We start from the raw sequence: 57671 nt of genomic DNA, 5'->3' as shown, positions 1-57671 counted from the left end.
CCCCTGAAAAAATTGATGACTCGATGGTCGAAAAAGCGCGCGCATCCGCCATGAAACGCCCCCGCTAGGGCAGGTACCCGCCACAACATCCAAAACAAGTCGCGGGGTGCACACCAAAACTTTGACGGTATGCACCCCGCGAAACGCAGGTATGAAACTATCCGAGAACCGCGCGAAACCGGTATAGTGTAAAAGTATTGTGACGTGGCAACAGGGCAAGTACGCCGCCACGGGCGAAGAAGAGACAAGGGAGATACGAATGTCGGGTCACTCTAAATGGGCCACTACAAAGCATAAGAAAGCCGCAATTGACGCTAAGCGTGCAAAGGCTTTCGCAAAATTCATTAAAGCTATTGAAGTTGCGGCTCGTATGGGCGGCGCAGATATTTCTGGTAACCCCGCACTCGACCTAGCCGTCTCCAAAGCAAAGAAAAACTCTGTACCCAACGACAACATTGACCGCGCTATTAAGCGTGGCGCTGGGCTCACCGGCGAAACCATCGATTACACCGAGATCCTATACGAAGCTCGCGGGCCTCAGGGCACCGCACTCTACATCGAGTGCCTTACCGACAACCGTAACCGTGCGGCGTCAGATGTTCGCCTGGCAGTCACCCGTAACGGCGGCACCATGGCAGATCAAGGTTCGGTCGCCTTCCTCTTTGAACGCAAGGGCGTTGCCGAAGTTACCAAGACCGACGGTCTGACCGAAGACGATGTCCTTATGGCTGTGCTTGACGCAGGTGCCGAAGAAGTACTCGACGAAGGCGATGTCTTCACGGTTGTATCCGCTCCCACTGACCTGCCTGAAATCCGCAAAGCACTGGATGAAGCGGAACTCGACTACAATAACGACGACCCCGTATTCCGCCCCACCATGCAGGTAGATCTCGACCTCGAAGGCGCTAAGAAATTCCTCAAACTTGCAGACGCCATCGAAGAACTCGACGACGTGCAGAACGTATACTCCAACGCCAACGTCTCTGCCGACGTCATGGAACAGCTAGAGGCAGAGTAAAAGCCTTTTATTCCTCATGCCCGAGCACGGTTACGATACGGTACCAAACACCGGCATCGCAGCCACTCGGGCATGAACTATATACACAGCCCCGCAGCGCAACAACGAAAGAGGACCATGAACGCATCTACGCAAGAAAACCATCCTCTTCGCAATGAGCCGCGCTCTGCTGGCGCCACCCGCATTATGGGTGTAGATCCGGGGCTTACCCGCTGTGGGCTTAGCATGATTGACATGACCGCCAATCGCAAAGCCAGCTTCATTAACGTGGGGATCGCGGGAACCGCCGCCGCTGAGCCTCTTGATGAGCGTATTCTGCGGATTTTTACCGTTACGCAAACCTGGCTTGATACCTATCAACCTGATGCTCTTGCTATTGAACGCATTTTTGCGCAGGAGCAGGTCAATACGGTGATTGGTACGGCCCATGCCTCTGGGGCGGTTATTTCTGCCGCGGCAGTACGCGGCATTCCGGTCTTCTTTCATACGCCTTCTGAAGTGAAAGCTGCCGTTACCGGCTCGGGGCGTGCAGATAAAGCCTCGGTCGGTCGTATGGTTACCAAGATTTTGGGGCTGGAAAAAATTCCTAAACCCGCCGATGCAGCAGATGCTTTAGCGATCGCAATCTGTCATGGCTGGCGCGGTGGCGGCATTGGTTCTGGCATTAATATGTCAGCGAATACGCAGACTCACCAGGGGTCACGCCCCGTGCGTGCACAGCATGCGAAGCTGACACCAGCACAACGAATCTGGCTTGAAGCTGAGGCAAAGACACGACGCTAAACTTATATCGGAAATATTTTCGATAAAGATTGCTATAAACTGTACATTCAGAAAAATATTCTAATATACTGGATGATGGCACCCTCGTTGGCAGGGTCAAGGTAACAAGAGAGGGAAAAGATGATTGCGTCGTTAACGGGGCATGTAACCTATGTAGGGCTAGAGAGCGCAATTCTTGATGTCAATGGGTTTGGTATGCTCGTTCGGGCCACAGCACGTACCCTCTCAAATCTGCGCACGGGATCGACTGCAACCTTGTTGACCTCTATGATCGTGCGCGAAGACTCCATGACTCTCTACGGGTTTGCAGAACCTGCAGAGCGAGAGGTCTTTGAGATGATGCTCTCGGTTTCGGGGATTGGCCCGCGTATCGCCCTTGCCGTCTTGAGCGTGCATACTGCCACCGAGGTTGAGCGAGCCGTTGCAACCGGCGATGATAAAGCCTTTACCAAAGTTCCGGGGATCGGGCCGAAAAGTGCGCGGCGTATTGTGCTAGAACTGGCTGGTAAACTCATTTTGAGTGAAGGTCAGGCCGAAGAAAACGCTCCCGCCCAGGGCATCGCGTGGAAGCCCCAGGTTATGGATGCGCTCACCTCTTTAGGGTGGAGCGAAAAAGACGCAGATGCCGCAATCGACGCTTACGTGCAGCATAACCCAGCTGCAGAAAAGGAAGCCGTGGGCGTTGCTCTGCGAGGGGTACTTGCCTCTCTGGGAGCACAGAATACGGTGGGGCGGCATTAGCGGTACGCTATGTCGTGGGTTAAGAAGACTTGGTGTTCTCTTCCATAAAGGACGATATTGTGACTCAGAATCCATACGATAACGCTACATCCGGCGGATACGCGCCAGGGCAGGTTCCTGGGCAACGTCTGGTTGCAATGGAAGAAGAACCTGAGGAGAAAATGATTGAGGCGGCGCTGCGCCCTAAGTCGCTTGACGACTTTGTAGGGCAAAAGCGCGTGCGGCAGCAGCTTTCCCTTGTGCTCGAAGCCTCAAAAATGCGTGGGCGCAGTGCCGACCATGTATTGCTTTCCGGCCCTCCCGGGCTGGGCAAAACCACCCTAGCAATGATTATTGCCGCTGAGATGGAGGCACCGCTTCGTATTACCTCCGGACCAGCAATTCAACATTCGGGTGATTTGGCTGCGATTCTGTCTTCGCTCACACCGGGCGAGGTACTCTTTCTTGACGAAATACACCGTATGAGCCGCCCGGCAGAAGAAATGCTCTATATGGCGATGGAAGATTTCCGTGTGGATATTGTGGTTGGCAAAGGCGCCGGAGCAACTTCGATTCCGCTTGAGCTTCCTCAATTTACGTTGGTAGGTGCAACAACCCGGGCAGGTCTGCTTCCCGGTCCGCTGCGTGACCGTTTTGGTTTTACCGGGCACCTTGAGTTCTATTCTGTGCCTGAGTTAGAACTTGTACTTCGCCGAAGCGCTGGTTTGATGGATATGCGTATCACAAGTGAAGGATATGCCGAGATCGCCGGTCGTTCGCGCGGAACCCCGCGTATCGCAAACCGTTTGCTGCGCCGTGTGCGAGACTGGGCACTCGTCAATGATGTTCACGATATCAACTCTCATGATGCCGCGACCGCCCTTGATATGTATGAGGTGGATGCGCGCGGCCTCGACCGTCTAGATCGAGCCGTTTTAGAGTCTCTTATCCACAAATTTGGTGGGGGACCAGTGGGTCTTTCAACTCTTGCTATTGCGGTGGGGGAAGAAACCGAGACTGTAGAAACTGTCGCTGAACCTTATCTGGTGCGTGAGGGTTTGATCGGTCGCACTCCGCGCGGGCGCGTAGCACTGCCTGCGGCTTGGGAACACTTGGGGCTTGAGGCACCTGAAATTAACCTCTAGTACCCGCTGCTGCTCAGCGAGATCGGAGACCAGGTACAGACACCGTCTTCGTTGCGATACACCTTTGTGTGGGTTATAAGCTAAAAATGGCGCGTTAGCTATCCGCATAAAAGATGCCTGAGTATCGCCAAAACGGCGAATAATGCTTGAGAAAACCTACACGCAGATCATGAAACGAGTAGGGAAACACAGCCCTCTCGCGTAGGATGGATAGGTAGTGCACAGATAAAACGTCAAAATATCCGTAGGAATTACCAACCTGCGGCGGTGGGCTTGCGCCTACGGAGAGGAAACATATGGACGTCAATTCGCTTATGATGATTCTTGTCGTCGTCTTTGCTGGGTTTTTGATTTACAGCAGTTTTAGGCGGCAGAAGCGTCAGTTCCAAGCGCTGCGGGATATGATCGCTTCGCTTAAACCCGGGGATGAAGTCATGACACGTGGGGGTCTGTACGGCAAAATTGTCTCCGTTGATGCTGAGGCGCAGAAAGCTAAACTTGAGATTGCTCAAGGCACCGTCATCACCATTAACCCACACTCGATTGCGCAGGTTATTACGGCTGCTGAAGATTCTGTCGAAGGTGCTGGCGCATCCGAAGAAACAAGCTCTGACGTTTCAGAGACCAAAGAATAACTGGTCAAGGAGTTTCGCCGCTAAAAGGGGGAGCTCCTTATCTCATGCACATAAGAATATCTAGAACATAGAACTAGTAAGGGGCACATATGGCTAGGCGTTCACCGCTTGCAGCCGCGCGAGGCGCCCTCGTCTCGATGGTTTTGCTCATGATCCTTATGGCCGCTGGTATTTTCGGTCCCACGCAAGCCGGTGGATCGTGGGGAGCAAAACTAGCACTTGATTTATCTGGTGGTACCCAGATGATCCTCTCACCCAAAGTGAACGGGTCGAACGACACCAACGTTAGCCAAGAGCAGCTGAAACAGGCTGTTGAAATTATTCGTCAGCGCGTTGACGGTGCGGGCGTTTCGGAAGCAGAAGTTACGACGTCCTTCGGCTCTGGAAACAACGTTGTGGTTTCGGTTCCTGGAAATATCAGCCCAGAAACCCGTGAGCTTATTCAGGCATCCGCCAACATGACCTTCCGCGCGGTGCTGCAGTCCTCATCGCCCGGTACAGCAGTACCTGAGGAATCACGCACTCCTGACGATAAACTCCCAAAGCCTACCGCAGAGCCACAGGACGGTTCGGATACCAACTGGATTACTCCCGAGCTTTATAAAGAGTTTGAGGCTAAAGATTGCTCCGCGGGCAATAATGAAGATGCGGAAGCGGCAGACCCCAAGAAAGCTATTGTGGCGTGCTCTACCGATGGCAACGAGAAATACATTTTGGGCCCGGTAGAACTCAACGGTAACGATATTTCGACGGCAAGTCACTCGCAAGAAACTAGCGGGCAGGGCATTAACACCGGTCGCTGGACCGTGAATATTGAGTTCAACGACTCGGCCCGTGAAACTTTTAAGAAAGTGACGACTCGTCTGAACGCTATTCGCGGTCAGAGCCCGAACGATCCCCGCAGCCGCTTTGCTATTATGCTCGACGGTAAAGTTTTGTCGTCGCCCGTCTCGCAGGCGGTTATCGCGGACGGCAAGCCGCAGATTACCGGTAACTTCTCAGAGCAGGAAGCTAAGAATCTTGCCGATCAGCTGAAGTACGGTGCTCTCCCGATTAGCTTCTCTATTCAATCAGAGCAGCAGATCTCTGCAACTTTGGGCGCAGAACAGCTTAAAGTGGGTATTCTGACCGGTCTGATTGGTCTGCTTTTAGTCTTTGTGTACTCACTGTTCCAGTACCGTCTGCTCGGGTTTGTGACAATGGCTTCTTTGGTGGTCGCGGGCATTATCTCGTATGAAGCCATTGTGCTTTTGGGATGGGCCCTAAACTATCGCCTCTCCCTGGCGGGTGTTGCCGGTTTGATTGTGGCAATTGGTGCGACGGCAGACTCCTTCATTGTGTACTTCGAGCGTATTCGTGATGAAATTCGTGCCGGACGTACAATACCGGCGGCTGTCAGTCACGGGTGGAAGCGCGCGTCCCGAACTATCCTGGCTTCTAAGGCTGTGAACCTTCTGGCGGCAGTAGTGCTGTACGTTGTCTCAGTCGGTTCGGTGAAGGGCTTCGCATTTACCTTGGGTCTTACCGCGATCGCAGACCTGATTGTGGTGTATCTCTTCACTCACCCGGCGCTTACTCTGCTTGCAAATACACGATACTTTGGCGAGGGGCACCGCCATTCCGGGCTTTCACCGGAATCCTTGGGGGCAGCACCCCTATACCGAGGCGCCGGTCGTTTCCGCTCGTCAAAGGAACCTACCCTAAGTATTGCGGAGCGTCGACGTGCCGAGCGTGCCGCCGCTGCGGAAGAAGCAACAAATGATGAGAAGGAGGCGTAATCATGGCTGCTGAAGTTAAGCCTAATGTTTTTGCGCGCTTCGGTAATGACTTGCACTCGGGTGCCCGGTCTTATCCTTTCATCGGCAAGCGCCGCCTTTGGCTCTTACTTGCGGTTCTACTGATGGCGGTATCTGTTGCCATACCGCTTGTAAGCGGTGGATTTAACCTGGGTATTGATTTCCGTGGCGGCTCGGAATTTGTGGTATCTCGAACCACCCACACTGAGGTGTCTGAGGGCGAAAACGCAGTGAAAGAGCATGCACCCTCGGCATCGGATGTGCGTGTTACAAATATCGCCCCCGGAACTATCCGTGCTCAAATGAGCAAGCTCTCTGATAACGAAACCCTCAGTGTTAAGAAAGCTCTGCAAGATGCTTATGGCGTGAGCGAGAACGACGTAACCTCTTCTTACGTTGGTCCTACCTGGGGCGAAGATGTAACTCGCCAGGCATTCTTCGGGTTGATCGTGTTCGTGATCCTTGCCCTGATCGGCATGGCGTTCTATTTCCGCACGTGGAAGATGTCGCTGGCCTCTATAGCCGGGTTGCTTTTTACCGTAGTTGTTACGGTAGGAATTTACGCGGCTCTCGGATTCGAGATTACCCCGAGTGCGATCATCGGTTTCTTGACGATTTTGAGCTACTCACTGTACGACTCGGTGGTGGTTTTCGATAAAATCCGTGAGAACACCGAGGATGCTTTCTCCCGTAAAGACAGGACATTTGCGGAAGACATTAACCTTGCGGTGAACCAGACGTTGGTACGTTCAATTAACACCGCTATTGTTGGTGTTCTTCCGGTGGGTTCGATCCTCTTTATCGGCGCGTTTATGCTGGGCGCCGGTACTCTGCAAGATCTCTCGCTGTCATTGTTCGTCGGTATTCTGGTCGGCATGGTCGGTACACTCTTCGTATCGGCGCCGCTTTATGGAACCCTACGTTTGGGCGAGCGGAAGATTCTCGCCCACACACGTAAGGTTGAGGAATACCGCGCGAGTGGTCAGGCAGAGGCGGATGCCGCATCTGAGGATGACGATGATAAACCGCGTAAACGCCGTAAACCGAGTTTTGAAGTCAACGTTATAAACGCAGACCAATAACTTGACTGGGGCATATAAGTGAATAATCATAGGGGGCGTTCTCACAAGAGCGCCCCTTATGGTTTATGTAACACCTACAATAAATCTTGAAAGTTTCACTACATGAGTTTGCCGCATTTGCACAACAGTGAGTAGGATAAATAAACACATGAGAGTCTCACTCAAGATATCGTGATATCGCAGGTTTTATGGTGATGCGTGGGTCGACGATGATTCTCAATACGTGGAGGGCACGAGGAAGAAGGCAGAAAGATGAGCGCAGCAGGATCTCCCGTAATCCCCGATAACGAAGGCGGCATGCAGACGCAGCCGCCTAAGAAAATTGTGCGTGGCTCTCACCGTGTGATGGCGGCATCCGGACGTGTGCCTAACCGTTTGGTTTTTGGTCGCCGCATGCTTTCAACATCTGGGGGAGCCAACGAAAGCGCATCCGTACGTTTCTCACCGCTTTTAGCGCCTGTTGTACGCGCCGTGCGGAAATATCACCCCGATGAAGATATTCAAGTTCTGCAGCGTGCCTTTGAAATAGCGAATAAATATCATGAAGGTCAAAAACGTAAAAGTGGCGATCCGTATATTACCCACCCCGTTGCCGTGACCGCGATTCTTGCTGAAATGGGCGCGACCGGTCCTGTCTTGGCAGCGGGGCTTCTACATGACACAGTCGAAGACACCGAATACACCATGGAAGAGCTCACAGAGGAGTTCGGCGAAGAGGTTGCTTACCTTGTTGATGGTGTGACAAAGCTCGACAAAATGACTTATGGCGAGCACGCATCCATCGAGACTATTCGCAAACTCGTGCTATCGATGAGTAAAGATATTCGCGTGCTTCTTATCAAACTTGCCGATCGTCTGCATAATGCACGTACGTGGCGTTTTGTGGCTGCAGGGTCGGCGGCGCGGAAAGCTGAAGAAACTCTTAAAATTTATGCTCCGCTGGCCCATCGCTTGGGACTCAACACCATCAAGTGGGAGCTTGAGGACCTGTCATTTGCCGCGATGAGCCCCGAAATATATGCCGAAATTGTGCGTATGGTGGGAGAGCGTACTCCTAAACTTGAAAAATTTCTTGATGAATCACGCAGCAAGATTACAGAGCGTTTAGACTCGGTGGGGCTTGAGGCTACGGTGACGGGCCGCCCGAAGCATTACTATTCCATTCATCAAAAAATGAAAACCAAAGGGCGTAGTTTTGACGAGATTAACGATATTCTCGCGGTGCGCATTATGGTCGAAACGGATGAACAATGTTACACCGTTTTAGGGCATATACTTTCACTCTGGCCTGCTATGCCGGGGCGTTTCAAAGATTATATTAAGAATCCTAAAAATAACAATTATCAATCATTACATTTGACGGTTTATGGGCCGGGTAATTTACCGTTGGAAATTCAAATCCGCACCTATAAGATGCATGAGGAAGCGGAATACGGTGTTGCCGCGCACTGGCGATATAAAGCGGCTTCGCGGGGGGAGAAAATAACCCAGCAGAAACACGAGCCGGGGGCGCATACCTCTGCCATGAATGTGGGGATTTTGCAGTCTATTGCCGAAATCTCTAATTCCAACCCTGAGTCAGATAAATTCTATGAGTCTTTGGCAGAAACTCTCGATACCGATGAGATCGTGGTGCTCACTCCCGACGGTGAAGCAATTGCTCTTCCCGCCGGGTCAACCCCCGTAGATTTCGCTTATGCTATTCACTCTGAAGTGGGGGATCGTACCGTTGGCGCTAAGGTAAATGGGCGCCTAGTGCCACTTCATACAGTGCTGCCCACGGGTTCAACAGTCGAAATTACGACCACCAAAAATGAGGATGCTGGCCCCAGCGAGGACTGGCTCAAATTCGTGCGTTCATCGCGAGCGCGAACAAAGATTCGTCAGCATTTCGCAAAAGAACGCCGTCTTGAGGCTTTGGATCGCGGGCGTGAAGCTCTCACTAAGAGCATGCGCAATAATGAGCTGCCGCTGCAGAAGATGATGAGCCCAGAGCTCATGACGCAGGTAGCTCAACAGCTGCACAAGAATGACGTTGCAACGCTGTACCGAGCAATTGGTGAGAACGAAATATCGCCAAAGCAGGTGATTGACTCTCTTGTCGAGCTCTATAATGGCGACCAGATTGAAGAATCTGAGGTTGAGGTTAGCGACTTTGATGAGACCCTGCTTAAGCAGACTCACCGTGCTGTCAGCGATAATGGCGTGGTCGTTCCAGGTGCTGAGGGCGTGCTGACGAAGATTGCGCGATGCTGCACACCGGTTCCGCCCGATGACATCATTGGCATGGTGACTCGGTATAACGGTATTTCAGTACATAGGCGCGACTGCCCCAATATGCGTAATGCCGATGAGGAGCCCCGTATTACCACGGTGGAATGGGCTTCCTCACCTGATGCCATGTACCGCGTGCAGATTCAGGTGGAGGGCCTGGACCGTAAGGGTCTGCTCAGCGACCTCATCCGAGCTATTTCAGAGGCCGGAGTAAGCATTCTGGATGCGCGCGTGCACACCTCTGAGGATCGTACCGTCATCGACCGGTTTGCGGTTGAACTAGGGGACAGGTTTATGCTTGAGCATGTCTTGAACGTTGTGCGTAACGTTGCGGGCGTCTATAAGGCGTATCGTCTCACCGGTGCCAAGCCAGCGGCTGCATAGTCTACAGTAGGTGCGTGAAAATCTGCGCATGGTGTGTAAAGCGTGTAAGTAGGGCATAGCTTGGCAGATAAACACAAAAAATCCGGGGTCTCCCGATTGGGAACACCCCGGAATTTTTGTACCTTCGTAAGAAAGGAAGGAACAAGCTTTAGGCGTTGAAACCTTCAAGGGTTGCCGCCCAGGCGCGGCGCGCCTCCAAAGCCTCCTGCGCCTTGGCGATCTTCTTAGCATCGCCGGAGGCCTGTGCTGCCTGTAGCTCAGACTCAAGCTCGGCGAGCGAATCCTGGATCTGGGTAAGCAGTGAGTTTGCGCGGGCTGCCTTAGCGGGATCGTTCTTCTTCCATTTAGCGGCTTCTGCACCGTTGATTTCATCCTGAATCTTACGAAGCTCAGAATCTATACGGCGCAAATCTGCGCGCGGAACTCGACCGGCTGCATCCCAACGATCAAGGATCTTCTCAAAAGCCTTTTTAGCGGCAGAAATGTCGGTTACCGGCAACAGGTCACGAGCTTCAACTAGGAGAGCCTCTTTAACCTTGAGATTCTCGGCATATGCTTCGTCCTGTTGTGCTTCGGCGGCGTTGCGGGCATCAAAGAAGACATCCTGAGCGGCACGGAAACGCGCCCACAGTTTATCGTCCTCACGGCGAGAACCGCGCGGAACTTCCTTCCAAGCACGCATCAACTTGCCGTATTCACGTGAGGTTTCAGACCAATCGGTTGAAGAAGACAGCTGTTCAGCGCGAGCGATCAGCTCTTCCTTCGCGCGTTTGATGCGGGCGTTACGGTCGTCAAGCTGCGAGAAATGCGCCCGACGGTTGCGGTCGAAGGTGGTGCGGGCGGCGCGGAATCGTTTCCACAGTTCGTCTTCAACTGATTTCGCCAAATGAATTTCACGCTGGGCTTGTTTCCACGCATCGAAGAGTTCGTTCATACGGGCGTGAGAATTCTTCCAATGGATTTTCTCAACATCCTGAGCCGCAATCTGCTCAGCCTCAACAACGATCTCTTCGCGCGCCGCCAGAGCACGTTCACGGTTCTCGGCACGTTCCTGCTGCTGAGCCTCGCCCAGCTTAATAATGCGTTCGTTCAATGCGGACAGGCGCTCCTGCAAGCTTGCGTAATCGCCCACCATATTGCGCACACCAATTTGCGCACCGATGGAGGTGATACCCTTTTGCAGATCTGCCGCCGGGGAATTATTCTCAACACGCGATTCGAGCAGAGAGACCTGTGCCTCAACGTTCTCGAACTTGCGGGCGAAATATGCCAGGGCTTCTTCTTCGGAGGCACCAGGCAGTTGCCCTACGGCGTACTCTTCACCCTCAACAATCACAAAAACATGACCGTCATCGGATACACGACCAAACTTACGTGCCTGCTCAAGGTTTACCTGGGTGTCGTCGGATTTAATAGTCACCGCTATAACTCTCATTCACTAGGGGCATGAAAAACCCATCGGAAGAATAGGCTCTATGTCATGCCGGGGAAACGTCTCATGGCTATAGGCCGAAACATATAGCGCATCTATACAGCATAGCGGGTGTATACGGTTTATACATCCTATAGCGGCATGTGACGCGCCAGAATAGGCGCGAAGTTTTGCGGTTCGCTGTGGGCGCATCCTTGCTATGATTAAAAGGCTGTGCGCGTCACACAATATGGCGCACATCTGATACCACGATTTCAAGGAGAGAAGCATATGGCTCGCAAGGCATCGCTGTCTGGTTTTCCGGAGTATTTACCGGCTGAACGACTTGTTGAGAACCATGTTCTTGACACTCTGCGTAAGACCTTCGAGCTTCACGGTTTTTCTTCGATTGAGACCCGTTCGGTTGAGACTATTGAGCAGCTTCTTCGCAAGGGTGATATTGATAAGGAAGTTTACTCGATCTCTCGCCTGCTGGATGATAACGCCACTAAAGCTAAAGAAAAACTTGCTCTGCATTTCGATCTGACCGTACCTTTCGCGCGGTACGTCGTTGAGAACGCTGGGTATTTGAATTTCCCGTTCTCTCGCTACCAGATTCAGAAAGTTTGGCGCGGCGAGCGCCCGCAGGAAGGGCGTGCACGCGAGTTTACCCAGGCTGATATTGATGTTGTGGGTGATGGTGAACTGCCTTTCCGCTATGACGTGACCCTCGCTCTCGTTGTCGTGGATGCACTCTCAAAACTTCCTATTCCCGATTTCAAACTTCGGGTGAACAACCGCAAACTTGCGGAGGGTTTTTATCTTGGGCTGGGACTTACCGATACAGCCGCGGTGCTGCGTTCCATCGACAAACTTGAAAAAATTGGCGCGGATGCGGTGGCGCAGGAACTTCAGCGTGAGGTTGGCGCCTCTGAAGAGCAGGCTCAGGCAGCCCTAGAGCTTGCGCAGATTCGTACCGAGGATTCATCTTTTGTGGCCCAGGTCCGTGAACTCGCTGAGCGGTACAAGGTTGAGCATGAACTTCTTGATCGAGGTGTTACCGAGCTTGCCGAAGTTATTGATGAAGCTGCCCGTCGCGCCCCCGGAAAAGTTCTTGCCGATCTTTCTATCGCACGCGGGCTGGATTATTACACCGGTACCGTCTACGAGACTGTGCTTGTGGGGCATGAATCGTTAGGGTCGATTTGCTCGGGTGGTCGGTACGAGTCGCTGGCCTCGAACGGGAAGAAAACCTATCCCGGAGTTGGGCTGTCAATTGGGGTAACCCGTCTGGTTGCGCGCATCCTCTCGCAGGGGTTTGCGCAGGCTACCCGTAAGGTTCCCTCTGCGGTATTTATCGCCCTCACTAATGATGAAGGCTGGTCTGCCGCTAACGATGTTGCTGATGCACTCCGGTCGCGTGGTATCGCCTGTGAAGTTTCGGCGAATGCAGCCAAATTCGGTAAGCAAATCAAATATGCTGAAAAACGCGGTATTCCCTTCGTCTGGTTTATTTCGACGGGGGATAACGGCGAGCTGGCGCACGAGGTCAAGGATATCCGTTCGGGGGAACAAGTTGCTGCGGACCCCGCGAGCTGGATGCCGCCAGAAGAAGACCTGAACGTGCGTGTAGTGCCTGCCGAGAGTATCGGCTCATAAAATATTGAGGGTGTCGCCACACTATAGTGAGTGGCGGCATTACAATGGGAAAATGCGCACGCAGTGTGCGTATCTTAAAAATCAAGCGCATGCACCCGGCTACTGTCTATAGTCGTGAGGTGCCTGCAATGAAAGGAATGCAGTGCTTCGCACCCATACCAATGGCGAGCTCACCGCCGCCAACATCGGAGAAACCGTAACCCTCACTGGCTGGGTAGCTCGTCGTCGTGACCACGGCGGTGTAGCTTTCGTCGATTTGCGTGATCGCGCGGGCGTTACCCAATGCGTGTTCCATAACGAAGATGATTTTGAACACCTACGCAATGAATACGTTCTGCGTGTAACCGGTCAGGTGACCAAGCGCCCTGAGGGAAATGAAAACCCGAATCTTGCAACCGGCGAAATTGAGGTTGAAGTTTCTGCGGTCGAGGTTCTTAATACTGCAGCACCGCTTCCATTCCAGATTGACGAGCATGTTGAGGTCGGTGAAGAGGCGCGTCTGCGCTACCGTTACCTCGATCTTCGCCGCCCCGAACCTGCTCGCATCATGCGCCTGCGTTCCGACGCTAACCGCGCGGCACGCAACCTGCTTGCTGATGACGGTTATCTAGAGGTTGAAACCCCCACTCTTACCCGATCAACACCCGAAGGTGCCCGTGACTTCCTGGTTCCTGCGCGTTTGGCACCTGGTTCTTGGTACGCGTTGCCGCAGTCACCCCAGCTGTTTAAACAGCTCCTGCAGGTGGGCGGCATTGAAAAGTACTACCAGATTGCTCGATGCTACCGCGATGAGGACTTCCGCGCGGACCGTCAGCCTGAGTTCACTCAGCTCGATATTGAGGCATCCTTCGTAGATCAGGACGACATTATTGACTTGGGCGAACGCATTGTCGAGGCTGTCTGGAACCTGATTGATGTGCAGATTCCCCGTCCTATTCGCCGTATGACCTATACCGAAGCGATGGAGAAATACGGTACCGACAAGCCAGATCTGCGTTTTGGTCTTGAGCTGACCGAACTTACCGATTACTTTGCCAACACCACGTTCCGTGTGTTTAAGGCTCCCTACGTGGGTGCCGTGGTAATGCCCGGCGGCGCTTCTCAGCCGCGCCGCACCCTGGACGCATGGCAGGAATGGGCAAAGCAGCGCGGTGCGAAGGGTCTGGCCTATGTACTGGTGCAGGAAGACGGCGAACTGACTGGTCCTGTTGCGAAGAACATCACTGATGAGGAACGTGCAGGTCTTGCTGCAGCAACCGGCGCCAACCCCGGGGACTGCATCTTCTTCGCCGCCGGTGAAGCTAAACAGGCGCGTGCTCTGCTGGGCGCTGCCCGTGTTGAGATCGGTCACCGTACCGGCCTTATCAAGGACGGCGAGTGGTCGTTCCTGTGGGTTGTGGATGCGCCTCTCTTCGAGTCTGCTGCAGAGGCCACCGAGTCAGGAGATGTCGCACTGGGGCACTCAGCATGGACTGCCGTGCACCACGCTTTTACGGCGCCAAAACCCGAGTTCTTGGATACCTTCGACAAGGATCCTGGTTCGGCGCTGGCATACGCCTACGATATCGTCTGCAATGGTAACGAGATCGGTGGCGGTTCTATCCGTATCCACCGCCGTGACGTGCAGGAACGTGTTTTTGCGGTCATGGGAATTGGCGAGGAAGAAGCACAGGAGAAGTTCGGCTTCTTGCTGGACGCCTTCAAGTACGGCGCACCTCCGATGGGCGGTATCGCATTCGGATGGGATCGCATTATCTCGCTTCTTGCGGGGGTAGATTCAATTCGCGAGGTTATTGCCTTCCCGAAGACCGGTAACGGCTATGACCCGCTGACTGCCGCACCCGCGCCGATCACGCCGCAGCAGCGCAAGGAAGCAGGCGTTGATTTCAAGCCGAAGAAGAAGGATGAAGACGAAAAGTAGTTCTTACTTGAAAATTCCTGCGTGTGAGCGCTGAGAGGAAAGCGGGCTGTAGATACACCACGGTGTATATGCAGCCCGCTTTCGTGTATGGGTTAGTTATTCTGGAAAAGTCCCGCACGAAAGGCAGGAGTTATGCGCATCCTTATGACAGGCGCCAGTGGCAGCGGCAAAACTACATTTGCCGGAAGACTTGGTGCGATTTTAGGCATACCGCATACCGAAATGGATTCTTTGCACTGGGGCGAGAACTGGACGCCCCGCCCCAGTTTTGAAGCAGATGTGGATGAGCTCGCGGCGCAGGATTCGTGGATTACAGAATGGCAGTATTCGCAGGTACGTGAGCGTCTTCTAGAGCGTGCTGATACCGTCATTTACCTGCATTATCCGAGATGGTTTGTTGAGCAGCGGGTTATTCGAAGAACCCTGCACCGAGCAGTGACTCGTGAAGAACTTTGGGCCGGAAATACTGAGCCGCCTCTGTGGAGCGTTTTTACTGACCCCGAAAATATGATTCGCTACACCTGGAGCAGCTACCCTAAATATGCGCCTCTTATGGCCGAAGCACGCAGAAATCACCCGGACAAACGATATATCGAATTCCGAACACCCCGTGAAGCAGAGAAATTTCTGCAAGCGGTACAGCTTCGCGGAAGTATCTAAACATTTTAGAAATACCGAAAGGCAGAGGCATTACCCATGCGAGTTATTTTGCAGCGTGTAAGCCGCGCATCCGTGCGTGTAGAGAATAAAATCGTTGGGGCGATTGAAGAAACCGGGTATCTTGCATTCGTCGGTATTACCCATGAGGACGGCGAGACCCAACTGGCTAAAATGGCGGATAAAACCGCTAACCTGCGCCTTTTTGAGGGCGAAAAATCCGCGCTTGAGGTTGATGCGCCCGTTCTCGCCGTTAGTCAATTCACGCTCTACGGAGATGCGAAAAAAGGCAGGCGCCCGTCGTGGTCGAAAGCGGCTCCGGGCGCTGTCAGCGAGCCGATTTTTGAGGCTTTTGTCCAGAAGCTCCGCGCTATCGGGCTCCGTGTTGAAACAGGAGTTTTCGGCGCCGATATGCAGGTTGAACTCGTTAATGACGGACCGGTAACCCTCATTCTCGATAGCGAAACCCTCTAGATACCGCGTATACGCACGGTAGAGTTGAAATATGGCAGATTCGCTTTTTGACCTTGACCTTCCAGACGACGAAGATCGCGTAAAATTTGCGTCCACACCGTCTTCACGTACCGCATCCCAAGCACCCTTGGCAGTACGTATGCGCCCGCGTCACGTCGATGAAGTTTTTGGACAAGCCCATCTGCTGACCCCAGGGTCTCCGCTTCGTGTGCTTGCTGGTGCCGATAAGTCTGGACCAGCAGGACCTTCGTCTGTTATTTTGTACGGCCCTCCCGGCACCGGGAAAACCACATTGGCGCATGTCATCGCACGTGCGCCGGGGCGTAAATTCGTTGAGCTTTCCGCTATCACCGCCGGAGTTAAAGACGTTCGCGTCGTTATGGACCAAGCACTTTTAGACCGTGACATGTACGGCACCACAACAGTGCTTTTTCTTGACGAGATTCACCGGTTTACAAAGGCTCAACAAGATGCGCTGCTGCCTGGAGTCGAAAACCGCTGGGTTATTCTTGTGGCGGCAACGACGGAAAACCCCTCGTTCAGCGTGATTTCGCCTCTTCTTTCACGTTCACTTTTGCTTCGAGTTCATTCTTTGGAGCCAGCCGACATTGAGTCTTTAATTAACCGAGCGCTCGAAGACCCTCGCGGGTTCAACGGTGCCGCTGTGATTGATGAAGATGCTCGTGCCCACCTTGCTGCAGTATCCGGCGGCGATGCACGTCGCTCGCTAACTTCTTTAGAAGCCGCCGCCGCCATAGCTTTCAGCGAGCATGAACAGGCTGAATCTCACGGCGAGAACGCGGAATCTGGGGGAGAGGTAAACCCTAGCAAGCCTGTGCGCATTACTCTGGCACATGCCCAGGAAGCCGTTGACCGCGCTGCCGTTCGCTACGATAAAGGCGGCGATCAGCACTACGACGTGATTAGCGCCTTCATCAAATCTATACGCGGTTCCGATGCTGATGCCGCCGTCCACTATCTAGCGCGCATGCTCGAAGGCGGCGAAGACCCACGCTTTGTAGCGCGGCGCATTATGATTGCGGCGAGTGAAGATATCGGTCTTGCCGATCCGCAGGCGCTTCAAGTAGCGACCGCCGCCGCCCAGTCGGTGGCGTTGGTTGGTATGCCGGAGGCGCGTATTATTCTGTCGCAGGCGGTGATTTACTGTGCTTTAGCGCCCAAATCGAATGCGGCATATGTGGCTATTAATAAGGCAATAGCGGATGTACGATCTGGGCTTTCGGGGCAGGTCCCAGCTCATCTTCGAGACGCCCACTATGCGGCCGCCGCCGATTTGGGACACGGCGACGGATATATTTATGCGCACGATGAGCCGGGGCATGTGGCGGCTCAACAGTATTTGCCGGATACCTTGCGGGATAAGGTCTACTACGAGCCGACGCAGTATGGATTTGAACGAACCCTGGCTGAACGGCGCGAGCGTATCCGAGAAATTCTGAATCGAGCCGATAGCTAACCGAACAGAAAAGCGGTATGCACCACCTCGGCCGTGGTGTATACCGCTAGAGTGAGATGTGATAGATAAACTCCGAATGCGCACCAGACTCTTATGAGCCCGGAAGTCGGTCGCACATCCGGTGTACTGCCTTTATTCTATGACATGGTAAAGATTCGGTAAAGGAACTTCTGTCATAAAGTTTTGAGGGAGTGTCATAATGTGTTCTTGCGCATGGTTGAGAACACAAAATTTGTGCGGTACTCAGCTAGATTCTGAATGCGAACCACGGTAGACTTGATGGGTCTGGCAGTCTCGTTATATCTACTATATAGCGCAGTATATTGTGTTTTGGTTTAGGAATAACGCTGACGTAGTGCTGGGGTACTCTGCCCCAAACTCTCCGCCCCACCACCCGGTGCGGGTAAACCGAGGAGGCCAGCTCCAAAAAGATAAGAGCCCTTAGCGTGAATACATGAGGGTTCTGCACTATGAAAGGTAATTGTGGCTAAAAATAACCGCACCCGCCGTACCGTGCGTCAGTCCCGTGCTTTGGGCATCGCACTGACCCCGAAGGCAGAAAAGTACCTTGAGCGCCGTCCTTACGGCCCCGGTCAGCATGGTCGTGCCCGCAAGAAGGCTGATTCTAACTACGCTACCCAGCTGAAGGAAAAGCAGCGTCTGCGCGCTCAGTACAACATTCGTGAGGCACAGATGCGCCGCGCATACCTTGAAGCAAAGCGTGTCGAGGGTCAGACCGGTAAGAACCTGGTTGAGCACCTTGAGACCCGTCTCGACGCTCTGGTTCTGCGTTCGGGCTTTGCTCGCACCATTGCACAGGCTCGTCAGATGGTTGTACACCGTCACATTATGGTTGACGGTGTGCGCGTGGATCGTCCTTCGTTCCGCGTCAAGCCCGGCCAGCTGATTCACGTTCACCCGAAGTCTGAGAAGACCACTCCTTTCCAGGTCGCAGCTGCGGGCGAGAACCAGGCAGTTCTGCCTGAGGTTCCGGCATACCTGAACGTCGAAATCGAGAAGCTGCACGCTAAGCTCGAACGCGCCCCCAAGCGCGAAGAGATCCCTGTGGTCTGCGATGAGCAGCTGGTTGTTGAGTACTACTCACGCCTAGCATAATCTCGAATTTTCGAGAAGGGTAACCCCTACCTACGGGTCGGCCGTAGGAGGGGTTATTTTTTATGCATAATGTCTTGTGAGCTATTACCGATTTAATAGACGGTACAACATTTATTGAAGGTGTTTACTTGCTTCGGAACCCAAAATTCAGGTCGGTGGTGTATGACTAAACCTGAGGATTATTCCTTGATGTTACATCTTATGCATGTCTTATAGAGTTTGATGAGGGTAATAAACGTGGAATCTGAACTGTAACGAGATACCGCAGTAAGTGTAAATTTTTTATAAAACCCCTGGTAGAGCTGTATATTTTGACGACAAGCGGCGTTCAAAATGGGCATGCACAAGGTTTTTCATTTATGATGGAGTAAGCCGTGGGTACGGTTTTTCTGTGTGCTCGCTTCAAAACTCGTTTCTCGCGGGCGCCCACTGTGTTTTACTGGTTGATATAGGAAAGAGGTCGTGATGAGTGGTGGAGACATTGCAGGTCTGATAGCTGCCGGTGTTTTCGCAATTCTTGTGGCGTTACTTGCTTTACCTATTATTCGCCTGACTAAAGTTTTCGATGAACTTATCGTGACCATTCGTTCGCTCAACCAGAGCACATCACCTTTGATCGACGAAGTTACTAAAACAGTCGTTACCACGAATGAGCAGCTTGAGAAGGTAGACGGTATCACCTCTAACGTATCCGATGCTTCCGCGAACGTTTCTGCCCTGTCTTCTTTGGTGACTTCAACTGTGGGGCAGCCCCTTATTAAAGTTGCTTCGTTCTCATACGGTGTCCGTCAGGCATTCCGTGGTAAGAAGCCTGGTGACGATGATCGTGCAGCTGGTACTTCACAGGGAGGTGAACAGTAATGGGTTTATTTCGGTCAGTTCTTCTTGTGGGAGCGGGCGCGGCGGTAGGCTATTTCGCGTCAAAACGTGCCAGCGCATCGCCCGAAAAGAAAACAGGCGCTCTTGTTCAGTACCAACAGGGTACACTCGCTCTTAACCCGGAGTCACAGGTGGGAAAGTTTTTCGATTCACCTGTTGGTAAGCCTCTTCAACCCTATGCGCTTAAAGCTGTCGAATTTGCTGCGCGTGTTCGTGAAGGCATGCAGGAAAAAGAAGCTGAACTTCATGCTAAAGTTGAGCGACAGAAACAGGATATACGTCCTGGTTCTATAGATACCTGGGACCGTCAGATGAGTGAGCAAGAAATTGCTTCCACAAATCGGGCTGCTGCCGAGCGGGAACTGCTCGACGTGGAATCGCGGATTGCCGCTACAGAGGAGGAACTTCGCTCCGCCCGCATCCAACGTGACCGAGAGCTGGGTGAAGATTTCTTTAACTAGCCGGTACTGTAACGTAGCCGTAATGACGGCATGACGAACTTGATAGATTTCGTAGAATTTCACACAGAATTGTCTAAGGAAAGCGATGCTCTCACAGGAAATTTCTAAGCGTTGGATCGAATTTTTCGAGAAGCGCGGACATACCGTGGTGCCTTCTGCATCACTCATCTCAAACGAACCCGGTGCCATGTTTACCATTGCGGGTATGGTGCCATTTATCCCTTATTTTCTTGGACGAGAGACCCCTCCGTTCTCGCGTGCAACAAGCGTTCAGAAGTGTATTCGTACCCTCGACATTGAAGAAGTAGGTAAGACCGCCCGTCATGGCACCTTCTTCCAGATGGCGGGTAACTTTTCATTCGGCGACTATTTCAAAGAGCAAGCTATTCCTTTCGCCTACGAACTACTCACTGCTAGCCAGGATAAAGGCGGTTACGGGTTAGATCCGGATCGTCTGTGGGTGACCATTTACGAAGGAGACAACGAAGCCTTCGACGTATGGACTAAAACCGTAGGATTCCCAGAAGAACGTATCCAACGTATGGGTATGAAGGAAAACTACTGGTCTACAGGTCAGCCTGGTCCTGCAGGCCCCGATTCCGAAATTTTCTATGACCGCGGGCCTGCATACGGCAAAGAAGGCGGTCCGGCGGTAGACGACGATCGCTATATTGAGATCTGGAACCTTGTGTTCATGCAGTATCAGCGTGGTGAAGGGATCGGTAAGGAAGACTTCGAGATTCTGGGCGAACTGCCCAAGAAGAATATCGATACCGGCTTAGGCGTTGAGCGCTTGGCGATGCTTCTGCAGGGTGTTGAAAACTTCTACGAAACCGATCAGGTGCGCCCGGTACTTGATGCCGCTTCGAAGCTCTCCGGAAAGAAATACCACGGCTCTGAATCTCCCGAAGACCCGGGGTATGAAGACGATGTGCGCATGCGTGTGGTCGCGGACCATATTCGCTCTTCTCTCATGCTGATTGCCGACGGTGTGACTCCCTCCAACGAAGGACGCGGCTATATTCTACGCCGCCTGATGCGCCGCGCTATTCGTGCGATGCGTCTGCTGGGCGTTACTGAACCGTGCCTGCCTATTCTATTCCCCGCTTCTCGCGATGCGATGGCTGGTGCTTTCCCCTACGTGGCGGATGATTTCGAGCGTATTTCCCGCATCGCTTATGCCGAGGAAAAGGCATTCTTGCATACGATTGAAACCGGCACTGAGCGTTTGGAAGAAGCCGTTGCTACGGCTAAGAAAGACGGGTCAAACTCTGTTTCTGGGGCAGAAGCATTTGCGCTGCACGATACCTACGGATTCCCGATTGACCTGACCCTTGAAATGGCTGCTGAAGCAGGCGTGAAGGTTGATGAGAAGGCGTTCCGCGAACTGATGGCTGAGCAGCGTCACCGTGCTCAGGCTGATGCTAAGGCTAAAAAAGGTTCTTTCGCAGACCTCTCTGAGCTTCGTAAGCTTGTGGATGAACGTGGTTCTATCTTTACCGGGTACACCGAGCTTCGCACTGAGACTCATCTTCGTGCTTTGCTGAAGGATGGGGTTTCCGTTCCCGTAGCTAAAGCGGGCGATAAGATCGAGGTCGTTTTGGACGAAACCCCATTCTATGCGGAGGGCGGCGGACAGGCAGCTGATACCGGCGTGATTACTGGAAACGGTTTCGTGATTGATGTTCAGGACGTGCAGCAGCCTGTCAAGGGTTTGAGTGTTCACCGCGCCGTTGTTCGTGAAGGTGAAGCGCATCCGGGCGCTGAAGTTGTGGCGCAGGTTGATGTGCAGCGACGTCGAGATGGTGAAAAAGCCCATTCGGGTACCCATATTGTTCATGCGGCTTTGCACCAGGTATTGGGTAATGAAGCAACTCAGCGTGGTTCCTTCAATAAGGAAGGCTACCTGCGTTTTGACTTCGCATGGGGTGAGAGCCTATCTGACTCCGCTAAGCGTGAAGTCGAAGAGGTAGCAAACCTCGCTATCCGGGATAACCACGAAGTTATTGCACGTGAGATGCCTCTTGCCGAGGCTAAAGCCCTAGGCGCTATGAGTCTCTTCGGCGAGAAGTATGGCAACATCGTGCGTATGGTCGAAATCGGTGGAGAGTTCTCGCGTGAGCTTTGTGGCGGCACCCACGTAGGAACTTCATCTGAAATTGGTTCTCTGACTCTGCTCACCGAACAGTCTGTGGGCTCGGGTAACCGCCGCGTTGAGGCACTGGTCGGTATGAATTCTTTCGAGCATCTTGCCGCTGAGCGTACCCTAGTCAATCAGCTGACCGGCATGATGAAGGTGCAGTCCTCGGCTGAACTACCCGAGAAAATAAACCAGACGTTGGCGAAACTAAAGTCAGCTGAGAAAGAACTTGAAAAGCTGCGCCGCGAGAAGCTTCAGGCTGAGGCTGGTAAGCTTTTAGAAAACGCGCAAACCATCGGCAGCGTACGAGTTCTTACACATCATGCGGGAGAGCTGGACGCCAACGGTGTTCGTTCGCTAGCGTTAGATTTACGTTCACGCTTCGGCTCTGAAGCTGCCGTTGTGGCGGTGACTGGCGTGGCCAATGGTCGCCCGGTTATTCTTGTCGCCACAAATGAAGGTGCCCGTGAAGCTGGCATTAAAGCCGGTGCCTTGGTGCGACTCGCAGCAAGTGTACTCGGCGGCGGTGGCGGCGGTAAAGACGATGTTGCACAAGGTGGCGGACAGGATGCTTCGAAGGTTTCAGAAGCACTGGATGCTATCCGCAACGCGATAGCGCAGGCATAACTTGACTGAATTTCAACGAGGAGTACGGATGGGTGTTGACGTGGGTAATGCCCGCGTTGGCACGTCATTGAGCGACCCAGACGGCATTCTGGCGACTCCGCTCAAGACACTCCGTCGTGACAGCAAGAAGAACTCGGACCGTCGAGTTCTCCGCAAACTTGTGGAGGTTAACGACGTGAAAGAGATCTTTGTGGGGCTTCCCAAAACCATGCGGGGAGGAGAGTCGGACTCCACCCGCATGGCACGGGATTACGCCCACGCTTTGCGCTCCGAATTGGATGCAGAAGGAAATACACACATCAACATTTGGCTGGTCGATGAGCGTCTCACCACGGTGAGTGCGCATCGTTCCCTCCACGAGGCTGGTGTATCCAGCCGAAATTTCAAGACTATGGTTGACCAGGTTGCTGCTGTTAACATATTGCAGTACAGTCTGGATGCTCTTAAAGCTGGGCAAGCTGTCGCTGGATATCTGGTGCATGAATCACCTCGCGAAGATTCCCATCTGCAAGAGACTATAGACGGCCCCGTCAACGAAACGGAGAACCTTCAGTGACCGAAGAACCTACAAAACAGCGGACGCGAGAGAGTAGCTTAAGCGAGCTTCTCAGTCCGACACTCGCCGAAAGCCAGGCTGGCATTCGCGGTATCACCCTTGAGGATGAGGTGGTAACCGCTAGGGAGCTACGCGCGCGTAAGCGTCGCCGCCACACCATCATGGCAACAGCTTTGAGCGTCTTTGCCGTGGTACTTATTGTGCTTGGGGTGGTCTTCGTGCAGCGTTACGACATTAACCCCTTCAAAAATCGTGACTACTCGGGATCGGGAAATGGCGAGCCGGTAAGCTTCACGATTGAGCAGGGTGAGAGTACCGCGCAGATTGCGCAGGCGCTCAAAGAAAAAGACATTATTGCCGATCCCGGCAAGTTCATTGACGTGTACCAGAAAGAGGCTAACGGTAAAACTCTTAAAGCTGGTACCTATGAGTTGCAGAAGCAAATGAGCAGCTCTTCGGTCGTGAAGAACCTGGTAGATAGCGATAATAATATTTTCTATATCGCGGTTCAGCAGGGTAAGCGTATGAACGAGACGGTCGATATTATCGCTAAAGCTACCGAAGGCAAGATAAGCCGTCGTGATATTGAGGCTGCTATGTCTCACCCCGAAGAATACGGTATCCCGAAGAACTTCCCCTCAATGGAAGGCTGGCTGCACCCGGGCGAATACCGAATTCCGAAGGAAGGAACCGACGCCAAGAAAATCATTGAGGCTATGGTTTCGCGAACAAAGGCTGATCTGCAGGAAGCAGGAGTTAGCGGAGACCAACGAACCTTTGAGGTCCTGACTAAGGCTTCTATCGTGGAGCTTGAAGCACAGCCTAAGGACTATGTGGCCGTTGCGGGCATTATCAATAACCGCCTCAATAACCCCAAGGGTGAGACTAACGGCTTGATTCAGTCCGACGCTACCGTGACCTATGGCTTGGGCGTACGTTCATATCACCTCACGGAAGAGCAAAAGGCAGATAAGAATAATAAGTACAACACCTATGCAAATACGGGGCTGCCTGCAGGCCCGATTGCATCGCCAGGGTTGTCCTCAATCAAAGCGGTAGCAAATCCCGAGAACAACCCGTACTACTACTGGGTAACGGTTGACCTTGATACGGGTGAGACGAAGTACTCGCGCACCTACAAGGAACACCAGAAGTACGTTGACGAGTACAACCAGTGGTGTGAGGAACACTCAGGTCGCTGTAAGTAAGATACTGCGTGGTCAGTACTGAGGCACCGTATTTGTAGGTTCTGTACGGTTCTTCATAAGACGGAACGGATGCTCCTTCCACTAAACTGGAAGGAGCATCCGTTCCGTTTATGTGTATAAAGTGACGGACAACCTAAATGGCATCGCGTGGGAAGGGAATACCATGACTGAAGCAGCGGCAGTACGACGAGCCTATGTGCTGGGGCATCCTATAGCGCATTCGCTCTCGCCAGTTTTACATACCGCTGCGTACCAGGTACTCAAAGAGAACATTGCGTATGCCCGTCGTGACACGCTCCCTGAGGATCTTCCTGCTCTCATGGACGAGGCAGAGGACGGAGAAGCAATCTGCGGGTTTTCGGTCACGATGCCGCTCAAGACCGATATTATTCAGTATCTGCACTCAACAACCGCTTTGGCCCAGGTGACTGAGGCGGTTAACACCGTTTTCTGGAGAAAGACAGAAGATACTGAGGTGCCGTTGCCGCGTGGTCATAATACAGATGTCGGCGGCATCGTCAATGCACTTCTACATGCTGGGCTTGAAACTCACCAAGCAACAACACAACCGGCTATCCTGGGCGGCGGGGCAACCGCTATTTCTGCTCTAGCCGCCTTACACCGTTTGGGGTACACTCGTGTGACGGTGTACGCGCGTTCACTGCATAAGCTCTCTGCCATATATGACGCAGCAAAACGTCTGAGTCTTGAGGTCCAGGCAGAGCCTCTTACCCGGTTTCCGGAAGACTGCGCCGCGTATTACCCGGTGATCTCGACTCTTCCCGCTCATGCTGCAGATGATTTTACTGAAAACATACACAAGGTCTACCCGTACGCTGTTCTACTGGATGTAGCTTATGATCCGTGGCCGTCTCAGCTAGCGCAGATTTGGGAGCGGTGCGGCGGGTGCGTCGTATCAGGCCTTGAAATGCTTCTCTATCAGGCTCTCGACCAGGTGCGCGTTTTTACCGGGCATGCTACAGATCAGCGTCTCCCGCACGAGCTTGATGTGCTCAATGCGATGTGTGCCGCTGTCAATCTTGCTCCGCGTGAACAGCTTCCTGACATTGTGCGCTAAAAGAGACGTTAGAATTTATATACAGATTCAAACTTTGACGGTGCCGGAACTCTCAGGACGGCAAAACGGAGATGAGGAAATACATGGAGCTACGTTGGCTGACCGCGGGGGAGTCTCACGGTGAAGCGTTGGTCGGTATTATCGAAGGAGTCCCCGCCGGCGTGGAGCTTACCAGCAAGATGGTGCGTGATGCGCTGGCTCGCCGTCGTCTAGGGTACGGCCGCGGCGCTCGTATGAAGTTTGAAGAAGATAAAGTGCGTATTCTGGGCGGGGTACGGCACGGCCTGACGCAGGGTGGCCCCGTAGCACTTGAAATCGCGAATACTGAATGGCCTAAATGGGTTGATGTCATGAGCTCAGATCCGGTAGATCCCGCACTTATTGAAGGGCGTGCCCGCAATGCTGCCCTGACCCGCCCGCGCCCCGGTCACGCGGATTTTACGGGTATGCAGAAATACAACTTTGCGGAGGCACGTCCTGTTCTTGAGCGCGCATCGGCACGTGAAACCGCGACTCGAGTAGCTCTAGGCGTGGTCGCCGCTCAGGTTTTAAAAGCACTCGGTGTTGAGCTTGTATCGCATACTGTTGCAGTGGGCGGCGTACATGCGCCCGATGGAGCATCGGTGCCTGCTCCCCGTGATGTTGCTGCTCTTGATGCTGATCCTCTTCGGTGCTTCGATAAAGCTACTTCAGATGCTATGGTCGCCCGGGTTGATGAGGCGCACAAAGATGGAGAAACACTCGGCGGTGTCGTCGAGGTTTTGGCTTATGGTATGCCCCCAGGACTCGGTTCATATGTGCATTGGGACCGTCGTCTGGATGCCCGCCTTGCCGCAGCCCTGATGGGGATTCAAGCTATTAAGGGTGTCGAAGTTGGCGATGGCTTTGCGACTGCCGACCGTCCTGGTACCGCCGCACACGATGAGATTTCGGTCGGTGAACATGGCGTAACTCGTGATACGAACCGAGCCGGCGGCATTGAAGGCGGTATGAGTATAGGCGATCTTGTGCGTGTTCGTGCCGCTATGAAGCCTATCGCTACCGTTCCCAAGGCACTCAAAACTATTGATACTTCAACCGGGGAACCCGCGAAGGCGCATCATCAGCGATCTGATGTGTGTGCTGTACCAGCCGCCGGTGTGGTGGCGGAGGCTATGGTCGCCCTTGTACTCGCACAGGCAGCACTGGAGAAATTCGGTGGCGATTCCATCGGCGAGACACGTCGAAATATGGACTCTTATCTGGCAGAGATTCCCGAATCGTTGGCTTGGGAATCTAATGTTGCGGGATGGGATTCCTAGACTGTGGCTGCTGAGGATCCAGCGCCTTCCGGGCGCCCATCGTCGGGGGCGAACCCTTTCTCTCGCATAGCGGAAGCAGCGCGCCGTGCCCGAGAGGGGAATGCATCGCGCCCGCAGTCAAAGCTTTCGGAACCTGAGGAGAACACGGCTGAACAACATGAGGTAGGCCCACACACTCAAGAACTTCATTCTGCTCGCAAAGCGGCTGTTCCCAGCCCACTCACGGTTTTTGGGAAAGCTGCCCCTCGAGCTATGTCGAAGGTACGGGTATATGCTTCATCCGATTCGGACACACCCGCTCCTCTCGCTTCAAACGTTTTTCGTGAAAAATTGGCGGGCTTTACTGTAGAACCTCATAAACCGCAGGACGAACAGGGGAGTCCTCAAGTTCCTGAAGAGTCTGAAGTATTGGAGACGAGCAAGGCTGCACGCGGTCAGCAATCAGACACTATACCGACGCCCGCAATTTTCGCACGCCCGCGCATCGTTGCGGAACAGGCATCACGTAAAAATGAGGACTTGGAACGGGCGCCTGTGTCTGAACAGCCGCATGAATCCGCAAGTTTTGCCGCGATTACAGCGCGTATGGCACGGGCTGCACACCTGAGGCACAGCGTTGCTAGTTTAGAATCAGAGCGCGAAGGCGTCTCTAAGGAGAAAAGCGAAGAAAGTACCCTTCGCATACATCCGCAGCAGGTACGTGAGCTTCAGGAAGAATTTGCCGAACGTGCCCGTCCAGTAGTTCTCATCGGCCCTATGGCGGCGGGAAAAACCTATATTGGCACCCATTTTGCACGGTTTTACGGCTATGAATTTCTTGATGCCGACCAGCTGATTGTGGAACGTTATGGTGAGGTATCTGAGATTTTTGAAATCTTTGGTGAAGCCTATTTTCGGGAACTTGAACGCAAGACTATTGAAGAGGTGCTGACCTCGCCAACCTATCGCAACACAGTTTTTTCGCTGGGTGGCGGTGCCCCTATGACTGATGCGGTTGCTGACCTTTTGCGTGACGAATGCGTGGTTTACATTCTGGTCGATGTAGATACGGTTGAGCCGCGCATTACAGGCAATAAAACCCGCCCGCTTCTAGAACCTAACCCGGTAGAGCGCTGGTCTGAGATTTTTGAGCATAGGCAGCATCGGTACGAGGAACTTGCACAGCATACTTTGGATGCGCGTGGAGAAAAAAATATTAGCGTTATGACCGCCGAAATTCAGAACTTTGTTCTTGCCTTCCGAAAGGAACACTCTCATGATTGAACAGTCACATCACGCCGCTGAGTCCGAAACCTCTGTAGCTCCAACTTTCGGAGCTTCCGGTGAGGAAGACATTACCTATATACCCGTCACAGGCAGCTCACCACGCGAGAACTACGATGTTCTGGTGGGGCATAATTTGCTTAAGAAAATCCCCGATATTCTAGGTAACACAGCGCATAAAATCTTGGTGATCCACCCGCGCGCCCTACGGGCTACCGGCGAGCTTGTTATGGAAGATCTGCGTAAAGTTGGCTACGAGTCTTTTAGCGCTGAAATCCCTGATGCTGAAGAAGCTAAGCACCATCAAGTGGCCGCATTTTGCTGGCAGGTTTTAGGTCAGAACGACTTTACACGCACGGATGCAATTATTTCAGTAGGCGGTGGAGCCATTACTGATGTTGCCGGTTTTGTGGCGGCAACCTGGCTGCGCGGGGTACGTGTGATTCACATTCCGACCACTCTTCTTGGCATGGTCGATGCCGCTGTGGGAGGAAAAACAGGTATTAACACCGCCGAGGGAAAGAATCTTGTGGGGGCATTTTGGCCACCTTCTGCAGTACTCTGCGAGATTGGTACGCTGCGTACCTTGCCGGAGCATGAGCTTTTAACAGGTATGGCGGAGGTCGTAAAGTGTGGGTTCATTGCTGACCCACAGATTCTTGACATTATTGAGGCTAACCCAGAAAAGATTCGGGATTCTCAGTCGTCAATAGTGCGTGACCTGATTGAGCGTGCCGTTCGGGTGAAAGCGGAGGTTGTTTCCGAAGATCTACGCGAATCTGGCCGCCGCGAAATTCTCAATTACGGGCATACCTTAGGGCACGCTATTGAACGTGCCGAGCGATACCAGTGGCGCCACGGCGCAGCCGTTGCGGTGGGGATGGTGTATGCGGCCGAGCTCGCGCTTGCCGCTGGGTATCTCGATGAAACAATTGTTGATCGCACCCGCTCCATTCTCAAATCTTTGAATCTTCCAGTGGGTTACCGAGGGGATCGCTGGAAAGAGCTTCTCGAAACTATGCGCCGAGATAAAAAAGCGCGCGGCTCGCTTCTGCGTTTTATCGTTTTGGAAGAACTGGGTAAACCGCGTGTTTATGAGGTTCCCGATGACTCCATCCTGTATATGACATACCAAGAAATCGCCGAATAACTAACTGCATTTTAGGTGCTTTTACAGGGGGGGTACCCATGTCTAGGCACTCAAACATGCAGAACGTGATGGGAGTTTTACTTAGATATGTCATAGTAGCGGTGCCATAGTGTAAACTAAAGGGCGACATTATTTGCTCATTGATAACTTAGCGCCTGCGGCAACACGCATCGTGTTGTGTGTAAGCGTCGACAATACGAAGGAGAGCCGCATGGCATCTACCACTGATATTAAAAACGGTGCAATCCTCAAGATTGATGGCGGTCTGTGGTCCGTTGTTGAGTTCCAGCATGTAAAGCCCGGTAAGGGTGGCGCGTTTGTACGTACCAAGTTGCGTAACGTAACCTCCGGTAAGGTTGTCGACCGCACTTTCAATGCTGGCGCTAAGATTGAGACTGCTACTGTTGATCGTTCCGACTATCAGTATCTCTACCAGGACGGTGAAGACTACGTCTTCATGGATCTGAAGACCTATGATCAGATTAACGTTCCTGCAGCTGTGGTGGGCGATGCTGCTAACTACATGCTGGAGTCGCAGACCGCGACTGTAGCCCTCTATGAGGGTACTCCGCTATATGTTGAGCTTCCTGCCTCTGTTGTTCTTGAAATTACCTACACCGAGCCTGGCCTGCAGGGTGACCGTTCCACTGGCGGCAATAAGCCTGCAACCCTTGAGACCGGCTATGAAATTCAGGTTCCACTATTCCTGGAGACAGGTACCAAGGTGAAGGTTGATACCCGTACCGGCGATTACCTGGGTCGCGTAAACGACTAATGAACTCTCGTACCAAAGCCCGCTTACGTGCCGTCGAGGTACTTTTTGAAGCCGATCAGCGTCAAGAAGACATCATTGATGTGCTGAAGCGACGCCGTCTGCATACTGCCGCTCAGATCTCGGCCTATGCCGAAGAGATCGTGCGCGGCGTACGTGATCATGATGACGAGATTCGAGAATATCTTGAGACCTATGCGCGTGACTGGTCGTTTGAGCGTATGCCAGCTGTCGACCGCGTAATTTTGCGGATCGGCACGTGGGAACTTCTCTATAATGATGATGTTCCGGATGCGGTTGCTATCTCGGAGGCAACCGGTTTGGCGCGTGTGCTCTCTACAAACGATTCACCGAAATTTGTTAACGGTCTTTTGGATAAGCTGCGCCAGGTAAAACCGACTCTGCTCGCTTAAACGACTCAAAACTCGTTATTGCTATAAAGCCGTCTCAAACCCCTGCTTTTAGGGGTTTGAGACGGCTTTATATTGTACCTTTTCGCGGCTCAAACAAGGTTATGCATAGAACCCGAGCTGGCGTTTAGCCTCTTCAAAAAGTTCGCTGCCCTCATGGGTGTACCGAGTATTGCGATGCTGGGTAGAAGCGAGATTATTAGCAGCAAGGTTAGACCCTTCACGTACGTGCAGTAGGAATTTGAGCCAGTGTTGTGTGCGCATCATATGAAGCACAACGCTCATATCACGGTCTGAGGACGGATCGGGCCAGCGATTAGAACGCATACGCATAGCGATCATGGCACAGAGGTAACGGCAGTCTTGAATGGCGGGATCGAGCTCAAATGATATGCCGGATACCGTGGTGATTTTAAGAGCGGTTTCAAACTTATTGTAGGTAAATGTATAGGCATCAATATCAGCGTAGTCAAGAGTGATAACGCCCTCGCCAAGCCGGGATCTCATAAACTCGTATAGCCTGAACTCAACGTAGGATCGGCGGTAGTACCAGATGAAGATAAGAGTGCATAGAGCAACGACGCTCAGTAGGACAGTAGCGATAGTGTCAAAAGAGGAAGATACCCAAATCCATGCCATGATGAGAGTACATAGTCCGAAGAGGACTGCACCGATAACTGAGAAGTATGAGTTGCGTTGAGTCTCTCCAAGAGTATGCCGAATCACCTGAGTGGAAGAAGCAAAGCCAAGCTCCGTAAGCTGCCGGGTGCGCATTCGGTTGCGGCGCTTAAAGTAGCGGTGCGCCACGAAAACGATAGGGGCTGCAAGAATCCCAAAGATAATTCTTACCAGGCCCTCAAAGAGATCTTCCATGATGCAGTCCTCGGTGTGGTTGTACTATCGGTGATGCTTTTACTAGCATAATGGACTCTCGACGTTTTATGAGTCTTTGTTCAGGGAACATGAGCGTTTATTGCATGATATGTAGAGGATTTTTGACTCCGAAAAAATTAAAACTTCAGGAACACATACCCCTGAACTGCGTGGTACGTATGGTAGTCTTGGTAAAAGCAAGAAACCTTTAAGTCCGTCCCGTGAGGCGGGGAAGGAGTCGGCTGTGTCGGGGACATCTGTACCCTATGAGCCTGGAGCGCATCCTATAGGCGTGCCTATAAAAACGCCCAATGAAGGGCACACTATCCTTAGCGACGATGAGATCCGTCGCGCTCTTACACGTATTGCTTTTGAAATTCTTGAGTCTAATAAGGGAACCGATAACCTGGTACTTTTAGGTATTCGGTCTCGTGGATACCCGTTAGCACAGCGCCTGGCACAGCGCATCCAGACGAATGACTCAAATTTTGATCTCAAAAATGGCCTGGGTGCTCTCGATATTACCTCGTATCGCGATGACCTCACCGATGAGGAATATGAAAACCGCAGCGCGGGGGAGTCCTTGATCCCGGTGGGCGGTCTCGACGGCAAAAATGTGGTTCTCGTCGATGATGTTCTGTACTCTGGCCGCACTGTTCGGGCCGCCTTGGACGCCCTTAACGAATACGGACGTCCGGCTCTGGTGCGTCTTGCAGTGTTAGTTGATCGCGGGCACCGGCAACTCCCAATTCGCGCCGACCACGTGGGGAAAAACCTTCCAACCAGTGCCTTAGAGAAGGTTCGTGTGGTACTCGAAGAAACGGATAACGCTACAGACCGCGTTGATATCATTCAGCTGGAAGGACAGCTTTCATGAAGCATCTGCTTGACACCCGCGATCTTACACGAACTCAGGCCATTGAAATACTCGATGTTGCTGATTATATGGCACAGGTTAAGGCAGAAAACCGGAAGCTCAATGTGCTTGCCGGTAAGACTGTAGTCAACCTTTTCTTTGAAGACTCAACGCGTACCAGACTGTCCTTCGAATCCGCAGAGAAACGTCTGGGCGCTGATATTACTAATTTTGCTGCGCGTGGTTCATCGGTTTCTAAGGGAGAATCCCTCAAAGACACTGCTCAGACTCTCAAAGCGATTAGTGCGGATGCCTTTGTGATTCGTCATTCGGCTTCAGGTGCTCCGCAACGTCTTGCCGAGGCCGGGTGGACCGATATTCCCGTGCTAAATGCGGGGGACAGCACGCATGCGCATCCGACACAGGCTCTTTTAGATGCGGTTTCGCTGCGCCAGTTTAAGGCTCAGCGTGATGGTCTGGAATCACCGCGAGGAACCGATTTAAACGGTATGCGCGTGCTGATCGTGGGGGATATTCTGCATTCTCGCGTGGCGCGATCGAATCTGTGGTTGCTGAAAAATCTGGGAGCCGATGTCGCTTTTGTAGCTCCGCCTACGCTTTTGCCTGTGCATACTGAGCGTTGGAAGCAGGATTGGGGACTTGAAATTTTCCACGATTTCGATGACGCAATCGCTACAAAACCTGACGCGGTTATGATGCTGCGCATCCAAAAAGAGCGTATGAACGCCGCTTACTTTCCCTCAGCAGAGGAATATACCGCCCTGTGGGGACTCACCAAAGAACGTTTCGAGAATCTGCTGGCGCAGCCTCAGGAAATCGCAATTCTGCATCCCGGCCCCATGAACCGAGGGTTAGAACTGTGTGCTGAAGCCGCCGATTCTCAGAACGCCTGGGTGCTACGTCAAGTCAGTAACGGCGTGGCGGTCCGCATGGCGGTGCTGTACCTGCTCTTGACTGACGGGTCAAGCGAGAAACTATACTCCGGCGACGAATCCTAATGCTATCCGAAAGAAGGAATATACATGAGCACGTACCTTATTAAAGGCGCCTCCCTGCTGGGTGAGCGCGTTGCCGATATCCTGATTGAGGATGGCAAAATTGCGCGTATCGGCCAGGGTTTAGAGGCTACAGACGCCCAGGTCGTTGATGCCTCCGGTCAGATTGCTCTTCCCGGTCTGGTCGATATTCATACTCACCTACGCCAGCCCGGATATGAGGCTTCTGAAACCGTAGAGACCGGTACTCGCGCGGCGGCTTTAGGCGGCTACACGGCTGTTTTTGCGATGGCGAACTCGCTTCCCGTTGCAGATACTGCAGCTGTAGTTGAGCAGGTTAACCGTCTGGGCAAAGAGTCCGGTTGGTGCCGAGTGCAGCCTATCGGCTCGGTGACCGTTGGGCTGAAAGGCGAATTCCTCTCAGACATTGGTTCTATGGCGACCTCTGAGGCCAAGGTTCGAGTGTTCTCGGATGACGGCATGTGCGTCTACGATCCGGCGATTATGCGCCGCGCCCTTGAATACGTAAAGACTTTTGACGGCATGATCGCCCAGCATGCGCAGGAGCCCCGTCTAACTGAGGGTGCTCAGATGAACGAAGGCAAAGTTTCCGCCGATCTGGGGCTTACCGGCTGGCCTGCTGTCGCAGAAGAAGCTATTATCGCCCGCGATGTTCTGTTGGCTGAGCATTTGAACTCGCGTCTGCATATTTGCCACCTCTCAACTAAAGGCTCTGTAGAGGTTGTGCGCTGGGCTAAGTCTCGCGGCGTGCAGGTAACCGCCGAGGCTACCCCGCATCACCTGATTCTGACCGATGAAAAGGCACGCACTTACGACCCGATTTTTAAGGTGAACCCGCCTTTACGCACCGAAGAGGATGTGCTTGCCCTGCGTCAGGCTGTTGCAGACGGCATTATTGACGTTATTGGTACCGACCATGCACCGCATCCGGCAGAAAGCAAAGAATGTGAATGGGCGTGTGCTGCAAACGGCATGACCGGTCTTGAGCAGGCACTCTCGATTATTCAGATGACCCTTGTGGAACCGGGGCATATTACCTGGGCTGATGTCGCACGGATTATGAGCGAAACTCCGGCGAAAATTGGCAGCCTGGATGCTGAGCAGGGTCGTCCACTTGCCGAAGGTGAACCAGCAAATATCGTGTTGGTTGATCCGAAGGCTACCCGTGTTATTAAGCCCGAGGATCAGGCCACGAAGGGCAAGAACAACCCGTATCGTGGGATGGAGGTTCCCGGTGCTGTGCGCGCAACTTTTTACGCGGGGCATCCGACCGTTTTGAATGGTGAGCTCGCGAGTCCTCACAGGCAGGCTTGATCGTTCCTAATACAGGGGTAAAACCGCTGCAATAAACCGAGGAGAAAGAAGAACCGTGGAAAAACTGATTCCCACCCTTATCTGCGTTGCCGTAGTGGTGCTGTGCTTCTTCGGTATTTGGCGCGGCTGGAAATCCCGTCTCAAGCGGCAGTCCACGATGTTCGGTTCGCTCAAAGACGTTCCCGAACGCTACGACGGGCTTGAAGCCGAGGCGGCGTTTGAGGGGGAGTATGTGAGCACTACAATGTTCGGTGATGAACTGAACCGTGTGGGGTTCGACCAGCTAGGGTTCAAAACAAAATCCACGCTCCTGATCTACTCGGACGGCATTATCTTCACCCGCAACGGGGCTAAAGACCTGTGGATCCCCGCGAAGAAACTTGCGGTCATTACCACCGGGCAGGGAATGATCGGCAAGGTTGTAGAACGTGACGGACTTATCGTGATCGGTTGGACTCTTGACGGCCACCGCGTGCAGACCGGATTTCGCACTCGCTATGCCGATCAGAAAAAAATCGCACTTGAGAAGCTTCGCGAGATTTCGCCGGATGCGGTCGATAGCCCCGAAAAATGGGTGCTGGAAGAGACGGCACATCACTAATACACATACAACTCACCCACAAAATGCCCGCTAATTGCGAACGGCATACCAAGAATTTCCTGCACACAGTGTTCCACTTATAACGGGCACAAGCAGGGGAACAGACCACCGAGAAAAGGAAAGTAAGAGCATGACTGAGATGACACGTTCCGGTGCTTTGGGCACGGACCGCGCGTTACTCGTTCTTGAGGACGGCACCATCTACCGAGGCTACGGGTACGGTGCAATTGGCGCATCCTTAGGCGAAGCAGTATTTTCCACCGGCATGACCGGCTACCAAGAAACGCTGACCGACCCCTCCTACGCAGGGCAAATCGTGGTGCAGACCGCGCCTCATATCGGTAACACCGGTGTGAACAAGGTAGATGCAGAATCCCGCAAAATTTGGGTTGCCGGGTACGTGGTACGAGATGCCGCACGTGTTGCTTCCAACTGGCGTGCAGAACGTACCTTGGATGACGAACTCAGGACCCAAAGTATCGTGGGCATTCAAGGCATTGATACTCGTGCGCTGACTCGCCGCCTACGCTCTAGCGGTTCAATGCGTGCAGGTATTTTTTCGGGACGCCACGCCAACCGTCCCGAAGCCGAACTTTTGGAAGCGGTGCGCGCCTCCGAGCCGATGGCGGGCCGTAAACTTGCCGACACCGTTTCCGTGACGGAAGCCTATACGGTTGAACCTCACCAATACGGCTGGTTCGCTCCGCCGGTTGCCACCATTGCCGCACTCGATCTTGGCATCAAATCTATGACCCCGCAGCGTTTCGCGGAACGCGGCGTGCGTGTACATGTACTGCCCGCAAACACAACCCTTGAGACCGTAAATGCGCTTCGCCCAGACGGCGTATTTTTCTCCAATGGTCCCGGCGACCCGGCGACTGCTGACGAACAGGTTGAACTCCTGCAGGGTGTACTGCGCCAGGGCACCCCGTTTTTCGGTATCTGCTTTGGCAATCAGCTTCTCGGGCGTGCGCTCGGGTTCGGGACCTACAAGCTGCCCTTTGGACACCGCGGTATCAACCAGCCCGTCATGGATAAAACCACCGGCAAAGTTGAAATAACCGCCCAAAATCACGGGTTCGCCGTCGATGCGCCTATCGGTGAATATGTAACCGCCCCCAACTCCGAATTCGGCGAGGTCATGGTTTCCCATGTGGGGCTGAATGATAACGTGGTCGAGGGGCTAACCTGCAAAGATATTCCCGCGTTCTCGGTTCAATACCACCCGGAGGCAGCCGCAGGTCCGCACGACTCCGCATACCTTTTCGACCGTTTTATTGACCTCATGACCTCCACCAAGAAGACTGCAAAGGAAGCCTAAATGCCACGTCGTACCGACCTTAACAGCGTCCTTGTCATCGGCTCAGGTCCGATCGTCATCGGTCAGGCAGCCGAATTCGATTACTCCGGCACTCAGGCTCTACGTGTGCTCAAAGAAGAAGGCGTGCGCGTTGTCCTCGTAAACTCCAACCCGGCGACCATTATGACCGACCCTGAGTTTGCAGATGCCACCTATATTGAGCCGATTACTCCCGAAGTCATCGCTAAGATTATCGAAAAAGAACGCCCAGACGCCATTCTTCCTACCTTGGGCGGGCAGACTGCACTCAACGCTGCTATTGCTCTTGATAAGCAGGGAACTCTGCGCGAATACGATGTTGAACTCATTGGCGCAAATATCGAAGCCATAAACCTGGGCGAAGATCGCGAAGCGTTCAAAGGCGTGGTAGAGCGCGCGGGCGGCGAATCGGCACGTTCGATCATTGTGCACTCCATGCCAGAAGCTCTTGAAGCGGCCAAAGAGCTCGGTTACCCCATGGTCGTGCGTCCTTCCTTCACCATGGGCGGACTTGGCTCCGGCATGGCCTACAACGAAGAAGACCTTTACCGCATTGCCGGCGCAGGTATCCAGTATTCGCCTACCTCCGAGGTTCTGCTCGAAGAATCTATTCTTGGTTGGAAAGAATACGAACTCGAAATGATGCGCGACAAAAATGACAACGTCGTGGTCGTCTGCTCGATTGAAAACTTCGACCCGGTCGGCGTGCACACTGGCGACTCCATCACGGTGGCGCCTGCCCTCACCCTCACCGACCGTGAGTACCAAAAACTTCGCGATATCGCTATCAACGTGATCCGCGAAGTTGGGGTTGATACCGGCGGATGCAATATTCAGTTTGCCGTAGACCCTAAGACCGGGCGCATCATTGTTATCGAAATGAACCCGCGCGTTTCACGCTCTTCAGCGCTTGCGTCTAAAGCAACCGGGTTCCCGATCGCTAAAATTGCGACCAAACTTTCGCTGGGTTACACCCTGGATGAGATTCCGAACGATATTACCCAGAAAACGCCCGCATCCTTTGAACCGACCCTCGACTATGTGGTCGTCAAGGTGCCGCGTTTTGCCTTTGAGAAGTTCCCGGCGGCTGATCCGACTCTCACAACCACCATGAAATCGGTGGGTGAAGCAATGGCACTGGGCCGTAACTTCACCGAAGCACTCCAGAAGGCTATGCGCTCTCTAGAGCAGAAAGGTGCTTCTTTCTCGTTCACGAAGCAGCAACTGAACGCCGAAGAACTTGACGCGCTTATCGAGAAGACCAAGATACCCACCACGCAGCGTATCTATCAGGTGCAGCAGGCACTTTTGGCGGGCGCATCTATCGCGCAGGTTTTTGAAGCCACCAAGATTGATCCATGGTTCTTAGATCAGCTGGTGCTGCTGAATGAAGTCGCCGGGATTGTGCGGGAAAACCGCGATAACTTGACCCCTGAAATCCTGCAGCTGGCAAAACGTCACGGCTTTTCCGACCCGCAAATCGCAGAGATTATCGGATCTTCTGAGGACGTTGTGCGCGGTGTGCGCCATGCCCTAGGTATTCGCCCCGTATTCAAGACTGTTGATACTTGTGCCGCTGAGTTCGAGGCGTTTACCCCCTATCACTACTCTAGTTATGATTCTGAGGATGAGGTCGCTCACCATGAGACTCCCTCCATCATGATTTTGGGGTCGGGGCCGAACCGCATCGGCCAGGGTATCGAGTTCGATTATTCCTGTGTACACGCTTCGCTGGTGCTGCGTTCGCTGGGGTACGAGACGGTTATGGTGAACTGTAACCCGGAGACCGTTTCAACCGACTATGATGTTTCGACTCGCCTGTATTTTGAGCCGCTGACGTTGGAAGATGTGCTCGAAATTGTTGAATCGGAGCGCCGCACGGGCGGCTTGTTGGGCGTTTTCGTACAGTTGGGCGGACAGACTCCGCTGAAGCTTGCGAAAGCCCTCAAAGATGCCGGTGTGCCGATTTTGGGCACTACTCCCGAAGCTATTGACCTTGCTGAGGATCGCGGCGAGTTTGCGCGCGTGCTGGAGGAAGGTGGTCTGATTTCGCCGAAGAACGGTACCGCATACACCTTCGAGGGCGCCAAACGCGTTGCCGATGAGATTGGGTACCCGGTGTTGGTTCGTCCCTCCTATGTGCTGGGCGGGCGCGGTATGGAGATCGTCTATGACGAAGCAAATCTTGCACGCTACCTTGAAAATGCGACCGAGGTTTCTCCCTCTCAGCCAGCGCTCATCGATAAGTTCCTGGAAGACGCTATTGAGATTGATGTGGATGCGCTCTTTGACGGCACCGAGCTCTACTTGGGCGGTGTCATGGAACATATTGAAGAGGCCGGCATTCACTCAGGTGATTCCTCCTGCACCTTGCCGCCAATTACCTTGGGTCCCGATGTGATCGCCAAGGTTAAAGAAGCAACCGAGGCTATTGCGCGTGGTACCGGAGTGCGGGGCCTGATTAATATTCAATTTGCTTACGTCTCCGAGAATCTGTTCGTGATTGAGGCGAACCCACGTGCGTCTCGCACCGTTCCGTTTGTCTCGAAGGCAACCGGAGTGCAGCTGGCTAAGGCGGCCGTGATGATCGGTTTGGGGAAGAGCATTGCTGAGCTGAAGGCAGAGGGATACTTGCCTAAGAACATGGATGGTGCATCCCTGCCGCAGAATACTGCAATTGCAGTTAAAGCAGCGGTTCTCCCGTTCAGCCGCTTCCGCACTCCTGAGGGTGTGGTGGTTGATTCCCTACTTAGTCCCGAAATGCGCTCGACCGGCGAAGTCATGGGTCTTGATACCCTCTACGACACTGCCTTTGCGAAAGCCCAGGCAGGTGCGGGGTCACCGCTACCGACCGAGGGCAAAGTCTTCGTTTCGGTGGCTAACCATGATAAGCGCAATGTGATTATCTATGCCAAGATGCTTGAACAGCTGGGCTTCGAGATTGTCTCCACCGGCGGCACTGCAGATGTGCTTCGTCGCAATGGTGTGAATTCCACGGTTGCCTCCAAGTTTGCGGAAGCAAACGGTCAGCATTCGATCGTTGATATGGTGCGCAACGGCGAAATTGATCTGATTTTGAATACGCCTGCCGGTGGTGCTGCTCGTAGCGATGGCTACGAAATCCGTGCGGCCGCGGTCAGTGTTGGTTGCCCTGTGATGACCACGATTTCGGAGTTCGCGGCTGCTGTTCAAGCTATTACCGCGCTGCGCGAGCGTAGCTGGGAGATTATAAATCTGCAAGAACATGGTGAGTTCTTGCGGACTGCCAGCACCGGCGAGCAGGGGCAGGACAAGGGCGAACAGGTGCGTGAGGGGGAACTTTCGTGATCCCCTTCGGTGATCGTCTTGCGGCTGCGATGGAAGAATACGGTTCGTTGTGTGTGGGTATTGACCCGCATCCGAACCTGCTGCAGGCGTGGGGTTTGGAAGATTCTGCCGAATCTATGCGTACTTTCGCTATGAATGTCTACGAAGGATGCGCCCCCTACGCCGCAGCGCTCAAACCCCAGGTTGCCCTGTTTGAGCGCCACGGTTCCGCAGGTCTTGCTGTGTTGGAAGAGCTCTTTGCTCGCGCCGCTGAAGACCGGGTTTTGATCGTGGCGGATGCAAAACGCGGTGATATTGGCTCGACTATGAAAGCCTATGCGGATGCTTGGCTCGGTACCTCTTCACCACTCGGCACGGATTCGGTCACGTTAAGCCCGTACTTGGGGTTCGAGTCGCTTCGCCCAGCGCTGGATGCGGCAACTGCGAACCAGCGTGGAACTTTCGTGCTGGCGCTGACCTCAAACCCTGAGGGTAAGAGTGTGCAGCATGTGGGCAAAGCAGAAGATACCGGCGCGGTAGCGAAGCAGGTTATTGCCGCAGCTACCGCAGAGAACACTGCACAGACCTGGGAACGCATGGGTTCATGCGGTCTAGTTGTGGGCGCCACCGTGGGGGAGGCCCTCAAGGAATTGGCGATAGACCTGAGCACTTTCAACGGTCCCATTCTTTCGCCGGGATATGGTGCCCAGGGGGCTAGCGCTGAGGACCTATACCGAATTTTTGCAGGTGTTGAATCTCAGGTTTTGGTGAATTCCAGCCGTGGCGTGCTCTCTGCAGGTCCGCAGCCGACTGACCTGGCGCGGGCGGCGCAGAGTGCACGTGACGATTTAGTGCGTGCACGTGGCACATCGTAACTCGTTGTGATCGCGTAGTGGCGTACAGAGTTTATCTGCTCTGTGCGCCATTGCGCTGTGTTGAGCCTGAAAGGCTTTACGTTACGAACCTCGGTTCATCGTTTTACAGTGCAACATGCTAAGTTAGAAAACGTAAGAACGCTGATTTATATACATATATCGCTTGATGGGAGACCCCATGCCGATTACGCCGCTAACCGATGAGGTGCGTGCATCAGCACGTGAAAAGGCGTTGCTTGCCCGTACTCGCCGCCAGGAAGTTAAGCAGGCACTTTCTACCCGTGAGCTGTCGGTACGTCAGGTACTCGATCTGGTCGATGACGACCAAGCTCTTGCAAAGATGCCTGTTGATCAAATGCTCCGTGCCCTTCCGGGAATTGGTGCTGTGCGTGCCGAGAAAATTATGGAAGAGCTGCAGATCGCGCCGACCCGTCGTTTGGGCGGTCTTGGTGTGCATCAACGCCGTAAAATGGTGGAGTATTTTAACCGCAATGTTCGGCATACACGCCGCCGCAACGGTCGGTAGTTCTTGCCGCCGAATAAAATAGCATTATTACATCACACCGTAGGAAGAACCCTATGACCGCTCAACCTAGACTTACCGTTCTGGCTGGTCCCACCGCCGTGGGTAAGGGAACCGTCTGCCAGTATATTCGTGAGCACTATCCGAACGTCTGGTTTTCCGTTTCGGCAACTACTCGTGACCCTCGCCCCGGCGAAGAAGAGGGCGTGCACTACTATTTTGTCTCGCATGAGGAATTCGATCAGATGATCGCTGACGGACAGATGCTTGAGTATGCGGTAGTGCACGGTAAGAATAAATACGGTACTCCGCGTGCTAAGGTTCAGGAAGCTCTAAATGCTGGTCGCCCGGTAATCCTTGAGATTGATCTTCAAGGGGCTCGGCAGATTCGGGAGTCTATGCCGGAGGCACAGCTGATTTTCTTGGCACCGCCCAGCTGGAATGAGCTTGTGTCTCGACTGGTGGGGCGCGGTACTGAATCAGAGCAGGAACAGCAGCGGCGTCTTGAGACCGCCAAAATCGAGCTTGAGGCTGAAAGCGAGTTCGACGTAACCGTGATCAATGATTCGGTAGAGCGCGCGGCGCAGGAGATTGCGCACATCGTGGGCGCTGAATCTGCTGAAGCATAGGTACGTATTTGAGCGGCGTGCCGGGTGTTACTGTGCTTTCTCGTTAAGGTACGTGATTTTTACCGAGTTTAGCGGTAAAATATTGCTTTAGTTTTGGCTGAGTTCGTGTATATGAATGTCAGCAGTGTACAAAGACAACATATTGGAGTTTCTGTGGTAAACGAAATCAAAGAGCACGAAGACTACAACTTCGTTGATGGCGTAGCTCCCGAGGGGATTGTGAACCCCAGCGCGGATGCGCTGATTCAGAAGGCTGAGTCTAAGTACGGGCTGGTGATTTTCGGTGCTCGTCGTGCTCGCCAGATTAACGCTTATTACGCGAATCTGCAGGAGAGCGCGGGCGACCACGTTGGTCCTCTGGTTGAGTCTGAGGCTAATGACAAGGCTCTTTCGGTTGCAATGCGTGAAATTATGGCAGATCAGATTGTTGCCGATCACGTGCCGGATGGGCACTTCAACGAAGACGGTTACCTGGTTCCTGAGGAATTCGCATCCTTAGGTCTGGGCGACGCCGATTTCGGTGCTATTGAGGAGGAGTACATTCCTGCCGGTACCGAAGAGGTTATTGCTCTTGAAGAGGTTGTTATTGACGATTCCGCTGAGTAAGGAACGTTTGTAAATACCATGCGCATTATCATTGGTATTGGAGGGGGCATTGCCGCATATAAAGCGGTAATGCTCCTTCGTCTTTTCGCAAAAGATGGGCATGAGGTTATTGCCATGCCCACCGAAGCTGCCCTGGAATTTGTGGGTAAAGCTACCTTTGAGGCCCTGAGCGGAAACCCGGTTTCCACGAGCGTTTTTGAGCGTGTTCCTGAGGTTAACCATGTTCGCCAGGCCGAGCTAGCGGATGCGATTGTTATAGCACCGGCGACCGCCGATTTGATGTCTCGGTTGGCGGCGGGGCGCTGCGATGATTTGCTCTCTGCTACGGTACTGACTACTCACGCTCCGGTGATTATGGCTCCCGCTATGCATACTCAGATGTGGGAACATCCGGCAACGCAAACAAATGTGCAGACTTTACGCGAACTTGGGTATCACGTGATTGAACCGGCGGTTGGGCGTCTAACGGGTCCCGATTCGGGTGTGGGCCGTATGCCGGAGCCGGAAGATATTTTTGAGGCGGCGCAGCGCGTAATTGCCGAGTTCCCGAAGGGGGAGCAGCATCCTTCGCAGATTCCGGGATTTACGCCCACACGTCCGGTTCACCCTGGCTCGGCGGAAGAGCCTAGCAGCTCATTTGCATTAGGTGTTGAGCCCGGGCCTGGAATTTTGGCGGGGAAACGCATTGTGATTACGGCGGGAGGCACCCGTGAGGCCTTGGATCCGGTACGTTTTTTGGGTAACCGCTCAACAGGTAAACAGGGTGTAGCTTTGGCACAGGCTGCGCGTGATCTGGGAGCATCGGTACATCTAATCGGCGCTAATCTTGAAGTCTCCGAGCCCGAGGGCATACAGGTAACCCGAGTGGTGAATGCCCGTGAACTACGCGATGCCGTGCTGGAAGCTCAGAACAACGCCGATATGCTTATTATGTCTGCAGCGGTTGCAGATTTTCGTCCTGCCGAATACGCCGAGTACAAGATTAAGAAGACCGCAGATTCTTCGGACGCTCCCACGATTCAGCTGGTACGCAACCCGGATATTCTGCGTGAAGTCGTGGATCTTCGACAGAAGACAGGTGCCGGTGCGCACTTGATTGTGGGTTTTGCCGCAGAGACTGGGTCAGCTGAGCGAACCCCGCTTGAGCTTGGGCGCGAGAAGCTGGCGCGTAAGGGCTGTGATTTTCTGGCTCTCAACACGGTGGGCGTAAATCAGGGTTTCGGAACCGATGATAATACGATTACGTTACTCTCTTCGCTCACAGATCGGGAACCCGTTTTTTCAGGCTCTAAACAGGTAGTTTCCGATCAGATATTGCGCACTCTTGCACAGTATGTAAAGCCCTGAGAAAAGCACAAATACGCCTAATGTGCAGCCGATTAAGTTTGTGACTTCCTCCCTCCGAACCCGTGTAACGTTCTGTCATAATTGATACACGAGTTCACATCCTTGGGTACTGTATCCCGCGTGCCCCAAACCTAGTAGAGTAGAAACCGTGAGTAATAATCATCTACGCCTTTTCACCAGCGAGTCGGTGACTGAAGGGCATCCCGATAAAATTTGTGACCAGATTTCTGATGCGATTCTTGACGGCATTATCGCGCAGGACTCCACCGCGAACGTTGCTGTCGAAACAATGGTAACAACCGGCCAGGTTCATGTTGCTGGCGAGGTGACAACCTCAAGCTATGTTGAGATTCCATCGATCGTTCGTGAAACTATTCTAGGTATTGGCTACGATTCATCGACCCGCGGTTTCGATGGTGAATTCTGCGGCGTATCGGTATCAATTGGCGAGCAGTCACCCGATATTAATGCTGGTGTGTATGAGTCTTTAGAGGCTCGCAGCGGTATCGCGGTTGATGATTATGACCGCCAGGGCGCGGGCGACCAGGGCATTATGTTCGGGTACGCTTCGAACGAGACGAATGTATTGATGCCTGCACCGATTTGGCTGGCGCATCGTCTCTCGGAACGTCTAACAAATGTTCGTAAAAACGGTACGCTGGTGAATCTGCGCCCGGACGGCAAAACTCAGGTCACTTTGGGGTATGACGCCGATAATAAGCCTGTTTCGGTTGATACCGTGGTGGTTTCTAGCCAGCACACCGCCGATTACGATTTAGCGGATTTGCGTGCGGATATTATCAAACACGTGATTACTCCGGTGCTGGATGCCGCCGAGTTTGATAGCTCAAACACGAAGTTTATTGTGAACCCTGCCGGTCGTTTTGTGCAGGGCGGCCCCGTGGGCGATGCCGGTTTGACCGGGCGCAAGATTATCGTTGATACCTACGGCGGTTCAGCCCGTCACGGCGGCGGTGCGTTCTCGGGCAAAGATCCCTCGAAGGTTGATCGTTCTGCGGCATACGCCATGCGTTGGGTCGCCAAGAATATTGTGGGCGCTGGTCTTGCCGACCGTGCCGAGGTTCAGGTCGCTTACGCTATTGGGCAGGCGGCACCTGTGGGCCTGTACGTTGAGACTTTCGGAACCGAAAAGGTTGATCCCCTCAAGATTGAGAAGGCTGTGCGTGAGGTCTTTGACCTGCGCCCGTTGGCTATTATCAATGACCTTGATTTGCGCCGACCCGTCTATAAAAAGACCGCGGCTCACGGTCACTTCGGCCGCAATGAACCCGAGTTCACGTGGGAACGTTTGGACCGTGTTGAGGCTCTGCGCTCGGCGGTTTCAGCATCCTAATGCGTGAACCTGCGAGTATGCAGCCCAATGACGCGGATGCTCAGAACCCTACCGATACTTCGTCGATGAACGTTTCGGCTTCTGAGTCTGCTCAGCAGGAATCCCTGCAACAGCCTGATCTGTTGCAGGGATTTCCTGCTCTTCGCGATGCCCTGATTCCGCCCGAGCCTGAGCCGGTTGATGTGCACCGGCAGCTTGCCCAGAGCGGAGTTCCGTACCCGGTGGCGCGGGTTCGGTTGGATAATACCCTGCCGCATCTTGACCGTACCTTTGACTACCAGGTTCCCGCTGAGCTGAGCGAAGATGCAGTTCCCGGCGCTCGGGTGCGTGTGCGGTTCGGCTCGCAGCGGGTTACGGGTTTTATTGCGGAGCGCGCTGAAACGACCGATGTTGCTAAGGGCCTGCAGCCGCTTTTGTCGGTCCTGTCGAGGATTCCTGCGGTTTCTGCCGAGATTTTTGACCTTGCAGAGGCGCTTGCCGACCGGTACGCCTCAACCGTGGCAAATGTTTTGCGGCTTGCGGTGACGCCGCGTGTGGCGTCTCTTGATAAACAGTATGCACAGTTTCTGCCTACGTTCTCCGAGCTCATGGGTCTGCCGCAAGGATCTGATGAAACCGCAGATAGGGCGGAAGATAGCGTTTCTGAATCGGTCACCGAAGATGGCTTAGATACCGACCACGAGCTGCAGGAGAAAGAAATTTCCGACGAATCACCGGCGGGCGATTCGCCCTCTTTGACCGATGATATTCGCGGTTTCCTCTTGGGCGGTTTCGCACCCTATCAGCTTCATCCGCCCGTCGATCAAGTTTCGGTGGAAGATTTCCGTGCCTTTAGCGATTATGAGAATGGCGCCGAATTTTTAGAGGATCTGGCGGCTGGGTCTCCGGCGCGTGCGGTCATGAATGTGTTGCCCGCGCATCCCGAGTTCGATTGGGCTGAGCTGCTGGCTATTGCCGTGGTGACGGCGGCTGCGAATGGCCGTGGTGCCTTGGCGGTTGCTCCCGATCAGAAGACCCTCGATAGGCTTGAGTCCGCGCTGAAACGTCGGGTACCGGCGGGTGCTTATGTTCGGTTGAGTTCGAGTGATAAACCGCATAGCCGGTATCACGCCTATTTGAAGGCGCGCCTGGGGTTGGTGCCCATTGTGATCGGTACTCGTGCGGCAGCCTACGCGCCTGTTGCCAATTTGGGACTGGTGGTGTGCTGGGATGACGGTGATTCCTCGCTTGTGGAGCGCCGTTCGCCCTATTGCCATGCGCGCGATGTGCTGTTATTGCGTGCCCAGGCAACGGATGCGGCGGCACTGTTCGCCGGTTACGCAATGAGCAGCGAGTCGGCACGATTGGTACGCACCCGCTGGGCTTCGCATGTGCGGGCACCTCGGGCGACGGTGCACGAGTTTTCGCCGCGCATTTTTTCGACGGGCAACGACTATCAGTTGGCGCGTGACCCGTTGGCGGCTGTGGCACGTATTCCTCGGTTGGCGTTTGAGCGTGCGCGTGTGGCTTTGCAGCATGGCCCGGTGTTGGTACAGGTCGCGCGCAGTGGCTATGTTCCGTCGTTTTCGTGCCAGCGCTGCCGCATGCCCGCGCGCTGTAATACATGCCGGGGGCCGCTCTCGTTGGCTGCGGGTGCTTCGGTGCCGAGTTGCTCTTGGTGCGGGCGTTTGGCACAGCAGTGGCGGTGTGCAGAGTGCGGGTATGATCAGTGGCGTTCGGGGACCGTGGGGGCTTTGCGTACCGCGGAGGAGCTGGGGCGCGCCTTCCGGGGTGTCCCGGTAATTTCTTCGGCGGGAGACCATGTGCGTGCTTCAGTGGGTGCCGAACCTGCACTGGTGGTGGCGACCCCGGGGGCTGAGCCTGTGGCGTTCGGCGGTTATGCGGCGGCGTTGCTTTTGGACGCCGATTCTATGCTGCGTTTTGATTCTTTGCGTGCCCCGGAGGCCGCGTTGAGGCGCTGGTTTAACGCTGCGGCGCTCGTGCGTTCTGCTGCTCAGGGTGGGGTTGTGGTGACGACCGCATCTCCATCCCCGGTGGAGCAGGCGTTGGTACGCTGGGATCCAACCTGGTTTGCCTTATATGAGCTGGATGAGCGTTCGCAAATTGGTCTGCCCCCGGCAGTACGCACGGCGGCTATTACGGGTACCGAGGATGACGTTCAGGCGTTCCTGGCGGAGCTGAAACTGCCGGAAGGAGTTCGGGTGACCGGGCCTGTGCCGCTGGATGAATATTTCTTCGCGCACCAACATTCCGCGCCTGCCGGTGTCGAGGGCGGGGGAGAGGGCGATATATCTGAGCCTTCACCGTCAGGGGCCGAGGATGCAGTACCTGGGGACTGGCGCGCTATTCTCTTCTTCACCTATGCGCAGGCGCCGCAGGTTACCCATGAACTGCGCTCCGTGCGTGCGGCGCTCTCGGCGCTCAAGCGTGTCGGGGCGGTGCAGGTTCGTTGTGATGGTCTGGATGTGGTGTAACCTTTAAGCTACGAGACATCTTCTACTATCAAGAATGGAGCAGATAATAGTGAAATCTAATGATATATCCAGTAATTCAAAAGAAAATATTAAAGATTCTTCTGCAGAAATTGAAAGATTACATCTATTATTAAATGAAAGCATTAATAAATTAGATAATATTTTAAAAAAATTTGACGGGGCAGAAATCATTAAAGAAATATATCGGTCTGGTTTAGCTTACGATGAGGGAAACTCGCGCAGCTCTAATAGACTACCTCCAGCCTTTGGGCGGTCAAATATAATTAAAATTGAAAGATTAGCTATACTCAAAGAAAAAGGCCGTTGTATACCTACAACGGATGATATGGTTAGTATTCACAAGGCAGCTTCGCAGGTTCTTGAACTCGATGCATTATATGAGATTGGGATGGTCTCTTCGAAATATGAAAACGGCCGGGATATTGGATATATAAAATTTACAGACAACAAGAATTATGCAATACCCGAATATGTTCCCGGTAAGATTGATATTTTTGAATACATATATTGCAAGAATTCTAGAAATCATAATGATAGCCAATATGATAAAGATATGTTTCAAAGAATCTTAAAATCTAATAATTGGGTAGAGGAATATGGTCTTAAAGGTGTGTCAGATTCACTACAACAGGATAAATATTTTGGATTCTCTCTATCAAATCTAATATCAGCTTTACTGCGTGCATTAAAAATTATTGGAAGAAAAGATCTACAAGAAATGAGTCTTGAACTATTCTATTCAAAAATGTTGAATGGAAATAAGAGTAAAAGCTTAAAAAATGCAATACAATATTTGATGTATCCCCCTAGGAAAATAGATCTTGACATTGCAAAAATGCGTCCCAATGGAACTCGCCATCAGCCAGCTAGGTTAGTTACTCAACCATTTCTTGTATACAATAATAAAGTATACTTAAATGGTAATATAATCCTTCACTCTATAACTAGATGGATGCGTTATATGGTAAATGGGGATTGGCCTATTCCAGAGAGTATTCGAAGCTCAAATTTTTTGCGCTTAAATGAGTCTCTTAAAGAATATCGAAACACTTACAATCTTGGTAGAGGAAAAATGTTTGAAAAATACTTTCAAGATTCTATTAAAGAACTAAATATTATTCCCTGGGTTCAAGTAAAAAAGGGTTATAAGTTTGAAAACTCTTGTGTGAAAATGAGGCGAGAAGTTGATTCATTCGTAGTTGACTACGCTAAATCTGAAATTTGGGTATTAGACATGAAGGATAATATATCAGATCAAAATGCACTTTCCATATACCATCAGTTACAAGATATACATACGTATAACGAAAAACTAAAAATTACAGTTGACGACATATCGGACTCCAAGTGTGCGTTAACGCATTTTTCTTGCGATATTGTTAATTTGTGGGCCAAGAATGAGAAAATTGATAAAAATATATCGGATAGTATTTTGCAGGAAGTTCGCGATGTGAAAGATTGGAATATCCGCCGAGGGATAATAATTCGGGATCAGCATCCAGGAGAGTTTATTAATGACGAACTCTCTCCAAAGATCATGAGACCAGATTCATTTATATCTTATCTATTGAAATAGAAATATGTATACACAGATCTACTTGAGTTATATTTATCTAAATACACCCAAATCTATATTATTAAAATAAATACGTCCAGCTATAGAGGATCTGATGCATGAAATATAATTTTAATAAGTATAGTATAACTTTTGATGTATATCACTAACTAGAACAGCGTTGCAGCCCTTGTACAATCCTTACCAGCTTCAACGCCGAGTCCCGCCACGAGTAGTGTGAAGCATCCTGCAAGCCTTCGAGGATGACGTGGTCGCGCACCGTGCTGTCTTCGAGGGAGCGGATCGCCTCAATCCAAGCAGGTGCATCCGCCTGTGGATCCTCTGTGACAGGAGCGAAAATGGCATGCGGGGCGATCTCACGGAAAATATCGATATCGCTAATCACGGTGGGACAGCCTGCAGCCTGCGCCTCCACCACGGGCAGGCCATAGCCCTCGGCTCGTGAAGCCGTCACCAGTGCATGTGCAGACTCTAATAGTTCCGCGTACTCTTCATCGGAGACTCCATTGTGCACCACCACGTTCGAGCTTGTCGCCAGGGGAGAGAGCAGCCCCTGATCTTCGAGCTCGGCGCGGCGCGCATCCGGCATCTTTGACAGCAAATGCAGCGTGTACCCCGGCAGCTCACGCATGGCGTACAGCAGAGTCTCCACATTCTTATACGGCATGAATGAGCCCATATATACCAGGTGCCTGCTCGCGCCCCCAGCCCGTGACTTCGTACGGCGCAGAGCCTCATCCTCGCTCACCACAGACCCCGGCTGCGGGGCATTCGGCACCACGTGCAGCGGTTTCTCCGTTAGCCGGTGCTCACGAATCAGCCGCGCCGTCGACTCCGAAACCGTCACAACGGCATCTGCACGGTTCAGCAGCATGCGCTGCGGTGTATAGCTCTTATGGAACAGCCGCCACCCAGCACGCACCGGTGCAGGCAAAAACCCCGGAGGGGTCGGGTGCGCATAATAAATCAGGTCATGCAGGGTCAGCACCAGCTTGAACTTACGCCCCACCGAACCGATCGTCTGCATAGGGGAAAACACCACATCCGGCTTGTACTTATTGAGCTGAAGAGCCGCAGTCGGTTCTAAGGGGCCGGTCGGCGAACAAATCTTCACATGCGGCAGATCAGGCAGCATCTGCAGCTGCCGTTCATCACTAATCACCATCACCAACTGCAGATCGGCAACCTCAGGAGCACCGGAATCCATCAAATCCTTCAACGCGCCCAAAAGCGAAGCGGTATACCGGCTAATGCCGTCGTGAAAGCCAATACGTGTATAACGGGCGTCAACCATAAGTTTCATAGGATTCTCCTCGGGATTACACCGTAAAATCTTCGTGCGTAAATTCTGCAATCAAACCTGCCGCCAATGTAGGCGTCTCATAATGAATCAAATGCCCAACCTCAGGAATCATCTCAAAACGTTCACCAGGGGAGTGCGGGCGCCCCTCAAGCGCGGCAAACATGGCGCGCGCCGTCTGCGGGGTACCCAAATCATCATCTTCGGCAACAAGCATCTGCACGGGAACCCGAATCTGCGGGGCAAACTCGGCAGCGGTTGCCGAAATCGAAACCTCATAAGCCTGCAAAACACCCTTACGCGATCCGAAAGACCCAAAATAGGCGGCATGCTGGTTATTGATAAAGCGGCGCATGGCGGGTTCGCGGGTGCGCATCATCAGCTCGCTCGTCACACGGGTAATCAGTTGTGAACGCAGCAATGGATAACCAATTTTTTCGGGAAGCGCCGCGCCCACGCGATAATAAAACGATGCCGCCCGCGAAGCAATCTTCTGTGACCCTTCGAGTGCGGGCTCGCTAATGGGGTTAATGAGCGTTAGGCGGTCAAGTCCGTGCGGATATTCGGCGGCATAAGCGGCGGTTACGATAGATCCAAACGAGTGCCCTACCATGTGAATATCAGAGCCATCAGGGCATGCAGGGTTTATCTGCCCAATAAGCGCGTGCAACCATGCGGTATAGCCCTGTAAAGAAACAGTCATGGGCAGGTCTTCTGAACGTCCGAAACCTGGCAGGTCGGGGCTGATAATACTAGCTTCGGGTAAGAGTTTCAGAAGCCTGTTCGCAATAATCTCAAGCCCGTGATGATCGCCGCGGAACCCGTGAATCAGCAGGATCTTTGGAGAGCTTTCGGAGGGAAAAACGCCGGTGTTCATGCCCGCACCATACTGCCAATACCGTGTAGTTGCCCCAAGCAGCTCTATTTCAAATCTGGTGCCCGGGATGAGTGCCCCCGGCACACCTTCAAGAACGGTACTGGGTGATGTCACGGCGGGTGCCTTTCGTGTGTTGCGGGCTCGGTCACTGTAAATCCCTGCGGGAGATTCACGGAGGGCGTGCGTAAACCGGCTTACACACGCAATGAGTTCTCTCAGTGTACGTGGAATTTCTGTGTAGGTGCTGGAGATTTAGATGAAAAGTCAAACAATATTCAGAGTTTTTCGTCGTATACGGCTAAAAATGGTTTATACGCGCAGGGTTACTCCTGGGGGAAACGAAAGCGAGGCTGGCGGGGCGGTGGGGCATCCACGATATGAAACGGGAACTCGTGAGTTTATGAATACATCAAGAAACCTTTGTGGGTACACGCTAGAATAGGTTGGTTAGCGAAAATCAAACGTCAAAGGAATCGTAGTGTCTGCTGAGGTAGAGACCGAACGCACCGAGAATGCGTATGACTTCCATGCACAGGAAGCGAAATGGCGCCCCTACTGGGAAGAAACGGGTGTCTTCAAGCCAACCGGCAACGCCGTGAAAGGTCGCCGCTATGTGCTAGACATGTTTCCGTACCCCTCAGGTGACCTGCATATGGGCCACGCAGAAGCGTTTGCTATTGGAGACATGAATGCCCGCTACTACAAGCAGTGCGGCTACGATGTTCTGCACCCCATCGGCTGGGATTCCTTCGGTTTGCCCGCAGAAAACGCTGCCATCAAGAACGGTACCCACCCAAAAGAGTGGACCTACAAGAATATTGACACGCAGGCAGAATCTTTCAAACGCTACGCTATCGCCGTGGACTGGGATCGACGCCTGCACACCTCAGACCCCGAATACTACAAGTGGACCCAGTGGCTTTTCGAGCAGTTCTATAAGAAGGGCCTGGCCTACCGTAAAGACTCGATGGTGAACTGGTGCCCCAAAGATCAGACCGTGCTCGCGAACGAGCAGGTGGTTAATGGCGCCTGCGAACGATGCGGCACCACGGTTACTAAGAAGTCGCTGAATCAGTGGTACTTCAAGATTACTGACTACGCTCAGCAGCTTCTTGACGATATGGAGCAGCTTGAGGGTAAATGGCCCGAACGTGTTCTGCTGATGCAGCGGAACTGGATTGGGCGTTCCGAAGGTGCTGAGGTTCGCTTCGAGATTGAGGCTACCGAGGCACAGCCTGCTGAATCCTTCACGGTCTTCACCACCCGCCCAGATACCCTCTACGGTTCAACCTTTATTGTTGTTGCCGCTGACTCGACCTTTGCCGAGAAGATTGTGGCTCCCGAGCAGGCACAGGCGCTAGAGGACTATCGCGAGCAGATTAAGGCGCTCAGCGATATTGACCGCCAGTCTTCCGAGCGTGAGAAGACCGGTATGTTTACTGGGCGATACGCAATCAACCCGCTGAACGGTGCAAAGCTGCCGGTGTGGGCTTCCGATTACGTGCTTGCTGATTATGGTACCGGCGCTATTATGGCGGTGCCCGCGCACGATCAGCGCGACCTTGACTTCGCTAAGAAATTCGACCTGCCGATCGTGACGGTGCTCGATGTCGAGGGCGAGGAAGACCCTGCCGAGTCGGGTATCGCCGCTGCGGGCGATGGGGTGCTCATTAACTCCGGTGAGCTAACCGGACTTCCTAAGGCAGAGGCTATTGCGAAGGCTACCGAGCTGGTTGAGGCTGCCGGCACCGGCGAAGGTAAGGTTATTTACCGCCTGCGCGACTGGTTGCTCTCGCGCCAGCGTTTCTGGGGCACGCCTATTCCCGTGATTCACTGTGAGGACTGTGGCGAGGTACTGGTCCCTGAGGAGCAGCTGCCAGTTCTGTTGCCGGATAATCTGCGTGGCGAGCAGCTGGCGCCCAAGGGGCAGTCGCCCCTTGCCGCTGCCGACGACTGGGCTATAGTTCCCTGCCCGCAGTGCGGTAAGAGCGCCCGCCGCGATTCCGACACTATGGATACCTTCGTGGATTCTTCCTGGTATTTCCTGCGCTATGTTTCGCCCCGTTACGCCGAAGGCCCCTTCGACCCGCAGGCGATCAGGGAATGGGGCGCGGTCGATATGTACGTGGGCGGTGTGGAACATGCGATTCTGCACCTGCTGTATGCACGTTTCTTCACGAAAGTTATTCGTGATTTGGGGCTGATTAAGCACGGCGAGCCGTTCAAAGCCCTCATGAATCAGGGGCAGGTTCTCAACGGCGGTAAGGCCATGTCGAAGTCGCTCGGCAACGGCGTAAACCTGGGTGAGCAGCTTGATACGTTCGGTGTGGATGCGGTGCGCACCACCATGATCTTCGCTTCGCCGCCCGAAGATGATGTGGACTGGGCGGACGTTTCACCCGCCGGTTCGCAGAAGTTCTTGGCGCGCGCATGGCGTATTGCTCAAGACGTTACCTCCGAACCTGGCGTGGATGCGGCATCTGGCGATGCGAACCTGCACAAGCTGGTGGCGCGTACCGTACACGATGTGAAGCAGCTTCTTGACTCGGGTAAGTTCAACGTGGTGGTCGCCAAGACTATGGAGCTGGTGAATGCTACCCGTAAGGCTATCGATTCGGGCCCTGGGGGAGCGGACCCTGCGGTACGCGAAGCCGCCGAAACTATTGCGATCTTGTTGTCACTCTACGCGCCGTACACTGCCGAGGACATGTGGCACGCGCTGGGATACAATAACCCGGTGCTGACCGCAGGTTTCCCGCAGGTGGATGAGTCCCTGCTCGTGGATGATACCGTCACCGCAATCGTGCAGATCAAGGGCAAAGTGAAGGCGCGCCTTGAGGTATCAAAGGATATTTCTGAAGCTGAGCTTGAAAAACAGGCCCTGGAGGATGAGACTATCGCGAAGCTGGTGGAAGGCTCGGAAATCCGTAAGGTGATTGTGCGAGCCCCCAAACTGGTGAATATCGTCATCTAGCGTTTTCAGAACATCGATGCGGTGCCGTCGGAAGAAAACTTTTCGGGTTTTTCTTCCGGCGGCACCATTCTTTTTAGCTATGATGAGAAAGTCGGGTATAGCAAATCGCCATATTTTTAAGATTCAGGAGGGTGCCTTATGGGACGCATCGCTGTCGTGACAGACTCAGCCGCTGCCATTACCCCTGAAATTCTTAAGGAGCGGCAAGAACGCGGTGGTTTTGCAGTGGTACCCATGCCGGTATCCGTTCAAGAGACGCCCTCACGTGCAGGAATCAGGGGCACCCGAGCCGAGACGAATACCCGCGATTTAACCGGTCTTAGCCCTGAGGAAATTGACGAAGCCATTTTGATGGCGCATGTCCTCGGAAATACGATCCATACCTCCGGTCCTGCCCCCGGTGTCTTTGCCGATACCTACGATACTCTTGTTGATGAAGGGTACGAGCATATTCTGTCGATACATCTCTCGGGAGAACTCTCTGGAACCGTTGAGTCAGCGCGAGTGGGTGCGCAGCTTTCTAAAGCGCGAGTGACCGTACTTGATTCCCGCACCGTCGCCGGAGCCTATGGGCACGCGGCGCTGCATGCCCATGATGTAGCCGATATTTGCGATAGTCCTGAGGAGCTTGCCGAGGTAGTTACCGGTATATGCGCCGAGACCGACATTTATTTCTACATTCCTACTCTCGATGCGCTTCGTCGCGGAGGCCGTGTCTCGCCCGCGTTGGCGATGGTCGGGCAGATGTTCCAGATCAAGCCTATCGGCACGGTCGCGGATGGAAAACTGACCTATGTTGAGCGCCCCCGTACCGCAACGCGCGCGAAAGAACGCCTCACGCAGATTATTCGTGACGTTTGTACCAAGCACCAATCGGTAAAAAAGCATCCTGCAGCTGCGGCTGCGCAGCACGACGTACGACCAACCGGTCACGTGGTAGCGCTTCACCATATGGGTAACCTTGCGGAGGCTAAAGCCTTGCAAGATTCGTTGGGTGCCTTCGCTTCGGATGCGGTTCTTAGCTCTCTCCCGCCCGTATTAGCGGCACATTCCGGACTGGGTGCACTTGCCGCTGTCATCTATTAGCCATGCGATGTGAGAATGTCATATTTCTTTGTGTAGCCGCTAAAATTACCCGATTCACCCGCAAAAATTGGCGCAATCCCTGTGGATAGCCGGTTTTTGTGTCCCGCTCGGATAGTTATCCACAGAATATAGGAACCGCCCGGCGGGGGCATAAGCACGCGGCTAGGCTTGCACTATGACCCGCGATAACGCCCACCAAGCATTTCATCCACTAAGCTCTTCTATGCAGACGCTAACCGAAAGAGCTGAGACGTCGGTACCAGCACAGGAAGCTCAGACAGAGAAGCAAAGCCCCTATGGGATCTGGGATGACGAGCCCACAGAACGTCTTATGCCGCATGATGATTTTGTGGAAGGGTCTGCTTCTTCTGCCTCGGTGGGGAAGAGCTCACGAAGACTCTACTCAGATTCTTACGAACAAACCGTGTATGAGCAGCATGAGTCGGCATCTGAACAGCTTTTAAGACGAGCTAGACAACGCGCCACTCATAGCACCGAACCAGACGATTTGACGGAAAGCTACTACGAGGGCACACAGCAGCAGATCTCCGCGGTAAAACCTGCGCACAACCCTGCCAATGAACAGCACGGCGAGCACACTACTCACGTTATTGCACAGCGCGAGAATATGCCCGAAGAGCTCATTCAGGATGAATGGGACGAATGGGAAACACCAGCGAAAACCCGTGCTTTTCGATGGAAGGTTCCACCCTATGCCGTCTTCGTTTTAGCCTTGGGCGTTCTGGGAATTATTCTCTGGGGGTTGCTAGGATTTACACCCACTCCGCAAGCAAACGAAGAGTCTACCAGTAGCGCCCAGGTGGCGGCGCCAGGGGCTAGCTCATCCGTAATTCCGAGCGCCACCCCTTCGGATTCATCTGCGCAGAATAAGGTTCCGAATAAGAATGGCACTATTCGAGTGCATATAGCTGGAGCAGTCAAAACTCCTGGCGTGCAAACGCTCCCTGCTGATGCCCGCGCCATTGATGCCCTTGAAGCCGCAGGAGGCGCAACCCCGGATGCCGACCTCAACCGGGTGAACCTCGCGGGCAGCCTTAGCGACGGCACACAGCTTTACATCCCCAAGACAGGGGAGACCGCTGCACCGGCACTTGCCGCACCAGCCGGAGGAAACAGTGCTTCACCCAACGGTTCTCCAGGAACCGCGCAAAATCCTGCGGCACCGAAATCTTCTGCGGGCACTGGGCAGCAGGGCGCACCGGGTTCTCCTATCAACCTGAATACTGCGACTGCTGAGCAGCTGCAGACTTTGCCGCGCATTGGTCCTTCTCTAGCCGCCCGCATTATTTCTTGGCGTGATGCTCACGGAGGCTTCAAAAGTGTTGATGAGCTGGATGCGGTACCTGGCATCGGTCCCTCTCTCATGAGTTCGCTGCGCCCGCTCGTCACAGTCTAAATCCGTTAGCGTCAAACAATATAGGTAATGAGCCGCATCATGAGTTTTCTGCACATTCCGCCTAAGCTCAAACCATATCTCACCCGAAATTTCGCCCGTACTGAGTGGATGCGCTATCGCCGCGACCATAACCGCGAATGGTTTCGCGCTGTCAGTGCCATTATTCACCTTGATATACGGCTTATAGTCTCGGCGGTCGTACTCTGGATTTTCACGCTGGCCGCCATGTATCACGGTACTTTTCAGCCCTATAAATACTGCGTTTTAGTGGCTATTAGCCTGCTCGGAATAATCACCATAACGCTCAATACCTTCTATGGACGCAAAATCGCCCATATTCTTTGTCCTATCCTCGGGCAGTTCATGTTCATTATGCTCTTGGTGACTCTGCAAGCTGTCCTGCTCATGCTGACCGGAACGGACTCCAGCCGCACGACCTTAAGAGATGCCGAAGGAACCTCGTTACGTATAACCGGAGTCATCAGGGAAATACGCCCTCTTGACTCGCATACGAATATGATCATTCTCAGCACCGACACGGCTCAATACCGTAATCTTCGAGCACCAATTCATGAAGATATTCGTATTTACAGCAACACACAAAAACAGCAGCTTAACCCCGGAACCCGGGTTAACGCGCTCGGAACCCTTGAAAATAAAGGCACCACCGCATTCCTCAAAGGTGCAAGCATATTCCCTCAACCGAACCAAAATCTTGAGCACACACGCGCACTAAATACCAGGATGCGCGATTACGCCCGCCGACACCTCGATGCCGAAACCACGGCATTACTTCTAGGTACCGCCTATGGCGATGACTCCGCAATGCCCAACACCAGTAAAGAAAACTATAAGCTTAGCGGGCTCAGTCACCTTACCGCAGTCTCTG

48 protein-coding genes (2 of these 48 running past the window's edge) are annotated in these 57671 nt (G+C 53.2%); 44 read left to right on the top strand and 4 right to left on the bottom strand.

Going from position 1 to position 57671, the window contains the following annotated elements; genetic code table 11:
• The 9 genes from HMPREF2625_RS08875 to HMPREF2625_RS08835 all read left to right on the top strand — a co-directional run.
• On the top strand, window positions 1-68 hold the final stretch of the coding sequence (locus HMPREF2625_RS08875; RefSeq protein WP_070524002.1) for a type 1 glutamine amidotransferase. It extends 694 nt beyond the left edge of the window; 68 of the gene's 762 nt are visible here — the last part of the coding sequence; its start codon lies off the left edge, out of view; the stop codon is at window positions 66-68.
• Between the two features lie 191 nt (window positions 69-259).
• Window positions 260-1018, top strand: a complete 759-nt coding sequence (locus tag HMPREF2625_RS08870; RefSeq protein ID WP_041321796.1) for a YebC/PmpR family DNA-binding transcriptional regulator — start codon at window positions 260-262, stop codon at window positions 1016-1018.
• A gap of 117 nt (window positions 1019-1135) precedes the next feature.
• Window positions 1136-1801: a crossover junction endodeoxyribonuclease RuvC gene (ruvC, locus tag HMPREF2625_RS08865; RefSeq protein WP_013399139.1), complete on the top strand. Its 666-nt coding sequence runs from the start codon at window positions 1136-1138 to the stop codon at window positions 1799-1801.
• 120 nt (window positions 1802-1921) lie between these two features.
• On the top strand, window positions 1922-2542 hold the full coding sequence (gene ruvA / locus HMPREF2625_RS08860) for a Holliday junction branch migration protein RuvA (protein WP_070524000.1): 621 nt from the start codon (window positions 1922-1924) through the stop codon (window positions 2540-2542).
• Between the two features lie 137 nt (window positions 2543-2679).
• Window positions 2680-3666 (top strand): Holliday junction branch migration DNA helicase RuvB, encoded by a 987-nt coding sequence (ruvB, locus tag HMPREF2625_RS08855; protein WP_172461396.1) that lies wholly within the window; start codon window positions 2680-2682, stop codon window positions 3664-3666.
• 296 nt (window positions 3667-3962) lie between these two features.
• On the top strand, window positions 3963-4301 hold the full coding sequence (yajC, locus tag HMPREF2625_RS08850) for a preprotein translocase subunit YajC (protein WP_013399137.1): 339 nt from the start codon (window positions 3963-3965) through the stop codon (window positions 4299-4301).
• A gap of 89 nt (window positions 4302-4390) precedes the next feature.
• Window positions 4391-6079 (top strand): protein translocase subunit SecD, encoded by a 1689-nt coding sequence (gene secD / locus HMPREF2625_RS08845; protein ID WP_070523998.1) that lies wholly within the window; start codon window positions 4391-4393, stop codon window positions 6077-6079.
• A gap of 2 nt (window positions 6080-6081) precedes the next feature.
• Complete coding sequence (gene secF / locus HMPREF2625_RS08840; protein WP_004004751.1) at window positions 6082-7179, top strand: protein translocase subunit SecF; 1098 nt, start codon at window positions 6082-6084, stop codon at window positions 7177-7179.
• Between the two features lie 252 nt (window positions 7180-7431).
• Window positions 7432-9837, top strand: coding sequence for a RelA/SpoT family protein (locus HMPREF2625_RS08835; protein WP_013399135.1), 2406 nt, complete (start codon window positions 7432-7434; stop codon window positions 9835-9837).
• Between the two features lie 148 nt (window positions 9838-9985).
• Here the strand turns inward: HMPREF2625_RS08835 and HMPREF2625_RS08830 are convergent, their stop codons facing one another.
• Entirely contained in the window at window positions 9986-11257 is a 1272-nt protein-coding gene (locus HMPREF2625_RS08830) for a DUF349 domain-containing protein (protein WP_246826765.1), read from the bottom strand.
• Window positions 11258-11539: 282 nt separating this feature from the next.
• On the opposite strand from HMPREF2625_RS08830, the gene hisS reads away from it, so the two are divergent.
• The 17 genes from hisS to nusB all read left to right on the top strand — a co-directional run bounded on the left by hisS (window position 11540) and on the right by nusB (window position 30400).
• Entirely contained in the window at window positions 11540-12907 is a 1368-nt protein-coding gene (gene hisS / locus HMPREF2625_RS08825) for a histidine--tRNA ligase (RefSeq protein WP_070523994.1), read from the top strand.
• 142 nt (window positions 12908-13049) lie between these two features.
• Window positions 13050-14828, top strand: a complete 1779-nt coding sequence (aspS, locus tag HMPREF2625_RS08820) for an aspartate--tRNA ligase (protein ID WP_070523992.1) — start codon at window positions 13050-13052, stop codon at window positions 14826-14828.
• A gap of 144 nt (window positions 14829-14972) precedes the next feature.
• The gene (locus HMPREF2625_RS08815; protein ID WP_239653017.1) at window positions 14973-15488 is read left to right on the top strand and encodes a P-loop NTPase family protein; all 516 of its coding nucleotides are present in this window, start codon (window positions 14973-14975) and stop codon (window positions 15486-15488) included.
• A 36-nt stretch (window positions 15489-15524) separates the two neighbouring features.
• The gene (dtd, locus tag HMPREF2625_RS08810) at window positions 15525-15959 is read left to right on the top strand and encodes a D-aminoacyl-tRNA deacylase (protein ID WP_070523990.1); all 435 of its coding nucleotides are present in this window, start codon (window positions 15525-15527) and stop codon (window positions 15957-15959) included.
• Between the two features lie 31 nt (window positions 15960-15990).
• On the top strand, window positions 15991-17436 hold the full coding sequence (locus HMPREF2625_RS08805) for a replication-associated recombination protein A (RefSeq protein WP_070523988.1): 1446 nt from the start codon (window positions 15991-15993) through the stop codon (window positions 17434-17436).
• A 483-nt stretch (window positions 17437-17919) separates the two neighbouring features.
• Window positions 17920-18552 (top strand): 30S ribosomal protein S4, encoded by a 633-nt coding sequence (gene rpsD, locus HMPREF2625_RS08800; protein ID WP_004004741.1) that lies wholly within the window; start codon window positions 17920-17922, stop codon window positions 18550-18552.
• Window positions 18553-19017: 465 nt separating this feature from the next.
• Window positions 19018-19413 carry a DUF948 domain-containing protein gene (locus HMPREF2625_RS08795; RefSeq protein WP_004004740.1) on the top strand — a complete coding sequence of 132 codons (396 nt, stop codon included), beginning with the start codon at window positions 19018-19020 and terminating at the stop codon, window positions 19411-19413.
• Complete coding sequence (locus HMPREF2625_RS08790; protein ID WP_004004738.1) at window positions 19413-19892, top strand: hypothetical protein; 480 nt, start codon at window positions 19413-19415, stop codon at window positions 19890-19892. The genes HMPREF2625_RS08795 and HMPREF2625_RS08790 overlap by 1 nt, the downstream gene beginning before the upstream one ends.
• An 85-nt stretch (window positions 19893-19977) precedes the next feature.
• Window positions 19978-22659: an alanine--tRNA ligase gene (alaS, locus tag HMPREF2625_RS08785; RefSeq protein WP_070523986.1), complete on the top strand. Its 2682-nt coding sequence runs from the start codon at window positions 19978-19980 to the stop codon at window positions 22657-22659.
• Window positions 22660-22687: 28 nt separating this feature from the next.
• Window positions 22688-23215 carry a Holliday junction resolvase RuvX gene (gene ruvX, locus HMPREF2625_RS08780; protein WP_013399125.1) on the top strand — a complete coding sequence of 176 codons (528 nt, stop codon included), beginning with the start codon at window positions 22688-22690 and terminating at the stop codon, window positions 23213-23215.
• A complete protein-coding gene (gene mltG / locus HMPREF2625_RS08775; RefSeq protein ID WP_004004734.1) occupies window positions 23212-24423 on the top strand; it encodes an endolytic transglycosylase MltG in 1212 nt (403 codons plus the stop codon). The genes ruvX and mltG overlap by 4 nt, the downstream gene beginning before the upstream one ends.
• 163 nt (window positions 24424-24586) lie before the next feature.
• Window positions 24587-25501 carry a shikimate dehydrogenase family protein gene (locus tag HMPREF2625_RS08770; protein WP_070523984.1) on the top strand — a complete coding sequence of 305 codons (915 nt, stop codon included), beginning with the start codon at window positions 24587-24589 and terminating at the stop codon, window positions 25499-25501.
• A gap of 83 nt (window positions 25502-25584) precedes the next feature.
• Window positions 25585-26802 carry a chorismate synthase gene (gene aroC, locus HMPREF2625_RS08765; RefSeq protein WP_070523982.1) on the top strand — a complete coding sequence of 406 codons (1218 nt, stop codon included), beginning with the start codon at window positions 25585-25587 and terminating at the stop codon, window positions 26800-26802.
• Between the two features lie 3 nt (window positions 26803-26805).
• Window positions 26806-28065, top strand: a complete 1260-nt coding sequence (locus HMPREF2625_RS08760) for a shikimate kinase (protein ID WP_246826764.1) — start codon at window positions 26806-26808, stop codon at window positions 28063-28065.
• Window positions 28058-29215 carry a 3-dehydroquinate synthase gene (gene aroB / locus HMPREF2625_RS08755; RefSeq protein ID WP_070523980.1) on the top strand — a complete coding sequence of 386 codons (1158 nt, stop codon included), beginning with the start codon at window positions 28058-28060 and terminating at the stop codon, window positions 29213-29215. Before HMPREF2625_RS08760 ends, aroB begins: the two co-directional genes overlap by 8 nt.
• Before the next feature lie 211 nt (window positions 29216-29426).
• Window positions 29427-29990, top strand: coding sequence for an elongation factor P (gene efp / locus HMPREF2625_RS08750; RefSeq protein ID WP_004004729.1), 564 nt, complete (start codon window positions 29427-29429; stop codon window positions 29988-29990).
• A complete protein-coding gene (nusB, locus tag HMPREF2625_RS08745) occupies window positions 29990-30400 on the top strand; it encodes a transcription antitermination factor NusB (RefSeq protein ID WP_070523978.1) in 411 nt (136 codons plus the stop codon). Before efp ends, nusB begins: the two co-directional genes overlap by 1 nt.
• Window positions 30401-30499: 99 nt before the next feature.
• Here the strand turns inward: nusB and HMPREF2625_RS08740 are convergent, their stop codons facing one another.
• Entirely contained in the window at window positions 30500-31270 is a 771-nt protein-coding gene (locus HMPREF2625_RS08740) for a hypothetical protein (RefSeq protein ID WP_004004727.1), read from the bottom strand.
• A 244-nt stretch (window positions 31271-31514) separates the two neighbouring features.
• On the opposite strand from HMPREF2625_RS08740, the gene pyrR reads away from it, so the two are divergent.
• The 14 genes from pyrR (at window position 31515) to HMPREF2625_RS08670 (ending at window position 49128) form a co-directional block, all read left to right on the top strand.
• A complete protein-coding gene (gene pyrR, locus HMPREF2625_RS08735; RefSeq protein WP_070523976.1) occupies window positions 31515-32147 on the top strand; it encodes a bifunctional pyr operon transcriptional regulator/uracil phosphoribosyltransferase PyrR in 633 nt (210 codons plus the stop codon).
• Window positions 32144-33145 carry an aspartate carbamoyltransferase catalytic subunit gene (locus HMPREF2625_RS08730; RefSeq protein ID WP_070523974.1) on the top strand — a complete coding sequence of 334 codons (1002 nt, stop codon included), beginning with the start codon at window positions 32144-32146 and terminating at the stop codon, window positions 33143-33145. The genes pyrR and HMPREF2625_RS08730 overlap by 4 nt, the downstream gene beginning before the upstream one ends.
• A gap of 24 nt (window positions 33146-33169) precedes the next feature.
• On the top strand, window positions 33170-34477 hold the full coding sequence (locus HMPREF2625_RS08725; protein ID WP_070523972.1) for a dihydroorotase: 1308 nt from the start codon (window positions 33170-33172) through the stop codon (window positions 34475-34477).
• Between the two features lie 55 nt (window positions 34478-34532).
• Complete coding sequence (locus HMPREF2625_RS08720; protein WP_070523970.1) at window positions 34533-35078, top strand: PH-like domain-containing protein; 546 nt, start codon at window positions 34533-34535, stop codon at window positions 35076-35078.
• A 130-nt stretch (window positions 35079-35208) separates the two neighbouring features.
• Entirely contained in the window at window positions 35209-36399 is a 1191-nt protein-coding gene (carA, locus tag HMPREF2625_RS08715) for a glutamine-hydrolyzing carbamoyl-phosphate synthase small subunit (protein ID WP_070523968.1), read from the top strand.
• The gene (carB, locus tag HMPREF2625_RS08710; RefSeq protein ID WP_048752115.1) at window positions 36400-39744 is read left to right on the top strand and encodes a carbamoyl-phosphate synthase large subunit; all 3345 of its coding nucleotides are present in this window, start codon (window positions 36400-36402) and stop codon (window positions 39742-39744) included.
• Window positions 39741-40598 (top strand): orotidine-5'-phosphate decarboxylase, encoded by an 858-nt coding sequence (gene pyrF, locus HMPREF2625_RS08705; protein ID WP_070523966.1) that lies wholly within the window; start codon window positions 39741-39743, stop codon window positions 40596-40598. The genes carB and pyrF overlap by 4 nt, the downstream gene beginning before the upstream one ends.
• A 178-nt stretch (window positions 40599-40776) precedes the next feature.
• The gene (gene mihF, locus HMPREF2625_RS08700) at window positions 40777-41124 is read left to right on the top strand and encodes an integration host factor, actinobacterial type (RefSeq protein WP_013399113.1); all 348 of its coding nucleotides are present in this window, start codon (window positions 40777-40779) and stop codon (window positions 41122-41124) included.
• A gap of 53 nt (window positions 41125-41177) precedes the next feature.
• On the top strand, window positions 41178-41750 hold the full coding sequence (gene gmk / locus HMPREF2625_RS08695) for a guanylate kinase (protein ID WP_070523964.1): 573 nt from the start codon (window positions 41178-41180) through the stop codon (window positions 41748-41750).
• 153 nt (window positions 41751-41903) lie between these two features.
• Window positions 41904-42356 (top strand): DNA-directed RNA polymerase subunit omega, encoded by a 453-nt coding sequence (rpoZ, locus tag HMPREF2625_RS08690; protein WP_004004717.1) that lies wholly within the window; start codon window positions 41904-41906, stop codon window positions 42354-42356.
• 18 nt (window positions 42357-42374) lie between these two features.
• Entirely contained in the window at window positions 42375-43703 is a 1329-nt protein-coding gene (locus HMPREF2625_RS08685; protein WP_070523962.1) for a bifunctional phosphopantothenoylcysteine decarboxylase/phosphopantothenate synthase, read from the top strand.
• A 148-nt stretch (window positions 43704-43851) separates the two neighbouring features.
• On the top strand, window positions 43852-45057 hold the full coding sequence (metK, locus tag HMPREF2625_RS08680; protein ID WP_048754032.1) for a methionine adenosyltransferase: 1206 nt from the start codon (window positions 43852-43854) through the stop codon (window positions 45055-45057).
• A gap of 17 nt (window positions 45058-45074) precedes the next feature.
• Window positions 45075-47531 carry a primosomal protein N' gene (locus HMPREF2625_RS08675; protein ID WP_070524458.1) on the top strand — a complete coding sequence of 819 codons (2457 nt, stop codon included), beginning with the start codon at window positions 45075-45077 and terminating at the stop codon, window positions 47529-47531.
• Between the two features lie 49 nt (window positions 47532-47580).
• Complete coding sequence (locus tag HMPREF2625_RS08670) at window positions 47581-49128, top strand: hypothetical protein (RefSeq protein WP_141745429.1); 1548 nt, start codon at window positions 47581-47583, stop codon at window positions 49126-49128.
• A gap of 145 nt (window positions 49129-49273) precedes the next feature.
• Here HMPREF2625_RS08670 and HMPREF2625_RS08665 read toward each other — a convergent pair whose 3' ends face one another.
• Both HMPREF2625_RS08665 and HMPREF2625_RS08660 read right to left on the bottom strand, forming a co-directional pair.
• The gene (locus tag HMPREF2625_RS08665) at window positions 49274-50431 is read right to left on the bottom strand and encodes a glycosyltransferase family 4 protein (RefSeq protein ID WP_070523958.1); all 1158 of its coding nucleotides are present in this window, start codon (window positions 50429-50431) and stop codon (window positions 49274-49276) included.
• Window positions 50432-50447: 16 nt separating this feature from the next.
• A complete protein-coding gene (locus HMPREF2625_RS08660; RefSeq protein ID WP_070523956.1) occupies window positions 50448-51419 on the bottom strand; it encodes an alpha/beta fold hydrolase in 972 nt (323 codons plus the stop codon).
• 364 nt (window positions 51420-51783) lie between these two features.
• Between HMPREF2625_RS08660 and leuS the strand changes: the two genes are divergently transcribed.
• From leuS to HMPREF2625_RS08640, 4 genes are all read left to right on the top strand, one after another.
• Window positions 51784-54279, top strand: a complete 2496-nt coding sequence (gene leuS / locus HMPREF2625_RS08655; protein ID WP_070523954.1) for a leucine--tRNA ligase — start codon at window positions 51784-51786, stop codon at window positions 54277-54279.
• A 138-nt stretch (window positions 54280-54417) separates the two neighbouring features.
• Window positions 54418-55365, top strand: coding sequence for a DegV family protein (locus tag HMPREF2625_RS08650; RefSeq protein WP_070523953.1), 948 nt, complete (start codon window positions 54418-54420; stop codon window positions 55363-55365).
• A gap of 175 nt (window positions 55366-55540) precedes the next feature.
• A complete protein-coding gene (locus tag HMPREF2625_RS08645; RefSeq protein ID WP_070523951.1) occupies window positions 55541-56782 on the top strand; it encodes a ComEA family DNA-binding protein in 1242 nt (413 codons plus the stop codon).
• A 39-nt stretch (window positions 56783-56821) separates the two neighbouring features.
• A protein-coding gene (locus HMPREF2625_RS08640) for a ComEC/Rec2 family competence protein (protein WP_246826763.1) crosses the window boundary here: on the top strand, window positions 56822-57671 show its beginning. It continues 878 nt past the right edge of the window; the window shows 850 of its 1728 coding nt (coding positions 1-850); the start codon lies at window positions 56822-56824; its stop codon lies off the right edge, out of view.

Origin of the sequence: Rothia sp. HMSC064D08 (genome assembly GCF_001809525.1) — a bacterium.
Taxonomy (GTDB): Bacteria; Actinomycetota; Actinomycetes; order Actinomycetales; family Micrococcaceae; genus Rothia; species Rothia dentocariosa.
This window is presented reverse-complemented; position numbering and strand designations above follow the sequence as displayed.

What these genes read in the sequence shown, in the direction of transcription:
- ruvA (WP_070524000.1), top strand. Translation starts at nt 1,922, where the DNA reads ATGATTGCGTCGTTAACGGGGCATGTAACCTATGTAGGGCTAGAGAGC.
- efp (WP_004004729.1), top strand. Translation starts at nt 29,427, where the DNA reads ATGGCATCTACCACTGATATTAAAAACGGTGCAATCCTCAAGATTGAT.
- alaS (WP_070523986.1), top strand. Translation starts at nt 19,978, where the DNA reads ATGCTCTCACAGGAAATTTCTAAGCGTTGGATCGAATTTTTCGAGAAG.
- gmk (WP_070523964.1), top strand. Translation starts at nt 41,178, where the DNA reads ATGACCGCTCAACCTAGACTTACCGTTCTGGCTGGTCCCACCGCCGTG.
- HMPREF2625_RS08835 (WP_013399135.1), top strand. Translation starts at nt 7,432, where the DNA reads ATGAGCGCAGCAGGATCTCCCGTAATCCCCGATAACGAAGGCGGCATG.
- secD (WP_070523998.1), top strand. Translation starts at nt 4,391, where the DNA reads ATGGCTAGGCGTTCACCGCTTGCAGCCGCGCGAGGCGCCCTCGTCTCG.
- HMPREF2625_RS08740 (WP_004004727.1), bottom strand. Translation starts at nt 31,270, where the DNA reads ATGGAAGATCTCTTTGAGGGCCTGGTAAGAATTATCTTTGGGATTCTT.
- hisS (WP_070523994.1), top strand. Translation starts at nt 11,540, where the DNA reads ATGGCTCGCAAGGCATCGCTGTCTGGTTTTCCGGAGTATTTACCGGCT.
- HMPREF2625_RS08815 (WP_239653017.1), top strand. Translation starts at nt 14,973, where the DNA reads ATGACAGGCGCCAGTGGCAGCGGCAAAACTACATTTGCCGGAAGACTT.
- ruvB (WP_172461396.1), top strand. Translation starts at nt 2,680, where the DNA reads ATGGAAGAAGAACCTGAGGAGAAAATGATTGAGGCGGCGCTGCGCCCT.
- nusB (WP_070523978.1), top strand. Translation starts at nt 29,990, where the DNA reads ATGAACTCTCGTACCAAAGCCCGCTTACGTGCCGTCGAGGTACTTTTT.
- HMPREF2625_RS08650 (WP_070523953.1), top strand. Translation starts at nt 54,418, where the DNA reads ATGGGACGCATCGCTGTCGTGACAGACTCAGCCGCTGCCATTACCCCT.
- HMPREF2625_RS08645 (WP_070523951.1), top strand. Translation starts at nt 55,541, where the DNA reads ATGACCCGCGATAACGCCCACCAAGCATTTCATCCACTAAGCTCTTCT.
- dtd (WP_070523990.1), top strand. Translation starts at nt 15,525, where the DNA reads ATGCGAGTTATTTTGCAGCGTGTAAGCCGCGCATCCGTGCGTGTAGAG.
- HMPREF2625_RS08770 (WP_070523984.1), top strand. Translation starts at nt 24,587, where the DNA reads ATGACTGAAGCAGCGGCAGTACGACGAGCCTATGTGCTGGGGCATCCT.
- HMPREF2625_RS08870 (WP_041321796.1), top strand. Translation starts at nt 260, where the DNA reads ATGTCGGGTCACTCTAAATGGGCCACTACAAAGCATAAGAAAGCCGCA.
- ruvC (WP_013399139.1), top strand. Translation starts at nt 1,136, where the DNA reads ATGAACGCATCTACGCAAGAAAACCATCCTCTTCGCAATGAGCCGCGC.
- HMPREF2625_RS08730 (WP_070523974.1), top strand. Translation starts at nt 32,144, where the DNA reads ATGAAGCATCTGCTTGACACCCGCGATCTTACACGAACTCAGGCCATT.
- HMPREF2625_RS08675 (WP_070524458.1), top strand. Translation starts at nt 45,075, where the DNA reads ATGCAGCCCAATGACGCGGATGCTCAGAACCCTACCGATACTTCGTCG.
- HMPREF2625_RS08790 (WP_004004738.1), top strand. Translation starts at nt 19,413, where the DNA reads ATGGGTTTATTTCGGTCAGTTCTTCTTGTGGGAGCGGGCGCGGCGGTA.
- carA (WP_070523968.1), top strand. Translation starts at nt 35,209, where the DNA reads ATGACTGAGATGACACGTTCCGGTGCTTTGGGCACGGACCGCGCGTTA.
- aroC (WP_070523982.1), top strand. Translation starts at nt 25,585, where the DNA reads ATGGAGCTACGTTGGCTGACCGCGGGGGAGTCTCACGGTGAAGCGTTG.
- HMPREF2625_RS08795 (WP_004004740.1), top strand. Translation starts at nt 19,018, where the DNA reads ATGAGTGGTGGAGACATTGCAGGTCTGATAGCTGCCGGTGTTTTCGCA.
- HMPREF2625_RS08725 (WP_070523972.1), top strand. Translation starts at nt 33,170, where the DNA reads ATGAGCACGTACCTTATTAAAGGCGCCTCCCTGCTGGGTGAGCGCGTT.
- HMPREF2625_RS08805 (WP_070523988.1), top strand. Translation starts at nt 15,991, where the DNA reads ATGGCAGATTCGCTTTTTGACCTTGACCTTCCAGACGACGAAGATCGC.
- aroB (WP_070523980.1), top strand. Translation starts at nt 28,058, where the DNA reads ATGATTGAACAGTCACATCACGCCGCTGAGTCCGAAACCTCTGTAGCT.
- carB (WP_048752115.1), top strand. Translation starts at nt 36,400, where the DNA reads ATGCCACGTCGTACCGACCTTAACAGCGTCCTTGTCATCGGCTCAGGT.
- yajC (WP_013399137.1), top strand. Translation starts at nt 3,963, where the DNA reads ATGGACGTCAATTCGCTTATGATGATTCTTGTCGTCGTCTTTGCTGGG.
- secF (WP_004004751.1), top strand. Translation starts at nt 6,082, where the DNA reads ATGGCTGCTGAAGTTAAGCCTAATGTTTTTGCGCGCTTCGGTAATGAC.
- HMPREF2625_RS08665 (WP_070523958.1), bottom strand. Translation starts at nt 50,431, where the DNA reads ATGAAACTTATGGTTGACGCCCGTTATACACGTATTGGCTTTCACGAC.
- mihF (WP_013399113.1), top strand. Translation starts at nt 40,777, where the DNA reads ATGCCGATTACGCCGCTAACCGATGAGGTGCGTGCATCAGCACGTGAA.
- HMPREF2625_RS08685 (WP_070523962.1), top strand. Translation starts at nt 42,375, where the DNA reads ATGCGCATTATCATTGGTATTGGAGGGGGCATTGCCGCATATAAAGCG.
- ruvX (WP_013399125.1), top strand. Translation starts at nt 22,688, where the DNA reads ATGGGTGTTGACGTGGGTAATGCCCGCGTTGGCACGTCATTGAGCGAC.